The organism is Streptomyces sp. NPDC002787 (assembly GCF_053592095.1).
On sequence record NZ_JBSFVC010000001.1, the window covers coordinates 286,632 to 343,854 of the forward strand.

A 57,223-nucleotide genomic window follows, 5' to 3' on the forward strand; every position below is an offset into this window, starting at 1 on the left:
CAGATGATGAGCAGGGGGATCAGCCCCACGAACGGCACGGTCCGCAGCATCTGGACACTGGCGTCCACGAGGTCCTCACCGACCCGGAACAGCCCTGACACCAGGGCGAGTCCGGTGCCGACGACGGTCCCGAACACCACTCCGAGCGCGACCCGTTGCAACGACGTCCCCATCGCCGAGGGCAGCGAACCGTCGGCGATCAGATCACCCGCCACCTGCGCGATCCGGCCCGGAGAGGCGAGTACGTCAGCGGTCAACACGCCGGTGGTGCTGAGGAGTTGCCAGAGCGCGAGCAGCAGGAGGGGGCCGGAGGTGCGCCGCAGCCAGCGGGGGACACGGGTGCGGCGGGAGGAGCTGGGGACGAGGCGTTCGAGAGCGAGGGAACCAGATGTGTCGGTCGCATGACCGTGACCGGCTATATCCGGAATATCCGCCTCGTGTGTGTCGGGTGGGGCATGGCTGATGCTCATGAGAGCTCCGGGGGAGGAGAACGCCGGGGAAGGAGAGCGCCGGCGGGCGGGGGCGGCCGTGCGGTGCCGGCACGTCGGACACCGGTCGACGGATCGCTCAGTGGACCCGGCTCGTCAGACGTGCGGAAGAGGCGGCGCGCAGGCCGAGAGGAAAGGGAGGTGAAGAAGCGTCAGCAGCCGCGACGACAGGCGGCGGAGGCCACCCGCAGCAGGTCGATGTGACCGCGCGAAGTGAGCAGAGCTGAACGTGACATGCGGCGAAATTAGTCACCCGGGCCGTGCAGGGTCAATGGTGTCTCGCGGAGTGGACGCGGTGTATCACCGGCCGGGTCACCGCCGCGTCCGTCACGGCGCCCTGGTGCGCCGCGCCGGGGCGCCCCCCCCGTCGGGGCGGGCTCGGGGCGTCGGCGGCGGCGCGGACCGTCCCTCTCGCGCGTGCCGCCGTCGAGGTGCGCGAGGATGGAACCATGTCCGATGCGTTCACCACCCGAGTCCTGAACGTCGCCTCCGGCTCCCACGAGCGGGTCGTCGACCTCACCCACGACTGCGCGGCGTTCCTCCGCGAGGTGGCAGCCGGCCGGGACGGTCTCCTCAACGTCTTCGTCCCGCACGCCACGGCCGGCATCGCCATCATCGAGACAGGCGCCGGCAGCGACGACGACCTCCTCGCCGCCCTCCACACCCTCCTGCCCGCCGACGACCGCTGGCAGCACCGCCACGGTTCCCCGGGCCACGGCCGCGACCACGTCCTCCCCGCCATCGTCCCGCCCCACGCCACCCTGCCGGTCATCGACGGGAGGCTGGAACTGGGGACTTGGCAGTCTGTGTGCCTGGTGGACACCAATAAAGACAATGTCAACCGTCAGGTTCGACTGAGCTTCCTGGGCTGAGCAAGATCGTCCTGGGCGCGGCCGCCAAATCTCCGTATCTTGCGTGTTCGAAACGGAGACGTCTTGCGCGGTACGGACCTGAACATGATCGAACGCCCCTACGACGGATGCGGAAAGTGCCTGCTAGGAGTGCGGCGGCTGTCCCGGATGAAGCTAGCTACGTCGTCTCCGGAACGGCAGCGCGAGGACGTGCTTACCACCGCGGCCTCCGTCGGGGGCCACATCATCGGCTGGGCCGACGACTGGGAGGTGTCGGGCGCCACCGACCCGATGACCCGCCCGAAGTCGGGCCCTTGGCTTCGCGATGAGAGCGGTCCGTACGACGGGTTGGTGGCGGCCGCCGTGGACCGGCTCGGCCGCAACGTCGTGGACTGCCTCACCCATGCGCCTTGTGCTTCCCTGCAAGCGGTTGCGGAGTTACTCCGCTGGGCGGTCCACCCCAGAGGTGGCCGTTGATGCGTTTGGCGAGCACTTCTGATCGTGGCGCTGCCGTGATTCTCCTTATATGAGGTACTTGTTGGTGAATGCCTATCGAATTGGCCCGTCTCGGTGCACCTGACCGTGTTGTCGCAGGTCAGTGGGCGGGGGCGGAGGACTGCCCGGGGCTTGCCGCTGACCGACAGGTTTTCGTAGCGTTCAGGGGTGAGCAGCGCAACCGCACGAGGGGGAAACCTCCCGGCGGCCTTCACGACGTTCGTGGGCAGGCGGCGGGAGATGGCGGAGATCCGCCGCCGCCTCGGCACGGCACGGCTGCTGACGCTCACCGGCGTGGGCGGCGTGGGCAAGACGCGGCTGGCGCTGGAATCGGCGGCGGCCTCCCGCAAGGGCTTCGCCGACGGCGTCTGGCTGGTGGACCTGTCCGCCGTACAGGATCCGGCGGCCGTCGCGGCCGTCACCGCCACCGCCCTCGGCATACCCGACCTGTCCGCCAGACCCCTGCTCGAACAGCTCGCGGACCACCTGGCCGAGCGGCACTGCCTGATCGTGCTCGACAACTGCGAGCACCTGGTCGACGCCTGCGCCGAACTCGCGGACACCCTTCTCTCGGCCGCGCCCGGACTGCGCGTACTGGCGACCAGCCGGCACACGCTCGGCATGTCCGGCGAGCACGTCTTCACCGTCGCCCCGCTGTCCGTGCCGGACGAGGCCGTGGAGCTGCTGCGGGACCGGGCCGCGGCGAGCCGGCCGGAGTTCGATGTCACCGACGCCAACCGGGAGGCCGTCACCCGGCTGTGCGCCCACCTGGACGGGTTGCCCCTGGCGATCGAACTGGCCGCCTCCCGGCTGCGGACCCTGACCGTCGAGCAGGTGGCGGAGCGGCTGGAGGACCGTTTCACCCTGCTCACGGGCGGCAGCCGGACGGCCCGGCCCCGCCAGCGGACCCTGCGGGCACTGATCGACTGGAGCTACGAGCTGTGCGCCCCGGCCGAGCGGCTGCTGTGGAACCGGCTGTCGGTGTTCGCGGGCGGATTCGCCCTGGACGCCGCCGAGGCCGTCGGTGCCGGGGAGGGCATCCCACGCGGGGACGTGCTGGACCTCCTGGACCGCCTGGTCGCCCAGTCGGTGGTCCTCGTCGACGAGCGTGAGGGGCAACCCCGTTACCGGATGCTGGAGACCATCCGGCAGTACGGCACTCGGCGGCTCGCGGAATCCGGCGAGGAACGCCGGGTCGGGCTGATCCACCTGGACTTCTACCGCCGTCTCGCCGAGCGGATCGCCGACGGCTGGTACGGCCCCGGCCAGGAGGAGGGCCTGGCCCGGCTGCGCGCCGAGCACGCCAATCTCCGTACGGCGCTGGAGCACAGCGATCCGCGGACGGCGCAGGCGCTGGTCGCGGCCCTGCGCTTCCACTGGTGCGCCGACGGATTCCTCGGCGAGGGACGCCGGTGGCTCGACCGGGCCCTGGCCGCGGCTCCCGAGCCCACCCTGGCGCGGGCCAGGGCGCTGTGGGTGGCCGCCTGGGCCGCGCTGCTCCAGGGCGACCACGCGGCGGCGGACCGGTCGCTGGGGGAGGCCGGTCAGTTGGGCGACTGGCTGGGCGACCCGGTGGTGGGCGCGTACGTCGAGGGCTTCCGCGGCACCTCGGCGCTGTTCCGGGGGCATCTGGAGGAGGCCGTCTCCCGGTACGAGCGGGCGGTGGCCGCGCATGAGGCCGTCGGTGACGGCCCGGGCGCCCTGATCTCCCTCTTCCAGTTGGCGATCGCCCAGGCGCACACCGCCGACCCGCGGGCGGAGAGCACGGGCCGGCGCGCCGTGGCCACCGCCGAGGCCCACGGGGAGCGGTGGAGCCGTTCCTACGCGCTGTGGGCCCTCGGCCACGATGCCTGGGTGCGCGGCGACCCGGAGGCCGGTACGGACCTTGCGCGGGCCGGCCTGGACATCCAGCGCGGGTTCAACGACTACGTCGGCACCGCCCTGATGATGGAGCTGCTGGCCTGGATCACCGCGTCCCGGGGCGACCACCGGCGGGCGGCACGCCTGCTCGGGTCGATCCGCTCCCTGTGGCGGCACATCGGCACCACCATCGCGGCGTTCGGCCCGCATCTGGCCGAGCGGCACGAGCAGTGCGCAGCGTCGGTGGCACGCGCCCTGGGCGAGGAGGCGTACGAGGCGGCCCTCACCGAGGGCGGTGCGTACGACCGGCCGGCCGCGGCCATCGCCTACGCGTTGGACACCCGGCCGCCGGCGCCTCCCGCCGCCGAGCCCGCGTCCGGGGCCGGTCCGCTGACCCGCCGTGAGCGTGAGGTGGCCGCTCTGGTGGCCCAGGGGATGAGCAACCGGCGGATCGCCGCCGCGCTCGTCCTGTCGCCGCGCACCGTGGACGGCCACGTGGAGCGCATCCTGGCCAAGCTGGGCTTCAGTTCCCGTACGCAGGTCGCGGCCTGGGTGGCGCAGCATCACCTGCCCACCCCCTACGGACCCGGGAATCAGGTACCGACCCCGTAGTTCCACCCGTAGCCCCCGTGTGGGCCCGGCGCCGAGGGTGGTCGCATGGTGCACATCGACGTGGACGAGGGCCGCTGCGACGGCTTCGGATTCTGTGAACAGGCCGCGCCCGAGGTCTTCGGGCTCGACGACGACGGCGTCGTCACCGTTCTGCTGGACGACATTCCGCCCGCCCTGGCCGAGAAGGCGGAGGCGGCCACCCGCGCCTGTCCGGTGGCGGCGCTGCGGACCGTCCGATGAGGGCGGTCGTGGTCGGCGGCTCCCTCGCCGGAGTGACTGCCGTCGACGAGCTGCGGCGCCAGGGCTGGGACGGCGTGATCACGCTCGTGGGTGACGAGCCGCATGCCGCGTACGCCCGCCCGCCGCTGTCCAAGGGAGTGCTGAAAGGCACCGAGGGCGCCGATTCGGTCGCCCTGCCGCGACTCGGTGCCGACGTCGAGGTCCTCACCGGCATCCGGGCCACGGGCCTGGATGCGGACGCCCGGCTGGTGCGGGTCGAGGGCGACGTGGTGATCCCGTACGACAAGCTCGTGATCGCCACGGGGGCGCGGGCCCGCACGCTGGGGGAGCACGGGCTCGTCCTACGCACACTGGACGACGCCGTGCGCCTGCGGGGAGAACTCGCCAGGTCCCGCAGCGTGCTGGTGATCGGTGGCGGCTTCCTGGGCATGGAGATCGCCTCCGTCGCCGCCGAACTCGGCCTCGACGTCACGGTCGTCGACGTCCGGACGCCGTTCGTGACGACCCTCGGCCCCTTCCTCGCCCGGCTGTTCGAGCGGGCGGCGCGGGAACACGGCGTACGGACCGTGGTGTGCCCGGACGGTGTGAGCCCGACGCCGTACGGCGCCCGACTCGCCGACGGCAGCCGCCTGGAGGCCGACCTCGTCGTCACCGCCGTCGGCTGCCGGCCCAACACCGAGTGGCTGCAGGGCTCCGGGCTCACCCTGCTGGGCGGAGTCGTCGTCGACGAACGCTGCCGGGCCGGCGCACCGGACGTCGTCGCCGTCGGGGACGTCGCCGCCCTGCCCACCGGTGACGGCCGCTTCCGCCGCACCCCGCACTGGGACGCCGCGATCGGTCAGGCCCGGGCGGGCGTCGCCGCGTTGCTGCACGGCGACGCGGCCACGCCGTACACGCCACAGCCGTACTTCTGGACCGAGGCGTTCGGCCTGGCCGTGAAGCTCGCCGGGACGTTGCCCGCCGCCGGCGAACCGACCGTGCTCAAGGGCTCCCTCGCCGACCGCTCCGCCCTGCTGCGCTGGGACCACCCCGACCGTCCCGTGGCCGCCGCGCTCAACCACCGCATCCCGGTGGCCCGCCTGCGGGCGCTCGCCGCCTGACCCTTCCTCCGCCCGGACGATCGAAGGAGATCGCCATGACCACCACGACACCCCTCACCTCCGACCTCGACCTCTTCAGCGACGAAGCGCTCGCCGACCCCTACCCCCGGTACAAGGCGCTGCGCGACCTGGGCCCGGCCGTGTACCTCAGCCGGCACGATCTGTGGTTCATCTCCCGCTACGAGCAGGTGCGTTCGGCCCTCGGCGACTGGGAGACCTTCTCCTCCGGGCGGGGCATAGGCCTCAACGACGGCTTCAACGACGCCTGGGCCAGCGCCCTGATCAACATGGACCCGCCCGCGCAGACCGAGCAGCGCAAACTGTTCACCGACCGCCTGTCACCCCGCGCGCTGCGCCCGGTCGCCGAGAGCATCGACCAGCGGGCCGAGCGACTGGCCGACGAGCTGGTGGCGCGGGGCTCCTTCGACGCCGTCACGGACCTGGCCCAGGACCTCCCCGTCCACGTGATCATGGATCTGATCGGCTGGCCCGAGCAGGGCCGCGACCAACTCCTCGACATGGCCGCGGGCTGGTTCGACTCCGCCGGACCGGTCTGCCCGCGCACGGCCGCCTCGGTCCCCAAGGTCGAAGCCCTCATGGGCTACCTCGCCGGCGTCGTGGCCGAGGAGAACCTCGTGCCCGGCGGCTTCGGATGGACCATGCTGGAGGCCCACAAGGCCGGCCGGATTCCCGTCGAAGGCGCGATCGGCCTGCTCGCGGGTTACGTCGTGGCCGCCTTCGACACCACCATCAGCGCGATCTCCAGCGGCATGTGGCTTTTCGCCCGCCACCCCGAGCAGTGGGACCTGCTCCGCTCCGACCCGGCCCTTGCCCCCTCCGCCTTCAACGAGATCGTCCGCATCGAGAGCCCCATCCAGGTCTTCTCCCGCGTCACCACCCGCGAGGCCGACCTCGGCGAAGGCGTCGTCATCCCGTCCGGCGTCCGCGTCCTGCACGGCTACGGTGCAGCCAACCGCGACGAGCGCCACTTCCCCGCCCCCGACCGTTTCGACGTCCGCCGCAACCCCGTCGACCATCTCGCCTTCGGCTACGGCAACCACGCCTGCGCCGGTCAGGGCCTCGCCCGCCTCGAAGTCCACGCCGTACTCAAGGCGCTGGCCGCCCGCGTGGAACGCATCGAACTGGCTGGAGAGCCCGTCCGCGCCCTGAACAACATCACCCGCGGATTCCGCAGCCTGCCCGTACGCGTCAGCTGACTTTCTTCCCTATCAGAGGCTGGGCCGGGGGAGTTTCGGCGTGCCCGACGTGACGGCCTCGCTGCCGTCTCCCCGGCCCGGCGCGGCCGGGCATCCGAGGGACTGCCCTCCTTCGGCGAGTCCCCGCGCTTCATCCGGTTCGCGCTGCCGAACGGCGGATCGACCGCTGGCTATGTGCCTGCCGGCCAACTCTCTCGGCCTGCGCCCTCGCCTCTCTGCGGCGGCCTCGCGCTCGACTCGGGTGCAGCTGACCGCCCGCGGCTTCTCCTGCACCAGCGGCAGGGCGTAGTGCTCACGGACCTGTTTCTCGACCTCCGTTCGCGACACGGTGGCCGTGGCGCCGACGGTGCTGGTCGACTCGGTGCTCAGCAGCCGGGGTACGGCCACGGCCAAGCCGCCGAGGGCCACGGCGGTGGGGGCGGTCAGGGACACGGCGACGTACTTCATGATCTTCTCCTTGGGGGCGCTCGCTTGAGTGACGCTTCCTGAGGAGACTGGCTCGCAGTGCGGCCCTGACGCTTCGGCCTGCGGGCCGAAGACGGCTGCCCGTGGTCGGCCCGCAGGCCGAAGCGGACCGGTCAGGCAGACGGTGCCTGGCGGTCGCGTACGCGGCCGGTGTCCCAGGCCCACGCGGCGATCTCGACGCGATTGCGGACGCCCAGCTTGTCCTTGATGTTGGCCAGGTGGGTCTTGACGGTGCCCAGGGACAGGTACAGCTCGTCGCAGATCTCCTGGTTGGTGCGGCCCACCGCGAGCAGGCGTACGACGTCCGTTTCCCGCTCGGAGAGCGGATGCGGGGTGGCTGGTGCGGGCTGCTGTCCGGCGAGGTGCTTGAGGAGGCGGACGGTGACGGCGGGGGAGACCAGGGCGTCGCCGCGGGCGGCGGATCGTACGGCCTCGATCAGGAGGGTGGATCCGGCGTCCTTCAACAGGAAGCCACAGGCGCCGTTGCGCAGGGCGGTGTAGGCGTAGTCGTCCTGGTCGAAGGTGGTCACGACGACGACGCGCATCGGGTCGGTCACACCCGGTCCGGCCAGGGCGCGGGTGACCTCCAAGCCGTCCAGCTTGGGCATGCGGATGTCGACCAGGCACACATCCGGGCGCAGGCGGCGGGCGAGTTCGACGCACTCGGCGCCGTCGGCGGCCTCGCCGATGACCTCGAAGTCGGGCTGGGTGCCGAGGATCAGTCGGAAACCGGTGCGGACCATCTCCTGGTCGTCCGCGATCAGCACTCGTGTGCGGGTCGTGCCCGCCCCGTTCGAAGCTTCGGAGCCGTTCATGCGGGTGATCCTTCCACAGCCGGCAGGACCGGGAAGGCGGCGCTCACGCTCCAGCCGCCGTCCGCCGTCCGGCCGCTGGTGAGGGTGCCTTCCACGGCTTCGACGCGTTCGCGCAGGCCCACCAGGCCGAAGCCGCCCCGGCCGCCTGTCGGGGCGGTGACGCGGGCCGTCGGTGCCGTGTTGCGCACCTCCACCCGTAGCCGATCAGCACCGGATTGCCGGGCGAGGTCGAGGCGGACGGCCACGTCCGCGCCGGAGGCGTGGCGGCGCACGTTCGTCAGCGCCTCCTGCACCACGCGGTGGACGGAGGTCTCCACCTCCGGGGCCAGCCGGACCCCGCGCACCGCGTCCCCGACGTCCAGCCTCGCGTCGGTGCCGTGTCCGGCGAACGCGCCGACCAGGCGGTCCAGCTCGGTCAGCAGCTCGCCCGGGCGCGCGGCCTCGTGGTCCTCCTCGCGCAGGACCCGCACCAGGCGGCGCATGGAGTCCAGGGTCTCGCCGCCGGCCCGGGAGATGCCCTCCAGCAGGGGCTTGACCTGCTCCGGCGAGGTCTCCTGAATCATCAGCGCGGCGTTGGCGTGCACGATGATGCCGGTGACGTGGTGGGCGACGAAGTCGTGCAGGTCACGGGCGAGTTCGAGGCGTTCGTTGTGGCGTACGGCGTCCATGGCCCGGGCCCGGCGGGCGTCCAGCAGCCGCAGGTAGCAGGCCAGGCCGACGGCCCCACTGACCGCGAAGGTCAGGACGAAGGAGTATCCGAAGTAGTCACGTATGTCCCCGCGAAGTGGCAAGGCGATCACCGCGACAGCCAGCGCCGCCGACAGCGCCACAGCGGTGGCAGGCCGCCTTACCCGCCGCGCGGTCCGGGTGAGCAGCACGAGCAGGGCGACCGTTTCCAGCATCCCCCAGGTACCGTACGCGTTGAGCTGGGCAAACAGACGCATGCCCGCGGTCAGGGCCAAGGAGCCGAGCGCGGCGGCGCCGGCCCGCCATTCGGGACTCGGCCGGCGGGCGGGGAAGAGCAGCGTGGCGGCGGCGAGCGGGCCGGCGACAAGGTACAGCCAGCTCGACCACCGGTGCTGCGGGTCGTAGTGGGTCGCGATGTCGAGCAGCCACACCAGGGCCAGCCCCCCGCAGAGGGAGACCGTGATGGCGCGCCGGGCGGCCGGGGGGAGCGGAGTATCGGGTTCCACGCCGAAAGGGTACGGACGAACGGCCGACGTGCGGGTCGGCCTGCAGGCCGATGCCGGGTGCCCCGTACCGGCCCGGAGGCCGAGGACGCGCAGTGTGCCGCAGCGGGATCGTCGACGGCATGCAGATCCTCACCGTTCTCGACTACGCCCTGGCGGCGCTCGCCGGGCTGTGCTTCGTCCTGTGCGCCATCGTCACCGTGGACGTGGCCCGATGACCTCGCACCGTACGACGACCGCCTCCCCGGTCTTGGCCGGCATCGGTCTGACCAAGTCCTACGGCCTGATGCGCGCCCTGGCCGGTGTCGACGTGTCCGTCTCGGCGGGCGAGTCGCTGGCGGTCATGGGACCGTCCGGTTCGGGCAAGTCCACCTTGCTGCACTGCCTGGCCGGAATCGAACGGCCCGACGAGGGCCAGGTGCTGCTGGCCGGGGAGCGTGTGGACCAGCTGGGCGAGCCGGAGCGCAGTGAACTGCGCCGGACCCGTTTCGGTTTCGTCTTCCAGTCCGGCCAGCTGCTGCCGGAGCTGCCCGCCGACGAGAACGTGGCCCTGCCCCTGATGCTGGGCGGCATGCCGCGCCGCCACGCGGTCGCGAAGGCGCGGGAGTGGTTCGCGCCGCTGGGACTGTCGGGCAAGGAGGACCGGCGGCCGGGACAGCTGTCCGGCGGCCAGGCACAGCGGGTGGCCATCGCCCGTGCGCTGGTCGGCGGCCCGCAGGTGATCTTCGCCGACGAGCCGACCGGTGCGCTCGACCAGTCCACGGGCATGGAGGTCATCGGCCTGCTGGTCGCGATCACCCGCAGTCAGGGAGCCGCGCTCGTCGTGGTCACGCACGACGCGAACGTGGCGGGCTACTGCGACCGCACCGTCCGCGTCCGCGACGGACGCCTGAGCGAGGCCGGCCGGACGTATGCGGAGGCCGCGGTCGGCGACGTGACCGCCCACGCTGCGGAGGCGGCGGGCCTCGCCGTCTGGCGCACGGCCGGACACACGTCCGGTGACGCGGACGCGAGGTACGACCGATGAGGGCACTGAGCCCGATGAGAGCACGGGGCCCGATGAGGGCACTGGACCGCACCACCTGGACCCTGACCTGGCGCCTGACCCGCGCCGGCGGCCGCACCGGTCTGCTCGCCACCGGCTTGGCCGTCGCGGCGGCCGCCATCAGCACCGCACTCCTGCTCATCTGCGTGGCCGCGAACCTCGGCTTCCAGCAGCGCGCCGACCACATCGACTGGCGCAACCCCGTACGCTCCTCGGCCCCGGTCGCTGTCGAGGCGGTCGGCACCACCTTCAGCGGCGGCACCCCGGTCACCGTCGTCGATGTCGCGCAACTGCCGGGCAGGAAGGCCCCGGCCCCGCCCGGCATGCCCCGTCTCCCCAAGCCGGGCGAAACGTGGGTCTCACCCGCTCTCGCCGACCTGCTCCACCGGCTGCCTGCCGACCGGCACCCCGTGCCCGGCACCCCGGCCGGCACCCTCGGCCGGGCGGCACTGGCCCACCCCGGCGAACTGGTCGCCGTCGTCGGCCACAAGCCGACCGACACCGCCGTCACCGCCCCGCGCGAGGCCGACCCGCGCCGCCCTGACGACACCGTGACGCCCACCCGCGTCGCCGACTTCACCGGTCGCCCCCTGCTGTACGGAATCGGCGGAGGTTACGTTGCCCTCGCCAAGATCGCCACCATCCTCGTCGTCATCCCGCTGCTGGTCCTGGGCGCCTCCTCCGCCCGCCTGTCGGTCTCCCGCCGCGACCAACGCCTCGCCGCGCTGCGGCTGATCGGCGCCACCCCCGGCCGTATCGCCGGGATGACCGCCGCCGAGGCCGTCCTCACCGGCGCGGCGGGCGCGCTGCTGGGCGCCGTCGGATACGCGTTGCTGCTGCCGGCCGCCGCCCGGGTGCCCGTGGCGGGCGGCACCTGGTACGTCGCCGACCTGTGGGTCGGACTGCCGGTTCTGCTCGCCGTACTCGCCGGTGTCGTCGCGACGGTCGTCGTCAGCGCGCTGGCCGGACTGCGTCAGGTCGTGGTCGGGCCGCTGGGCGTGGCGCGTCGCTCGCAGGCGCCCCGGATGAGCGTGCTGCGGGCGCTGGTCTTCGTCGCGGTGATCGTCGGCTACGCGTGGTTCACCGACGAGAAGAAGGACGAGGTCAACGGCATCCTGGTGTTCTTCGCCGTCGTCTTCCTCGCGCTGTCCGTGATCGGCCCGTGGGTGGTCGGCATCCTGGGCCGCGTCGTCAGCGCCAGAGCCACGACCCCCGCGACCCTGCTCGCCGGGCGCCGCATGCTGGACGACCCCAAGAGCGCCTGGCGTACGGTCTCCGGGCTCGCCCTCGCCGGATTCGTGGCCGGGTTCTTCGCCCTCTTCGGCGTCGTCGGCGGGTCCCCCTGGGGAAGCCCGAACACCCTCGCCGTGGCTGTGCCCAAGAGCCAGGTGACCGCGGTCCAGCACGAGGCGCGGCAGCGCCTGAAGGACGCTCAGGTCACCGCCACCGTGGGCAGCGACACCGACTGGGTCGCCGTCGGCGGCGGCGAGAACAGCGTCCAGGTCACGGTCACGGTGCTCGGCGACACCGAGAACCTGGACCGCGCCCGCACCGCACTGACGTCCCTCGTGCCCGGCCAGTACCCGGTCACCGGCACCGACGTCGACTGGTCCGACAAGCTGTTCGCGCGGGACTTCTCCACCGCCACCCGCGTCGTCCTGGGCCTCACCTTCGTGACCGCGATCGCCTCCGCGGGCATCACCGCGGCCTCCTCCGTCCTGGACCGCCGCCGCACCTACGGCCTGCTCCGGCTCGCCGGCACCCCGCTGCGGATCCTGGACGAGGCCCGCCGCAAGGAGACCCTCATCCCCGTGGCCGTACTGGCGGGCGGTGCCGTCCTCACCGGCCTCTTCACCGCGGCCCCGCTCACCATCCTCGGCGGCGGCTCCTCCTCCCTCGACCTCGGGGGCATCGCCCTGCTCGCCGCTTGCTTCGGCCTCGGCGTCGCGGGACTGCTGGCGGCGAGCGCTCTCAGCCGCCCCCTGCTGAAGTCGGTCACGGTCCGGTCGGGCCCGCGCGACGAGTGACGGCCCACCCGCCGGGGCACCGGCACCACTGGTGCCCCGTCAACCAACCCACCGACCACCGAAGTTAGCCCAGCGCGACGATCCGAGAGTTCGCCGCGATCTTCCTTCACCACAGGAAGGCCAACCTCACGGTGTGCGCGCAGCTCGCACTCCTGGGCACTTGCACTTCTTAGCCAAGGCAGCGTGCGGGCCGGTGCCGTCAGCCGTGCAGCGTCACGTCAGCCGTGCAGCGTCATCAATACACTCAGCGAAGTGAGAAGGAACGTGACCACCCTGACATCAGACGTGGGGAACCTCCCCGCACCCCTCACCACGTTTGTGGGCAGGCGCCGGGACCTCGTCGAGATCCGCCGCCGTCTGAGGACGACGCGGCTGCTGACGCTCACCGGTCTGGGCGGGGTGGGCAAGACACGGCTGGCGCTGGAGGTGGCCGCCGCGTCGGCGACGGACTTCGCGGACGGGGTGTGGCTGGTGGATCTGGCGCCGGTGCGGGACCCGTCACTGGCGGCGAATGCCACGGCGACCGCGCTCGGGGTGCCGGACCTGGGCGCCAGACCGATCACCGACCAGCTCGCCGGCTATCTGAGCCACCGCGGTCCGCTGATCGTGCTGGACAACTGCGAGCACCTCGTCGACGCCTGCGCCGAGTTGGCGCAGGCGCTGCTGGCAGCCTCCCCCGGGCTGTGCATCCTGGCGACGAGCCGCCGGACGCTGGGCATCTTCGGCGAGCACGTCTTCACCGTCGCTCCGCTGGCGCCGGACGACGCGGTGGAACTGCTGCGGGACCGGACTTCCGCCGTGCGTCCGGGGTTCCAGGTCACCGACGACAACCGTGCCCAGGTCCTTCGGCTGTGCGAGGACCTGGACGGGCTGCCGCTGGCCATCGAGCTGGCCGCGTCCCGGCTGCGGACCCTCACCGTCGAACAGGCGGTGAACCGGCTGAAAGACCGCTTCAGGCTGCTCGCCACCGGCAGCCGGACCGCCCGGCCGCGCCAGCGGACCCTACGCGCGTTGATCGACTGGAGCCACGAGCTGTGCACTCCTGCCGAGCGGCTGCTGTGGAGCCGGCTGTCGGTCTTCGCCGACGACTTCTGCCTGGACGCCGCCGAGGCCGTATGCGCGGGGGACGGAATCGGCCGGGAGGATGTGCTGGATCTCCTCGACCAATTGGTCGTCCAGTCCGTCGTGCTGCCCACCCAGCGCGAGGGCCTGCCACGCTATCGGCTGCTGGAGACCGTCCGCCAGTACGGGCGGGAGCGGCTCGCCGAGTCCGGCCAGGAGCAGCGGATGCTGCGACGGCACCGGGACTTCTACCTGGCCCTCGCCGAGCACGTCGCCGACGGCTGGTACGGCCCCGGCCAGCGGGAAAGCCTGCTCCGGCTGCGTGCCGAGCACGCCAATCTGCGCATGGCACTGGAGTGTGGCGGCGACCCGCAGGCCACCCTGGCGCTGGCCGCCGCGCTGCGCTTCCACTGGGGCGAGGGCGGATTCCTCGGCGAGGGGCGCCGCTGGCTCGACCGGGCGCTCGCCGACGCGCCGGAGCCGACCCCGGCCCGGGCCAGGGCACTGTGGGTGGTCGCCTGGGTGGCGGTGCTGCAGCGCGATCACGCGGCGGCCGGCCGGTGGTTGGACGAGGCCGATGAGCTGGGCGAGCGGCTGGACGACCCGGTGGTGTGCGCGCACGTGAAGAGCCTGCGCGGCACGTCGGCGATGTTCTGCGGCCGGATGGAGGAGGCCATGTCCCTCTTCGAGGCGGCGGTGGCCGCCCACACGGAGACGGGCGAGGAGATCGGCCTGGTGTACGCGTTACTCCAGTTGGGCACCGCCCAGTCCCACATCGGGGACCCGCACGCGACGGAGAACTGCAGACGTGCGGTCGTCGCCGCCGAGGCACAGGGTGAGCGGCTGGTCCGCGCACATGCGCTGTGGACACTCGGCTATGACGCCTGGATCCATCGCGACCTGACGGAGGCCGCGGCCCTGATCCGGACCGCGCTGGAGAACGAGCACGGCTTCAACGACTACGTCAGAGTCGCGTTGATGCTGGAGCAGCTTGCCTGGATCACCGCCGCCCGCGGCGGTCACGAGGAGGCGGCACGGCTGCTGGGGGCCGCGCGTGTCCTGTGGCGGGACATCGACACCCCCATCTCGGTGTTCGGCCCGCACATGGTGGAGCAGCACGCCCGGTGCGAGGAGGACGTCGTACGAGCCCTGGGCCCGGCAGCGTACGAGAAGGCCCTCGCGGGCGGCGGCAGCCACCGTGGCCCCGACGAAGCCATCGCTACCGCCCTGCGCACCGAACTCGAGCCGGCCACCACCGACCCCGCCCCGAGCCCCTTGACCCCCCGGGAGCGGGAAGTGGCCGCGCTGGTCGCCAAGGGCATGAGCAACCGTCAGATCGCCTCCGCCCTCAAACGCTCCCCGCGCACCGTCGACGGCCACGTCGAGAACATCCTGGCCAAGCTGGGCTTCAGCTGCCGCGCCAGGATCGCGTCCTGGTGGACAGCGAACCAGCCGCCCACCCGTGGGACAACCCCGTAGAAATACCCGGGCCCGGGCGGGGCCCGGGCCCGTACAAGTACCCATGGCCCTGGGGCAGACCCCGCGCCGACCCTTGCGGGCATGAAGCACAACAAGGCGGCCAAGCCCGCACCGACCTCCGAAAACGAAGCCGCCGTGGGAAAGAGCGCGAAGCGCCACGGCGGTAGCCGTGCCCTGAGAACCGCCATGGCGATCGCCGTGGTGCCGGGAGTGGCGGGCACCTTCCTGTCCGCCTCGGCCGGCGATGCCGCGGCCTCCACCACCGTCGTGGTCTCCACCACCGCCCAGTTGGAGAGCGCCTTCAAGAGCGCCACGGCGGGGACCACCATCCAGGTGCGCGGCGGCACCTACACCCCCAGCGCCACCCTGGTGTCCACCTCGAACGGCACCGCCACCAACCGGATCACGCTCACCGCGTACGGCTCGGAGCAGGTGCGGGTCGACGGCTCGAAGCTGCCCGCCGGCTCCTGGCTGGTCGGGCTGTACGGCGACTACTGGACCGTCTCCAACATCCGGTTCCAGCACGCGCCCGCCCAGGGTTTCGTCGCGACCTCCTCCGTCGGCGGGATCTTCAAGAACCTCACCACCAACGGCAACGGCGACTCCGGCTTCACCCTGCGCGGCGACGGCACCACCGACAACCTGATCCAGAACCTGGACACGTACGACAACTACGACGCGGCCAACCACGGGCAGAACGCGGACGGCCTCGCCATCAAGTTCGGCTCCGGCACCGGCAACAAGGTCACCGGCGCCCGGCTGTTCAACAACGCCGACGACGGCATGGACATGTGGCAGTTCTCCTCGCCGGTGACCATCGAGCACACCTGGGCCTTCGGCAACGGCAGGAACCGCTGGAACGACCCCGCCTTCGAGGGCAACGGCAACGGCTTCAAGCTGGGCGGCGGTGGGGCCAGCGCGGCGCATGTGGTCAACAACAACGCCGCCTGGGACAACACGCTGCACGGCTTCACCGAGAACAGCAACCCGGGCGCGATCAACCTGAACCGCAACACCGCCTACGCCAACCAGCAGTCGGGCTTCTACTTCGAGCAGTCCGCGGCCCGCCTGTCGAGGAACCTGGCCGTGGGCAACAGCACGGGCAAGGCACAACTGGGCCCCCACACGGTCTCCGCCGGCAACAACTGGGACAGCGGGATCGCCACCCCGGCCTTCGTGAGCACCGACGCGACCACGGCGCACGGCCCCCGCAAGGCGGACGGCTCCCTGCCCGCGACGACCTTCCTGACGACCGGCAGCACCACCATCGGTTCGACGATGAACTGACGTCGCCGTCTCCGGGTGCCGCGCCGCACGCGGCACCCGGAAGTGGCAGCCGGTCAGGCACGCCGGCAGTGCGTGTGGCTGGGGCGGTACGTGCCCGAGGGCGGTGGATTACCGCCGGCGCACCGTCAAGGCCGGAATCTCCGCATATTGCGATCCCATCAATGGGCCACTGACAACAAAAGGAACTCATGTGACGAGCACGACACGGGATGGACTCCCCAGAAGATCATTTCTCGCCGCCTCGACGGCCGTGGGGGCCACCAGCCTTCTGGCTACCGGCTTGGGGGTTGCCATCGCCCCCCGCGCCGCCGCCGCGCCCGGCGCGAACGCCACCTGGCGCATCAGCAATGAGCCCGCTGAGGCCAAGACGGGCTACGTGAACGTGATCAGGAGAATTCAAAGTCTTGTGAGCGTCGGCCACAGGCTCGCGGCAGAGGGTGTCCGCCCCGTCTGGGTCACCGATGAGAACGGAGCGGGCCAATTCACCACTGTTGATCTGCACGCCGAGGGCAGGCCTGATTTCATCCGGATATTCATGCGCCGGTCGGACGCCTACATTCTGGGATGGCGCCAGGGGATCGAGGACGGTGCCGGTGGAGTGGTCCTCGGCAACTTCTTCACACTGGAGGCCGGCGTGAACCTGCCGGGTGCCATCCGCCAGGGCGCCGACAAGAACGTGGACCCCCGGCACGAGGGGCTGGCGACCTACACCGCGCTGGAGCGGCCGCAGGCCGCTGGTATTTCCCGCGAGGGCATGCAGATCACTCCCGCCAACCTCAACCACGCCGTACTGGTCCTTCTGGACGGCGCCGGGAGTTCTGTCAGGGACGTGGCGCAGTCGCTCCTGCGGATCATCGTTGTGCTCGCCGAAGGATCTCGGTTCCGGGATCAAGCGGCTGCGACCGCGACGGCCTTCGGTAACGGTCAGCCGTACACCGTCACCGCGCAGCACGCTGAACAGCACAACAGCTGGCTTGACCTCAGCAGGCAGTTTTTCGATTGGCTGGCTGTGAACGTGGGGAGCCGTAGCCATTACCCCACGGCGTTGCTGGGCCTGATGATGGCGCACCACTCGGGCCGCGGCTCCGTTCACCGCAGGGACGAGCTTCTCGAGAGATCAACGTTCTACGTCGCGCACGACGGCTTCGCCGACCACACGACAGTGCAGGACGCGATCGACATGGTGGGCCACAACAGGGTGGTGGGCTCCAACGACTCCGCCGAGAGCAGAATCATCATCGACAAGGGCGTCTACCACGAGATCATCAGCGTCGGGAAGGAGAAGAGGTGGCTGACGATTGAGAGCCTCACCGGCAACCGCGAGGATGTCGTCATCCACAACACCAGGTGCCACGGGATGATCAACCCAGACACCGGAATGAAGTACGGCACCCAGGGCAGCGCGGTGGCCACCTTCAGGGCACCCGACCTGACCGTCAAAAATCTCACGATCCAGAACACGTTCGACCGCAAGGCCCACCCTGAGATCGGCCCGTTCGATACCCAGGCCGTCGCGGTGGCCGCCATGGGTGACCGGCAGGTGTACGACAACGTCTCGATCATGAGCCATCAGGACACCCTGCTCGTCAAGGGAGAGACGCCCACGACCCAGGCCCGGCAGCTCTTCATCGGCTGCTTCATCCGGGGCGACGTGGACTTCATCTTCGGCAACGCCACCGCGGTGATCTCCCTGTCCAAGATCCAGATGCTCCCGTGGCCCGGCGGCACGGTGCTGGCGCCGAACACCGACGGCTCCAAGAAGTACGGAATCCTGATCGACAGCTGCACGATCACCACCGCCGGTGTGCAGACCGGCACGATGCATCTCGGCCGACCGTGGAGCAACACCGAGGAGGCATGGCCCCAGGCAGTGGTGCGGGGCTGCGAGATCGGGTCGGGCGTCGCGACCGCGCAGCCCTGGGTCGACATGCTTCCCGACCAGCCCTGGCGGCTGTTCGGCCGTTTCAGGGAGTACCGCAACTTCGGCCCCGGAGCCGGTACGGGCCCGAACGCACCAAAGTTGACCGACATCGAGGCGGCCGACTACACCGCCAAGAAGTACCTGGCCGGCACCGACGGCTGGAACCCGATCGGCACCTGACCTCAGCCGAGGTGAAAACCGGCACTGCCCCCGCCCTCGCGACGCGGTGATCACGGCGGGGCCGGTAACCCCATCCCGGACCAGGCGCTTCGGTCGATGAGGAACCGGCCCTGCCGGACGCGTTCGATCTCCTCCTGAAGCGGCGGCATGCCGGTCGGCGGGCTCACCCTCCGGCCGGCCCCCTGATCGCCGGCATCGGGGGGCGGCATGATCGCCCCGGTATGTCACCGCCGAGCGGTCCGGCACCCGCTACCTGTTCCACCTGCGCGCCACCGATGACGGACACCTGTTGCGCACCCTGCCGTCGGTGCCTGTCCCTGTCTTCCGCGACCCCGCCGCACCGGTCGCACCGGGGACACCGTGCCCCTGATGGCGTTCAGCCCCGACGGCAGGGCGTTCGCGTACGGCGTCTCCGCGCCCGGCCGGGACGCCGACGCCCAGCGGTTCAGGGTCTGGGAACCTGGACCGAGGCCGTACCGGGAGCACGCTGGACCTGGCAGGCCCAGCGGTCGTCTCCGTCACCCTCGGACCCGGCGGCGGCACCCTGTACGCCGCCCGTGTCCCGCCGGTCGGGAAGCCGAGCGACGAGGTGTGACACCGACCACCACCCAGGACGGCGGTGCTCCCCGGCATGGCCGGCAGCCATCTGGCAGTCCGCCCCGACGGACGGTTGACCCGTCCCGACGGCCGCGTCGCGCGCCTGCCGTCGGGACGGGTCGGCGGACACGACCTCGTCCCGGGTGATGAGGTCGGCGCCCTGGCCTTCGCCCCCGACGGCGCCACCCTCTACGCGGGCAGCCCGCGCGTCCCGCTGCAGCGGTACGTCGTCGATCCCGAGCGGGCGGTCACCGAGGTCTGCGCTCGTACGGGAGGCGCCGGCCTGACCCGGGCCCAGTGGCACACCTACGTGCCGGACGCTCCGTACCGCCGGTTCTGCGGCGACGCGGCGTCGCTCGGATGACCGCGACCGGCCGGGCAGGCCGGCCGGTCGCCCGGCGTCGGCAGAGGCGGCCACCGCCCGGCCAGTGGTGGCCGCCTCTGCTGGGTTCGCTCAGAGGCCGAGGTTAGGCATGAATGAGCTGATCTGGGACGGCTTGGCCCGGTCGAGCGTGGTCATGAAGCGGCCGTCCCGGTCCTGGAGAGGGAAGTTGGCGCTGCCCCAGGTGGCGTCCCACAGCGCGTTGAAGGCCGTGCCGTTGGTGTTCCTGAGCCGGTCCATGGCAACCAGCGTCGGCCGGTCCCAGTTCTTGACGACCTCAGGGGCCTCGCCCGACTTCGCGAAGCGGAAGGCGTGCGTACCCGGCTCGTCCCGGTGGTAGACGATCTTTGCGCGGTTGCCGGAGCGCTCGATCCGATTGAACGGCTTGGTGTCGTACTGGCCGTGCGCGGAGGCGGCCACGTAGGAGGGCTCCTCGTCACCGCGCGCCTGCCAGACCACGACGGCCTCCCAGTCGTGGCGGTGCCCGGAGAAGCGGCCCTGGTCCTTCTCGAAGTACAGGGCGAGACGTACGCGCACCAGTTGGGGTCGCACGCGGTCCGGACGTAGGTGTTGGCGCCGCCGACGTACCGGCAGTCCCCGCCGGGGTTCCCGGACGGGCTCAGGCCGCGGTTGAGCCGCCCGTCGGGGCCGACGGCCGACGAGGGGAAGCAGCCGTCGCTGTCGTAGTCGAAGAGCGGCTGGTACTTGTCCTGGAAGGCGGAAGCCTGGCCGGGCAGGGCCTCCGGGGCCGCGGCGAACGCGCTGCTCGACAGGCCGACGGCCAGCGCGGCGGCGCTGCCCGCGACGAGCGCGGCCTTGGCGAGGCGGGACGGTCTTCTGCTCTTGGCTGCGTGGGACATGGGGGGTGTGTTCTCCAGTTGCTCGGTTCGCACGCCGCGCCGGAATCCGGTGCGGCGGACCGAGACTGGCAAACGATGATGAGCAGCCGCCGTCCATTGCGAAAATCGTTCCGATGCGGATGCTCTGTTTCTTCGGCAGCCCGTCACCGTGCTGCCGTTGACGGCGCGGATCGGATCGGCATGGTTTTGCCGGGTCGGCTGCATGTCCGAAACCGCCGAACTCCGAAAGTTCAGAGCCGAGTTCGTGTAGGTGGAAGATTTCCGGACACGCAAAGGGTCCCGTTCCCTGGAGGGGCAGGGGAACGGGACCCTGCGGCAGTGCAGCTACTCCGCCTTGATCGCCTGCAGCATGTTGAGCCGCGCCGCTCGCCGGGCCGGCCACAGCGCCGCCAGAACACCGACCGTCGCGGCCAGCAGAAGGAAGACGGTCATCCGGCCCCAGGGCAGGACGAGTTCGTACGTCGCCATCTTCTCGCTCAGCAACTCCCCGGCCGCCCATCCGAAGAACACGCCGAGGCCGATGCCGAGCACCCCGCCGAGGAGGGAGATCACCAGCGACTCCAGGCGGACCATCCGCTTGGTGCCCTGGCGGTCCAGGCCGATCGCGCGGAGCATGCCGATCTCCTTGGAGCGTTCGAAGACCGACATGGCCAGGGTGTTGACGACACCGAGGACCGCCACGATCACCGCCATGGCCAGCAGGCCGTAGACCATGTTCAGGACCAGCGTGAACGTCCGCGCGCTCTCGTTGGAGATGTCCTGCTTGTCCTGGATCTTGATCGCCGGGTTGGTGCCGAGGGCCTTCACCAACCGGTCCTTCGTCGCGTCGGACGCGCCGTCGGCGGTCTTCACCATCACCTTCATGACGGCCGGGTCCGGCTCGTGCGGGGCGAGGGTCGCGGTGTCGATCATGATGCCGTGGACCATCATGTTGCCCTCGTAGACCCCGGCGACCGTCAGTTTCTGCTTCTTGCCGTCCTGGTAGGCGACCGTGAAGCTCGAACCGGCCTTCCAGCCACGGGACTTGGCGGTCCACTGGTCGACGACGACCTGCCTGCCGCCGACCTTGAGGGAGCCATCCTCGACCTTGAGGTCGGTCACGTCGCCGAGCGCGGCGCCGTTGACACCGGTCAGCGGCTCGTTGACGCCGCGGATCTGCGCGAAGGCGCTGACCATCGGGCTGGTGGCGGTGACCCCGTCGGCCCGCTCCAGCTTCTTCTCGACCTGTGGCGACAGCGGGTTGCCGTTCGCCATGGACACCGTGTAGTCGGCGCGGATCGCGGACGCCGCCATCTTGTCGATGCCCTGCTGGAGGCTGTTCGCCATCACCGTCATGCCGGTGATGAGGGCGAGCCCGATCATCAGCGCCGCGGCGGTGGCGGCCGTACGGCGCGGGTTGCGTGCCGCGTTCTCCCGGGCCAGCCTGCCCGCGACGCCGAAGCCGCGCAGGGCCGGTGCCGCGGCCGCGATCAGCGGGCGGGACAGCAGCGGGGTCAGGATGAAGACGCCGATGAGCAGCAGGACGGCGCCCAGTCCCATCGGGGCCTGCCCGCTGTCGTCGTCCATCGTCGTGGCGGCCAGGACGACCGCGACGCCGACGGCCGAGAGCAGTGCGCCCAGCGCGTTGCGCAGCACCAGCGACTTGGTGCTGGCCTGCGCGTGGACGCTGCTCATCGCCGCCACCGGCGGGATCTTCGCGGCCCGGCGGGCGGGCAGCCACGCCGCGAGCATGGTCACCAGGGTGCCGACCGCGAGGGCGGCGACGACCGTGCCGGGGGTGACGACGAGCGGCCCGTCGGGGATGGTCGCGTCGAACGTGCCCATCAGCGAGCGCAGTCCGGCGCCGATGCCGACGCCCGCGAGCAGACCGGTGACGGCGGCGACCGCGCCGATCACGAACGCCTCGATCAGCACCGACCGCGTGACCTGCCGGCGTGAGGCGCCGACCGCGCGCAGCAGCGCCAGCTCCTTGGTGCGCTGGGCGACCAGCATGGTGAAGGTGTTGGCGATGATGAACGTGCCGACGAACAGCGCGATCCCGGCGAAGCCCAGCAGGAGGTTTCTCAGGCCGTCCGTCGTCTGGCTGATCCGCGCCGCCTCCTGGTCGGCGAGCACCTGGCCGGTGGTGGTCTCGACGAGGTCCTTCGGCAGCGCCTTGTCCAGCTCCGCCTTGAGCGCGGCCTGGCTGACGCCCGGCTTCGCCGTGACGTCGATCTGGTCGTACGTGCCCGGCTCGGCGAGCAGCTTCTGCGCGGTCGCCGTGTCGAACAGGGTGAGGCTGCCGCCGGCCGCGACGTTGCCGTCGTCGGTGCTGAAGATGCCGCTGATCGTCGAGGTCAGCACCGGGCCGTCCACGGACAGCCGTACGGTGTCGCCGACCTTGTAGCCGGTGCGCTCGGCCGTCTTGGAGTCGATGAGCACCTCGCCCCGGCCCTTCGGGGCGTGCCCGCTGACCAGCGGGTACCGGGGGTCCTTGGCGCCCCAGTAGTTCGCGCCCCGCGACTCGAAGCCGCCGCCGGCCGGCTTGCCGTCCTTGCCGGCGAGGGCGGTGTAGCCGCTGACGACCCCGATGGCCTGCTCGGCGCCGGGCACTCGGGCGCTCTCGTGGAGCACCGCCCGGGTCAGCTCGGGCCGCTGAGCGGCCTCGTGGCTCTGGTACGACGGCTGTACGGCGACGTCGACCTGGTCGAAGCCCTTGGCGGAGCTCTTCCGGTAGGCGTCGGAGATGGTGCTGGTGAAGACCAGGGTTCCCGACACGAAGGCCACGCCGAGCATGACGGCGAGCACGGTCATCAGGAGCCGGGCTTTGTGCGCGAGTACGTTGCGCAGGGCGGTGCGGAACATCAGCTGGTGCGGCCCTTCGCGTCGAACTGCTTCATGAAGTCCAGGACCGTGTCGGCGGTCGGCCGGTACATCTCGTCGACGATCCGCCCGTCGGCGAGGAAGACGACGCGGTCGGCGTACGCGGCGGCCACCGGGTCGTGGGTCACCATGACCACCGTCTGCCCCAACTCCCGTACGGAGTTGCGGAGAAAGCCCAGAACCTCGGCGCCGGAGCGGGAGTCGAGGTTTCCGGTCGGCTCGTCGCCGAAGATGATGTCAGGGCGGGAGGCCAGGGCGCGGGCCACGGCGACGCGCTGCTGCTGACCGCCGGAGAGCTGGGAGGGCCGGTGGCTCAGCCGCCCGGAGAGGCCGACCATCCGGATGACGGTGTCCAGCCACTGCCGGTCCGGCTTGCGGCCCGCGATGTCCATCGGGAGGGTGATGTTCTCCAGAGCCGTCAACGTCGGCAGCAGGTTGAACGCCTGGAAGATGAAGCCGATCTTGTCCCGGCGCAACTTGGTGAGCTGTCCGTCCTTCAGGGAGCCCAGCTCGGTGTCGCCGATGCGGACCGAGCCGGAGGAGAAGGTGTCCAGGCCTGCGACGCAGTGCATCAGGGTGGACTTGCCGGAGCCGGAGGGGCCCATGATCGCGGTGAACTCGGCCTGCCGGAACTCGACGGTGACCCGGTCCAGGGCGACCACCTGGGTCTCGCCCTGTCCGTAGATCTTCGACAGATCCGTGGCACGCGCGGCCACGGCGGTGGCCCGGCCGGCGATGGATGCGGTGGTCACGGGTTGGTGCTCCTGCCAGGACGAGGGGGTGTTCGGAAGACGTGATCCATCGATGTCCGTGCGGTACGAACTCATCGGACCGCCTCCGTACGAGCTCATCGGGCCGCCTCCGTCGTGACGAAGGCGCACAGGACGAAGCACAGCCCCGCGAGCGCCGCCAGGGCGAGGTCGAGATCAGTGAGGATCTGCATGCCGTCGACGATCCCGCCGCAGCGCCCTGTCCGTCCTCGGCCACCAGGCCGGTACAGGGCGGCCGGCATCGGCCTGCAGGCCGACCCCCTCCTCGGCCGTACATCCCTGGCCTGCTCGGCGCCGTCCACCAGCTCCCGCAGCCTGGTGAGGCGCTGGCTCCGTACGCGATCACCGGTCGTTGTCATCCTTCTTCCCGCCACCTGGCTGTTGCTGACCGCCGGTCTGTTGGGCGCCGTCGCCTTGGCCACCCTTGTCGGCGGGGGAATGCCCAGCGTCACGGCCCTGTTCCTGCTCGGACTGGCGGTCGCCGCCTCGCGATCGCCCACAGCCCGGGCCGGCGCACCGGCCAACTGGCCGTCCTTTTTCACCCTCGCCGCGCCGATGCCTGCCGCCCAGGTGTGGTGCCAGCACCTGCAGTCCGTCGCCGAAGCCCTCCGCCCGGCATGAGCAGATCTCCCGGCAGAAGCACGCCGACCCCGTCGACGCCATGGGCCGCGTCCACACCAAGCAGACCTCCGCCGACCTGCGGACCTCCGCCGCCCTCGCCCCGCTCGTGAAGAAGGGCGACGTGGCCGTCGTCAGCGCCTACTTCTCGCTCGACACCGGCCGGGTGCCTTCGAGGGGGTGGGCCGGCCTCGTACGCGCATGTCGGCCGCCCGGTCGGCCCGCCGCCCTGCGGTCCTCGCCGCCGCGGGTTTCGCTCGGGCCTGCTCCGAAGCCTTGAGGGCGTGGCTGAAGTGGGTGGTCTTCGGCGGCCACCGCCTGTCCTCTACGGCGACCGACGCGCGATCAGCGCACGGTGGTTGACGCGCGGTGAAGGCCGGGACCCGCTCCGGACGGGCGTCGGTCAGGACCGGGGCATGACCACGGTCACGAAAGTCTTTCGCAAACGCGCCCGTGACACGGCGGCACCGCGTCCTAATACTGCCCGGAAGGCAATTGCCGAACGTCGCCACGTTCGAAGGAAACGCAATGAGAAAACCACTGGCCCGGAGAGCTCTCTCGGCAGCGACAGCAATAGGCGTCGGCGTGGCATTCGCCGTCGCCTCCGCGGGGAGTGCGGCGGCCTATCAGCCGACCCCGTCGAATGTGTACGTGGCGGACAATCCCGCCGCGTGCAACAAGAATCCCTGCGTTCTCTACCCGAAGTCGGCGCAGCTGCCGAGCGGCCGGATCGTGGCGACGTTCGAGAACAGCCAGACCGACCCGGTGGGGCAGACGCTCCCCGTCTACAAAAGCGACGACGACGGCACGACCTGGCAGAAGCTGGCCGATGTGAAGCCTCCGGCCGCCCTGTCCAGCGACTCGCAGTACGCCAAGTACACGAGCAACTGGACCAACGCGTACCCGTATGTGCTCCCGCAGGACGTCGGTGATCTGAAGGCCGGCACGCTGCTGCTCGCGAGCATCGTCTCGGGCGACGACTCCTACTACCGGGAGCAGAAGGCCGCCGATCCGACATGGAAGCCGACCGGTGACGGCGACCGCAAGGACGTGGCGCTCGCCCTGTACGCCAGTAACGACGACGGCGCGACCTGGAGCTTCGAGAACATCATCGCCGTCGGCGGCTGGCAGGGCGGCAGCGCCGGAAGCATCGGCCGGGTGTCCCAGGCCAACACCGCCGCACAGGTCGACCCGATATGGGAGCCGCACCTGCTCGCCCGCGGCGGCAAGCTCGTCGCCTACTACTCCGACGAGAACGACTACCTCGGCTACGACACCACGACCGGCGTGCCGACCCCGGACCCGGACAACGCCACGGCGCCGGACTCCGGCGGCCAGGTCCTCGTGCACCGGACCTGGGACGGCAGCAGCACGTCCTGGAGCCGGCCGGTCGTCGATGTGCCCGGCCTCACCGTGGACCGGGGCAACGGCAAGAAGGAGATCGGCGGCGGCCGCCCCGGCATGACAACGGTCGCACCGACCACCGACGGCAAGTGGCTCATGACGTACGAGTACTGGGGCGGCGGCACCGACGTCCGGTACAAGATCGCGGACGATCCGCTGAAGTTCTACGCGGCCGCCGACCACCCGATCACCGACCTGCCGGTACCGGCGGGAGGCCACACGTTCGCCACCGGCGGCAGCCCGGTGCTGCTGCCGATGCCGGACGGGCGGATCGTGTACAACGCCGCCGGCAGCGGCAACGTGTGGGTGAACGAGTCCGGCCGCAGCGACGGCACCTGGAAGGAGTACCGGACGACGCTGTCCCCCGGGTACAGCCGCAACCTGCAGTACGTCGAGGGCACCGGACGCGTCCTCATCCTCCAGGCCTCCTGGAGCGGCAACAGCGTCGGGCCCGTGCGCTACGGCGAGGTTGACCTCGGCCACTCCGACGGTGCCTACTACACCCTGGTCAACCGCCTGACCGGCCAGGCCCTCGCCCCCGACGCCGGCAAGACGCAGGACGCGGACCTCACCGGCGATGTCCCCGACCTCGTCCTCAGACCCCGGGACGCGGCCGACGACACACAGCGCTGGCACCGGATCGACAAGGGCTCCGATGTGACCCTGCTCAACAAGGCCGGCGGCCGCGCGGCCGGCATCTGGACCGGCAGCGCGACGGCCGGGCAGCGCCTCGCCCAGTGGGTCGACGACAACGCCACCGACAAGCGGTGGACCCTCGTGCCCTCGACCGACGGGTACTACAAGGTCCGGTCGGTGCGGAACACCAGCCTGTACATGACGGGCGCGACGCAGAACGGCGCCGTCACCGTGCAGGCGCCGATCAGCGACCCCGCGGCGGACGACGCGCAGGAATGGCAGCTCGTCCAGGAGCCTGCGGCCAAGAACCCCTTCACACTGAAGGGCGCCAACTCGGGCCGCTGCCTCGACGTGCCGAACGGACAAACGGGTGTGCAGGTGCAGATCTGGGACTGCGTCGGCAACCAGAACCAGACGATCACCGCGACCGACGCGGGCGAGTTGCGTGTCCTCGGCAACTGCCTCGCCGCGGCCGGTGACGGCACCACCGCGGGCACCCAGCTGATCCTGTGGCCCTGCAACGGCAAGTCCAGCCAGAAGTGGTGGTTCCGCCTCGACGGGTCCGTCGTCAACCGCTCCAACGGCCTCGCCGTCGACGTCGCCGGCTGGGCGACGGCCAACGGGTCGAAGGTGCAGCTGTGGACGAGTCTCGGCAACGCCACCCAGAGGTGGAGCCGGAACTGAGTCCGCCCCACCAAATGCGCCGGAGGGTTGTCCCTCCGGCGCTCGGTGCTGTTGGCTTGCGGCGGGATTTCGTGGCGAGGACGAGGGACGTGAACGTACAGGACAAGGGGCAGCTGGACGCGCAGTACGGGCTGCTGACGGACATCGCCCAGGAGGCGGGCGTGTCGCTCAGCACCGTCTCCAAGGTGGTGCACCGGCGCCGCGACGTCGGCGCGGTGACCCGCGCCCGGGTCGAGGAGCTGCTGGCACGCTACGGGTACGTCCGCTCCTGGGAGCGCGACAACAAGGAGCCGCGGCAGATCATCACCGTCTTCCGGGACCTGTCGGGCCCGTACACCCTGGAGGTCGTGCGCGGCATCGTGGACGCGGCGGGCGAGCTCGGCGTAGACGTGGTGACCGGCACCACCAGCCGGCGTTCCATCTCGCAGTGGCTCGAGGAATGCGTGGCGCTCGGCGCGGCCGGACTGATCATCGTGATCTCGATGCTGGCAGAGGAGGACCAGCGGCGCATCGTCGAGCAGCGGCTGCCGGTGGTGTTGGTGGACCCCCTCAGCGCGCCGTCGCCGGAGATCCCGAGCATCGGCGTGACCAACTGGAGCGGGGCCCGGGACGCCGTGCAGCACCTGCTCGGCCTGGGGCACACCCGGATCGGCATGGTCGCGGGCCGTTCCCACTCGCTGGCGGGGGCGGCCCGCCTGCACGGGTACCGGGCCGCACTCGAGGAGGCCGGGATCGGCTACGACCCGGCGATCGTGCGCTCCACCGACTTCGACTACGACGAGGCGCTCGCCGCCACCCTGCAGATACTGCAGACCGAGCAGCCTCCGACGGCCGTCTTCGCGGCCAGCGACGCGCAGGCGCTCGGCGTGCTGGAGGCCGCCCGGCAGCGGGGGCTGCGCGTCCCCGAGGAGCTGTCGGTGATGTCGTTCGACGACACGCTGGTGGCGGCCATGGCCTGCCCGCCGCTGAGCGCCGTGCGCCAGCCGTTCGAGGAACTGGGGCGCGAGGCGACCCGGGTGCTGCTGCAGACGGCCGAGGGCCGCCCGCCCGCGTCCCCGCGCATCGAACTGGCGACGGAGCTGGTGCTGCGGACCTCGACGTCCGTGGCCCGCAGCACCTGAAGGGCGGTCAGTCCCGCTCGACGCTCACCGGCACACCGTGCTGCCGTACGGCCGTCAGGTCCCGTGGCTCACCGACGAGTTCCATCTTGGCCTCGGCCGGGGTGTCCCCGCTGGACGAACCGGCGTACAGCAGGATCTCGCCCGGCTCGACGATCCGGTGGCCCTCCAGACCGGTGAAGGCCAGGCGGTCGGTGTGGACGTCGAAGCGGACCGTCGCCTGCTCGCCGGGCTCCAACTCGACCTTGGCGAACGCCAGCAGCGCCCGCACCGGGCGGGTGACCTGGGCGACGGGGTCGGTGAAGTACAGCTGGACCGTCTCCGCGCCGGGCACCTCGCCGGTGTTCCGCACCCGGACACTCACGCCGAACCGCCCGTCGGTCGGCACCTGTTCGCGGTCGACGGTCAGGTGGCCGATCTCGAACGTCGTGTACGACAGCCCATGCCCGAAGGAGAAGGCGGGCGTCGGGTCGAGGTTGGACAGCCAGCTCTGCCGGTCGCCGAGCGGCGGGTGGAGGTACGTGTACGGCTGCCCGGCGGGCGAGGTGGGGATCTGCACGGGCAGCTTGCCGCTGAAGTTCGCCGTGCCGGAGAGGATTTCGGCGACCGCCCGGCCGCCCTCCTCTCCCGGCAGGAAGACCTGCACCATGGCCGCCGCGGCCTGCGCGAACCGCCCCACGGCGTACGGCCGGCCGCTGTTGACGACGAGGACGATGGGCCTGCCGGTGGCGAGCACCGCCTCGACCAGTTCCTCCTGCACGCCCGGCAGGCGCAGGTCCTCCACGTCGCAGCCCTCGCCGGAGGTGCCGATGCCGAACATGCCCGGCTTGTCGCCGACGACCAGGACGGTCAGGTCGGCGGCGGCGCTCGCCCGGGCGGCGGCCGGGATGCCGGAGCGGTCCTCCTCGCGGATCGGACAGCCCGCCATGAACTCCCATTCCACATCGGGGAGTTCGGCGGCGAGCGCGGTCCGCAGCGACACCGCCTCGACGCCGTTGCCCAGGTCGTCGCGGTCGGAGAGGACGTGGTTGGGGAAGCTGTAGCAGCCGAACATGGTGCGGACGTCGTCGGCGCACGGGCCGATCAGGGCGATCCGGCCGCGGGACGGCAGCGGCAGGACGCCGTTGTTGGACAGCAGGACGGCGCTCGACCGCGCCACCGTGCGGGCGAGTTCGCGGTTCTCCGGTTTGTCCAGATCGAGGGTACCCGCGCGCAGGGCGGGCGGCTCGGGGTCCCAGTCGGGATCCAGCAGCCCGAGCGCCACCTTCTGCCTCAGCACCCGGCGCACCGCCCGGTCGACGTCGGCCTCGTCGGCCTCCCCCCTGCGCACGGCGTCGACCAGCGCCGCGCCGAAGCCGCGCTGGTCCGGCAGTTCGACGTCCAGGCCGGCCTTCAGCGCGAGCGCCCCGGCGCTGGGCAGGTCGGCCGCGATCCGGTGGGCGCTCACCAGGAACGGCAGCGACCAGTAGTCGGAGACGACGGTGCCCTCGAAACCCCACTGCTCGCGCAGCACCTCTGTCAGCAGCCACCGGCTCGCGGCCGGGGCCTCGCCGTCGATCTCGGCGTAACTGTTCATGACGGACCCCACCCCGGCGGCCACCAGCCGCTCGAACGGAGGCAGGATCACGTCGTACAGCTCCCGGCGGCCGATGCGGGCGGGCGCGTGGTTGCGGCCGCCCATGGACACGGAGTAGCCCGCGAAGTGCTTCAGGGTGGCGTACACCCCGGCGCTCTGCACGCCGAGGACGTACGCCTCGCCCATCTCGCCGACCAGGTACGGGTCCTCGCCGAAGGTCTCCTCGCAGCGGCCCCAGCGGTAGTCGCGGATGACGTCGACTACGGGGGCGAGACCGAGGTGGACCCCGGCCATGGCCATGTCGGCGCCGATGGCCGCGCCGACCCGGCGGATCAGGGCCGGGTCGAAGGTGGCCGCCATACCCAGCGAGGTCGGGTAGATGGTGGCGCCGTAGGCGGTGAAGCCGGTCAGGCACTCGTCGTGCGCCATGGCGGGGATGCGGAACCTGCTCTGCGCCATGATCTGTCGCTGCCGCTCGGCCAGCAGCCGCGCGTGCTCCAGGGCGGGCCGGGGCACGGTGCCGTAGGGGCGGGTGAGCTGGCCGAGGCCATGGCGAGCGGTGACGTCGAGGTCCCCGACGCGGTCGAAGAGGCTGGTGCCGGGCGCCACGTCCGGGCCCGCCGGTTCGACGTCCTCCCAGGCGCTGCTGAGCTGCGCGACCTTCTCCTGAAGGGTGAGGCGGGCCAGCAGCGCCTCGACGCGTTCGTCCGCCGGAAGGCCGGGGTCGGCCCAGGGGTCTGCCGGGGTGAGGCCGGCGGGGTCCGGGGTGGTGGTCGTCATGCACGACTCCTCGTGGGATCGCTCGGGTGTGGGAGTGCTTGGAGGGCATGCCGAGGAAGGCCGGCGCGCCCAGGGCACCGGCCGACTCCTCAGATGTAATGCGCTACTTGGAGAAACCGGCGGTCAGTCCGGCGACGAGTTGCCGCCTGGCGAGGACGAACACCACCAGCATGGGAAGGGTGGACAGGACGACCGCGGCCATGGTCGCGGGGACGTCGATGCCGAACTGGCCCCGGAACAGCGTCAGGGCGAGCGGCAGCACCGCCTTGTCCTGGCTCTGGGTGAGGATCAGCGGGAAGAGGAAGCCGTTCCACACCTGCAGGCCGTCGTACACCGCGACGGTGACCAGTGCGGGGCGGGCCATCGGCGCCGCCAGCGAGACCAGCATCCGCCAGTCGCCGGCGCCGTCCACGACCATCGCCTCGAACAGCGACCGGGGCACGTCCCGCAGGAAGCTGACCAGGATCATCACCGTGACCGGCAGCGCGAAGGCCGCCGAGGGCAGCACGATCGCGGCCAGGCTGTCGTACATGTGCATGCGGATGATCAGCAGGTACACCGGGATGATCACCGCCTGCAGCGGGATCGCCAGGCCCAGCAGGTACAGCCGGAACGACAGCCGGGACCAGGGATTGGCGTACCGGACGATCGAGAACGCTGCCATCAGCGCGGCGACGACCGTGACCGCGACGGTCGCCACGGTGACGACGACGCTGTTGAGCAGGTAGGTCGTGAAGTCGCTGGAGAGGACGGTCGTGTAGTTGGCCAGGGTCGGGTGGCCGGGCGGGGCGAGCGGGCTTTCGGCGGTGAAGTCCGTACGGCCGCGCAGGCTGGTCACCACCAGCCAGTACACGGGGACGACGACCAGAGCGGTCCACAGGAGCGCGGCGCCGCCGGTGATGGTGCGGCGCAGGGTCGCGACGGCGGTACTCACATGCCCTCCTGCTGGCTGTCCATCCGGGTGAAGCCGGACAGGCGGGTGGTCAGCAGCGACAGACCGAGGCCGAACACCACGAGCAGTGTGGCGATCGCGCTGGCCCGGCCCATGTCGTGGGCCTGGAACCCCGTGATGTACATGGCCAGCGGCAGCACTCGCGTCGCCGTACCCGGGCCGCCCGTGCCGCCCGACAGGACGAAGATCAGGTCGAAGTAGGTCAGCGAGCCCACCAGCATCAGCGTGCTCGACGTGACGAACGTGTACTTCAGCTGTGGCAGGGTGATCCGCAGGAAACGGGTCACGGGCCCGGCGCCGTCGATCGCGGCGGCCTCGTACAGCGAGACCGGGATCTGCCGGAGCCCGGCCTGGTAGAGCAGGGCGTGGAACGGTACGAACTGCCAGGCGATCACGAAGATCACCGTGTAGAGCGCCAGGTCGGGCGAGCCGAGCAGCGGCCGCGCCAGCCAGTGCAGCCCGGGAGTGACGCCGATGCCGAAGGACGGGTCGAGCAGGGCCTGCCAGGTCAGGCCGATCGCCACGGCGGACAGCAGCAGCGGCAGGAACCACAGCACGGCGAAGAACGCGCGGAGCCGTCCCCGGGGCGCCTGGAAGACACCGAGCGCGAGGGCGAGCGGGGTCTGGAGCAGCCAGCTGACCAGCATCACCTTGAGGGTCAGCCACAGCGCCTGCCAGGTGGCGCCGTCGCTCAGCACATCCGTCCAGTTCGTGAGCCCGGCCCAGCCGAGAGAGCCGAGCCCGTCCCAGCGGGCGAGGCTCAGCGCCAGCACGCCGACCAGCGGGACCAGGCCGAACAGGCCGAACAGGAGCAGGGCGGGCGCGGCCATCAGCAGGCCGCTGTAGCGGCGGCGACCGGGACGGGCCGTGCCCGGCCGCGCCTTGACGGACGCGACCGGACGCGACGTACGGACTACTGCGGCCATTACTTCGCCGCCTCGCTCATGTTCGTACCGAACTCCGCCGGCCTGATCTGCCGCAGGAACGATTTGTCAACGTTGGTGAGCAGCGGATCGGCCTGGTCGGAGGGCAGAGCCTGGTCCCAGGAGAGCTGGAAGCTCGGCGCGTTCTGCACCAGGCCGTAGACGAAGGTCAGCCAGCCCTTGTCGGACGACTTGACCGCCGAGAGCTTCGGCTCCAGGCCGTTGACCGGGGGCACGCTGCCCGCCGCGAGGTAGGCGTCGACCTGGGAGCTGTTCATGACGTAGTTCTTCAGGTACGTGAGCGCGGCCTGCTTGTTCTTTCCGGCCGTGTTCAGCGACAGGAAGTTCGAGGGGTTGCCGACGATGTTCTTCGGGTCGCCCTTGCCGCCGGGCAGCGCCGGGAAGGCGACATAGCCGAGGTCCTTCTTCACGAAGTCCGGCGCGGCCTTGACCAGGTTGGCGTACTCCCAGGTGCCCATCAGCTCCATGCCGGCCTTGCCGGTGTAGAGCAGTGCAGTGGAGGCGCCCTGGTCGTAGTTCACGGAGGACGCGTTGTCGCCGAAGGCACCCGCCTTCGCGAGCTCCTGCAGGCGGGCGTTGGCCTGGGTGACCGCCGGGTCCTTCCACGCCGAGCCGTCACCGGAGGCGATCTTCTCGAAGACCTGGGAGCCGCCCACGCGGTCAAGCAGGTACTCCAGGTGCATCAGCGTCGGCCACTTCGAGTTCGCCGCGAGGGAGATGGGAGTGACGCCGTCGGCCTTCAGCTTCTTCACGGCCGTCAGCAGGTCCTGGTACGTCTTCGGCGGCTCGACGCCCGCGTCCTTCAGGACCTTCTTGTTGTAGAAGAGGACGACCGGGGCCAGACCGTTGGCGGGCACACCGTAGACCTTGCCGCCGAAGGTGGCGCTCTTCATCACGCTGGGCGTGAACCGCTCGGTGTCCACCTGGGCGTCGGTGAGGGCGTCGACCTTGCCCGCCTTGACGTAGTCGTTCAGGGCGCCGCCGCCCCAGTTGAAGAACAGATCGGGGGCCTGGTTCGCGCCGAAGGCCACGCGCAGCTTCTGCTTGTAGTCGTCGTTGGCGAACAGCCTCAGGGTGATCTTCTGGTCCGGGTGGTCCTTGTTGTAGGCGTCCACGGACTGCTGCAGGATCGTCTGGTCCGTCAGCGCCCACATCGTCAGGCCCTTCGACGACGAGCCCTCGGCCGAACCGGCCGGCCCGGACGTCCCGCACGCGGCGAGGCCCAGGGCCACCGCCAGGGTGACCGCGCCAGCAGCCGCGCGTCGCGTACCCGTACCTCCGAAGGTACGGGAACCGCCTGAATTTCCGAGAACCCGGAATCTGTGCATCTCTGCCTCTCTTCTCTCGGCATGCCGTATTTCATGCGCCAGGCAGATAGGCGACTCGCACGAAACGCTTTCGGATGCCTTCACCGCGGACGGCCTGCCTGCTGGAGCGGGACACTGACACGCCATTCACAGCCGGGACAAGGAGGTGAAATCGCTCGGTTACGAAACATTTTCGGAAAGAGCCTGGCCGACGGGTCTCCAGGAGGCTGAGTGTCGCTCGCTGCCAGCGCGCCATGGCAATGAGGGGTGGCCCGCCGGACGCCGGCGGGCCCACCCCGGTGTGGTGGCGGAATCAGCTTGCGCGTCTGAACTGCTGGTTGGTGCCGGTCCCGCAGGTCCATTGGATGAGCTTGGCGCCGTCGGCGGTGGAGGCGCCCTCGATGTCCAGGCACTTGCCGCTCAGCCGGGAGACGAGGCGGACGTGGCCGTCGCCGGCGTCCTGGAGCTGCCACTGCTGGTTGGTGCCGGTGGAGCAGGGCCACTGGATGATCGGGTTGCCGTTGGCGGTGGAGTTGTTGGCCACGTCCACGCACTTGCCGCTGTGCCGAGCCATGAGCTGGACGTATCCGCTGCCCATGTCCTTGAACCAGAACGCCTGGTTCATGCCGCCGTTACAGGTGTACTGGGTGAACTGGACGCCGTCGTCCAGTGACTTGCTGGGCATGTCGATGCACTTACCGCTGTGGCGGGCCGTGATGGTCTCCCACGGGCCGCCGGCACCGTCCACCTTGCCGGTGGCCGTGTCGATGGTGATCTGCGGGTACCAGTCCATGGACATGGTGGTACTGGTGGGGAACTCCAGTGGCAGCCAGACGTACTTGGAGGCGTTGACGTTCTGGCCGAAGGAGTTGCCCCAGCGGTCACCCATGTAGAGGTACTCGGTGCCCGCGGTGCCCTGGACCGGCAGGACGAACGTGGTCTGGGAGCCGTACGCGGTGGAGTCACCGACGTTCTGCAGGGCGCTCCATGTGCCGGTGATGCTGGTGGCGGTGGCGTACTTCTGCTGGTTCGGGTTCCAGCCGGTGGCGCCAGAGGTGAGCAGGAAGTAGACGCCGTTGCGCTTGAACATCGCGGGGGCCTCCCGCAGCTGACCCTGCCACAGCAGCTGTACGCGGCTGTCGACGTTGAGATAGTCCGGGGTCAAGCGGTAGATGTGCAGGTCCCGGTTCTCGTTGGCGGCGGAGATCATGTAGCCGGTGCCATCGTCGTCGACGTAGGCGGTGATGTCGCGGGACATGTAGCCCAGGGGGCGGAAGCTGCCCTGGTAGTCGTAGTCGCCGTCGACGGTGTCGGAGACGGCGACGGCGGCACGGGCCTGGGTGTAGTCGGTGGCCAGTTCCTTGTGCATCCACATCACGAACTTGCCGGTGGCCGCGTTGTATATGACCTTGGGCCGCTCGATGTTGGCGGACGCCAGCTCCGGGTCGGATGCCTGGGTCAGAACGTGGCGTCTGAACTCCCAGGTCTTGAGGTCGGTCGAGCGGTACGCCGACACATACCTGAAGGAGTTGTCGTCGTTGCGGTTCTCACCGAACCAGTAGTAATAGGAACCGACCTTGATCACGCCGCCGCCGTGGGCGTGCACGATGGCACCGGTGGTGTCGGTGAACTGGGTTCCGTTCGGGATGCTGACGGTCGCCGCGTGGGCGGTGCTCGTCAGGAGGGCCTGCGGCAGGAGAGCCGCCAGCACGGCGAGAACAAGGAGCCAGGCGCGGCGCATGGGGTGTTACCTCCACTTCGGCTGCCCGGCGCATGAGGAAAGCAACAATCTCCATCAGGACCGAGCATAAATTGGCCAAAATCCAACACTGTGCCACATGAGACCCCTTATGGGAGCTGCCTGTCAATGGGTGCACATGGCCGATTTCATGCGCTGCTCGCACTGGTGCGCGCTCCTCCGCCACCGGCCGGCCGAGCCCTTCGGCCACGGGGCCTCCGTCTCGGCGCTGCCGCTCCGCGGCCAGGGCGAAGGACCGCCCGGCCGCGCGGCCAGAACACCTGCGCACCGCCCGCGTGCTCCCGGGGTTCCGCCAGGTAGGCGTAGTCCACTGGCGATTTCCACAGCTCCCACATGCGCCCCGAGTCGTGGATCGGCGGGTGGTCGTCCGTTCCGCCGGCCTCGATGAGCAGCACGCTGCGGCCGGCGTCCACGAGTCTGCGGACGATGACGCAGCCGGCGGATCCGGTGCCCACCACGATGTGGTCGTACGTGTTGTGTGTGCCCATGGCATGTGTGTCCATGGCGGAAGGATGCTCGTGGCGGAAGTGCTCGGCTTTGCGTGTGCGTGCACAGGCGTTGTCGATGCGGGCACGGTCACCCGCCCGGCCAGGCCGGCCACCCGCCTGCTGTGCGGCCCTCTCCGCGCGGGCTTCGCTCGGGCTGACGCCGGAGGCGGCCTTGAAGGCGTGGCTGAAGTGGGCGGGGTCGGAATAGCCCCAACGCGGCCGATGGCACCGACGGGCAGGTGCGCCAGCGCGGGATCGGTGAGGTCGCGCCGGCAGCGGGCCAGCCGTTGCTCCCGGATCCACCCCGCGACGGTGTACCCCTGTTCGGCCAGCAGCTTGTACAGGTATCGGCGGGAGATGCGGTGGGCGGCCGCGATCTCATCGGGGCCGAGTCCCGGGTCGGTCAGCCGCTGTTCCATGTGGGCGAGGATGCGCCGCGTGAGCAGTTCCCGGTCGGCGTCCCGCGTCCGCGTCCGGTCCGCGCCCGTGCGCTCGGTCAGCAGGGTGCCCAGCAGGTCGGCCACCACATCACCCAGTCGGGGCGTGTCCAGGGACTCCAACTCGCCGACGTGTCGCGCCAGTCCGTACAGCAAGGGTCGGGCCACCGCCCCGACCCCGCTGCGGCACGGCATCGGCCTCGCTGTCACCCGCGCCAGATCGCGTTCCGGGACCCGCAGCATCTCGCGGGGGAACATGAGCGCCAGGCTGCGGCCCGGCCGGTCCGTGTCGAGGGTGTACGGCTGGCGCGTGTCGTAGACGGCCAGCTCACCGGGCGCCAACTCGGCTCGATGGTCGCCCTGGGAGAGCACGCAATGCCCGGCCAGTTGCAGGCTCACCTTGACCAGGTAGGGCGTGTCCGAGCCGATCAGCCGCCGGGTACGGGCCGCACGGTGCGGGGTGACCTCCACCACCGACACTTGCGCCGGACCCATCCGGGTGGTACGCGGCCGTGCGCGGAAGTCGCCCTTCGTGCCCTGCAGGCAGACCTCCAACGGCACGAAGCTGCGGCGGACGGTGTCCCGCCAGGGCTCGAGTTTCGCTCCTTATCGCGCACGACGGCCGGCCAGCGGCGAGCATAGGCGACGCGGAGACCCTCCGCTCCTGCTGGGACGGCGCATTCTTCTGGCTCGGGCCAGATCAGGTTCGGGGATCCCTCAGGCCAGGCCGACCTGCCGCTGCATCGTCAGCTGGTCGAAGAAGAGAAACTCCTCCTCCATGACGCCGCGCTTGTTCAGGACGCCGACGGTGCACATGTGAAGGGCGAACCGCCTGCCCGTGGGCTGGATGAAACCGCCCTTGCCGTCCGGCATCGGGCCAGTGAAGGTGCCTTCCCACACGCCGGTCACGGCGACGAAATTGGCCTTTGCGATGCGGACGGGGTGTACCTCGATCTTGATGTCCGGCGCCCAGAGGAACTGGGCCTTCATGTCCTCGATGTGGATGTCCAGTCCGTCGGTGTAGTGGCCGTCGGGCCAGTGGACGCGGACGTCCTGGTCGTGGCTCTCGTCGAATCGGTCCCAGTCCTGGTGGGAGTAGACGTCGAAGTCCGCGACGTCGAACATCTCCAGGTTGCGGCGCTCCTCACGGGTGAGGTGCCGGGGCCACGGGTATTCCTCACGGGTCTTGACCGGGTCTCCCATCTTGTACTCGCCCAGGGCACGGAAGCGGTCCGCGGCCTCGGCCGGGGTCCCGCCCTCGAGCGCTGCCGTGAGAGCCAGCGCACCGAACGCTGCCCCTGCTCCACCCCTGAGGACGGCACGACGATCCATATGTCATCACTCCCGCAATGATCGAAAAGTAAAGTTGCCTGCGCACACAACTTTTCACACACTTGGTTGCGCACGCAAGTAGGGCTCGTAGGATGGGAGGCGTGACTGACGACAGCCCCGGGATCACACCGCTCACCGCTGACGAGTACGCCCTGGTCAAGGCGCTACGGCCGGCGATGGCGGCCCTGACCCACGCCTTCGACGCGAATCTGCACCCCATGGGCCTGACGCACGCCGAGTACATCGCCCTGATGTTCCTGTCCGAGGCCCCCGGCCGCGCACTGCGCCTGGGCGACCTGGCCGAGCTGTGCCACCAGTCCCCCTCCCACATCGGGCGCACCGTGCAGCAACTGCAGGCCAAAGGGCTGGTCGTGCGGGAGCAGTGCAGTCAGGACGCCCGTTCCTTCCGCGCCGTGCTCACCGACGCCGGCCTCGCCCGCCTCGAACAAGCCTGGCCTCTCCACATCGCGGGTGTCCGCCGCCGTCTGTTCGACCAGCTCGACGGCATCGACGTGGGCAAGCTCGCGGCCGCTTTCCAGCGCATCGCCGAGGCCGGCGACTGACTGCTTGCTGCGGAACGCTCGCCGGGCCGTTTCCCGATGGAGGGGATGACGGACACGGGCCCACTCCTGGGCGCGTATGTCGGCGCGGTCCGGGGAACGTCGGCGTGGGAGCTGGTCGGTCAACTCGCAGTGGAACAGGGTCGCTTGCAGGTTGAACAAGGCGGTCGATAGGGCCTTGACGCCGCGGTTCGGGATGCGCCGAGCGGCCGCCAGCAGCAGGCGGCGTCCTTCGTCCCAGTCGCTTTGCCGCAGTTCGTGCGGCTGCTTGCCGAACAGCGCGATGAAGTGGGCCAGCAGGTTGAACTGGGTCATGGCCACCGTGTCGCGAAAGCCGAGCGTGCGGGCGGTCTCCATGAACCTCACGTGCAGTTCCGGCGCCGTGCGGGCGAGCACGATGCCCAGTCGCGGGCGGCGGGCGACCAGGTAGTCCGCCCCGGGTTGCAGACGTCCGGTGACCGGGAGCCAGCTGATGAACCGGTGGGTTTCGTGGTTGAAGGCGAGCTGGCCTGCCAGCGGCAGGCGACAGAAGTCGGTCAGGTCGGGCACTGCGGCGAGCAGAGCGCGGGCTCCCCAGCGGACCTTGTGGTCGGTGTTCATGCCGTGCGCGGCCCGGTGGGCGAGGTAGAACTCGACGAGGTCCGGGCGCACGATCGGCAGAGCTGCGGCGCGGGCCCGGCGCATCAGGACTCAGCCCGGTCGGCGTCGATGGCGGCACTGGCCTGCAGGTGCTGCTCGACGAGCCATGCGTTGGCCAAGTGGAGGTAGATCCGGGTCGACTCGATGGAGCGACTTCCGACCTGGGCCTGTACCGCTTCCAGTGCCATTCCCGCCTCCCGCAGCCGGGTCAGGCAGGTGTGTCGTAGCTGATGACACGTCGACTTCGGTAGTTCGTTCCGTTTCCGGATGCCGTCGAGGATCTCGTCCAGGCCGTCGGCGGACAGCGGCCGACCGTGGGTCGGCCCGCGCGACGCCACGAACAGCCGGTCATGATCGACCGGCGGACGCTCACGGTCCAGGTAGTCGCCGACCGCGTCGAAGAACTACCCGGAGAGGGGTATGAGGCGTTGATGCCTGCCCGCTACCAGCGGATCAAGTGGTCGTCGCGTGCTGTCGGGCGAACGCGTGGATCGAGGCGACCACATGGTCGAGTTCCTCTTCCGTCGTGCCGTGGCTCATGCCCAACGACATTCCCCGGGCGAAGACCTCGTCGGCGACCGGGAGCCCGTCCTCGGGTTGCCGGAAGTCGACGTTGCGCATCATGGGGTGCCGCGTGACATTGCCGCTCCACACGGTGCGCGTGTCGATACCCGCGGCCTCCAGGGATTCCTGCAGGTCGCTGCGTTGGAACGGTGCTTCGGGCCGGACGAGAACGGGATAGCACAGCCACGCCGTGTGGAAGTCCTTGAGCTGGCGCGGCAGTGAGAAGAGGTCGGGGTAGCTGCCGAAGGCTCCGCTGTACGCGTCGAAGAGCTCTGCGCGGCGGGCGAAGTTGCGGTCCAGTTTGGCGAGTTGTTGCAGGCCGAAGGCCGCGCCCAGCTCGGAGGGCTCGAAGTTCCAGGGCAGTTCGTCGAAGATGAAGTCGTTGTCGTACGCGACCCCGTCGAGGTCCTCACGGAACACCCGGCCGGTGCCGCGCGACCCGAACAGGTGCGGCTCCGAGCGCCGGCCCCAGCGGCGCAGCATGAGTCCGCGGTCGCGCAGGGCGGGGTCGTCGAGGGTCACCATGCCGCCGTTGCCCGCGCACGTGATGATGTGCGCCATGGCGAAGCTAGTGACGGTGATGTCGCTGCGTGTGCCCGTCGGAGTGCCCCGCAACATGGTGCCCAGGGCGTCGCACGAGTCCTCGATGACCTTCAGCCCGTGCCGGTCGGCGATGTCACGGATCGCGTCCCAGTCGGGGGCGTTTCCCGCGAGGTTGGGGACGAGCAGAGCGCGGGTCCGCTCCGTGACCATCTCTTCGATCTTGGTGACATCGACGTTGTACGTGTCGGGCTCGACGTCGACGAAGACGGGAACAAGGCCGGCCCGGACGATCGGGGCGACATCGGTGGAGAAGGTCAAGGGGGAGGTGATGACCTCGGACCCCTTGGGCAGGTCGAGCAGCTCGATGGCGAGGTACAGTGCCGAGGAGCCCGAGTTGCACATCAGGCCCAGCTGCTTGCCGTAGAGGGCGGCGATCCGGCGTTCCATCTCGGCGACGTTCTTGCCGATCCTGAGGGCGAGCGGGCCGCCGCGCAGGACCTCCACAACGGCGTTGACCTCCGCTTCGTCGTGCACACTGCGCGCGTATGTGACCCTGACCAACGCGTCCTCCTGCGATCCTGTGGAGCATGGGCGTTCCGCACGGAGGCCAGGGTGGAACAGCTGTCGGAAGGCAGGGCCGCCGATCCCGTTCAGCGGGACAGGTCGCGCGAGTGCGTCGGCAGCCGCGACTTGAGGACTTTCCCGCCTGCGTTCCTCGGGAACTCCGCGGTCACGATGACCTTTCGTGGCGCCTTGTAGTTGGCCAGCCGCTCGCGGCAGTACGCGAGGACTTCATCCGGGTCCGGGCGGGCACCATGGCGCGGCACGACGTAGGCCCATGCCACAGAACCGAGCCGGGCATCGGGCGCTCCCACCACGGCGGCTTCGGCCAGCTCCGGATGGGACACCAGAACCTTCTCCACCTCCGCCGGATACACGTTGAAGCCGCCGACCGTGAACATGTCCTTGAGCCGGTCGGTGATCTGCAGACACCCATGCTCGTCGAGTCGGCCGACGTCTCCGGTGTGCAACCAACCGTGCGTGTCGACGGCGCGGCGGGTGGCTTCCTCGTCCTCGAAGTAGCCGAGCATGACATGTGCTCCGCGCAGCAGGACTTCACCGTCCTGACCCGCCGCCAGCCGCCTTCCGTCGGCGTCGACGACGCGAATCTCGATACCGGGAACGGCGGGTCCGACGGTCTGTGCGACATGCTCGGGGTCCTCGCCCGGTCGGGACTGGGTGGCCACCACGCACTCGGTGAGGCCGTACGCCTGAGCCACCGTGTCGAAGCCCAGAACGTCGCGCATCTGCCGGAAGAGGGACGCGGGGACCACTGCCGCACCGGCAATGGCGAACCGCAGCGAGGAGATGTCGTACTCCCGCAGCCGAGGATGGTTGAGCAGGGTGGTGAAGACGGTGGGTGCGCCGGGCAGTACGGAGATCCGGGCTGCCTGGATCAGCTCGAGGACCGCATCACCGTCGAAGACCTGCACGGGGTGGATGGTGCTACCGGCGGTGAGAGCGGCGATGACACCTGCCTTGTAGCCGAAGCCGTGGAAGAACGGGCTCACGATCGCATAGCGGTCAGTCGGGCGCAGACCGGCCCCATGGGCCCACACCTCGGCCACGCCGGTGGTCTGCCGATGGGCGCTCATCACGCCCTTGGGCAGCCCGGTCGTGCCGGAAGTGAACATGATGTCGCACAGGTCGTCGGGCCTCACTGCTTCGGCGAGCCGTGTGCCCTCGTCGAGGGGAACGGATTCGGCACCGGCGAGGAAATCCCGCCATGCCAGGAGGGCGGGGGTGGAGCGCTGCGCGGAGATGTCCACGAGGGTGTGCAGGTCCGGCAGCCCCGCCACAGCGCTCGTTCCGTCACCAGGCGTCTCTGCGGCGGCTTGTCGCAGCATCGCCGTGTAGTCCGTCCCCAGAAAGCCGTTCGCCACCACGAGCGCGGTGGCTCGTGAACGGAGCAGGAGCTCGGCTGCCTCGTGCCCCCGGTAGCGGGTGTTGAGCGGAACCAGGCACGCGCCCGCACACTGCGCGCCGAGCATCGCGAGGATGAAATGCAACCCATTGGGTGCCCAGACGGCCACGCGGTCCCCGGGACGGACACCGACGGCGATGTAGGCACGGGCGGTTCGGAAGACGAGATCGGCAAGTTCCCGGTAGCCGACTGTGAGGTCGCCGTCGACCACGGCCGGATGGTCGCCGTGGTGGGCCGCGGCGTCCACGAGCAGCTTGGGGATGGTGGTTCGCTGTTCCTCGCCGATCACGCGATGGTCCTTCCGTGAAGGTGTCCGTCTGGAATCCGAGCGAAGTTCATGCGCCCGGCCGGGCCGTCACGGACGACTCCTTCGGCAGGCCGAGGACCCGCTCGGCGATGATGTTCCGTTGGATCTCGTTGGAACCGGCGTAGATCGTGTCGGAGCGGGAGAACAGGAACAGCCGCTGGAAGTCCGTGAGTTCGTACGGATATCCGGTCGTCAGCATCCCTTCCGCGCCGCACACGTCCATGGCGAGCTCGCCGAGTTCCCGGTGCCAGGTAGCCCAGAAGATCTTGCCGATGGACGCTTCGGAGCCGGGCGCACCGGCCGCGATCCCTTCGAGCATGCGCAGGGCATTGAACCGGATGATCTCCAGGCCGCTCCAGGCCCGGGCGATGCGATCGCGGATCAGGGGATCACTCGCGGCTCCGTTCTGCTTGGCACGCTGGATGATCGCTTCCAGTTCCCGCCGGAATCCCACTTGCAGGCCCAGGGTGGACACACCGCGCTCGAACCCGAGCGTGGCCATGGCGACCTTCCAACCGTCCCCAGGTGCCCCGACGACATGGGACGCAGCGGTCCGTGCCCCGTCGAAGAACACCTCGTTGAACTCCGATGTCCCGGTCAGCTGGGTGATCGGCCGGATCTCCACACCCGGTTGACCAAGGGGCACGAGCAGATACGACAGCCCCTGATGGCGAAGAGAACCCGGCTCCGTACGGGCGATCACGAAACACCAGTGGGACTCGTGCGCGAGGGAGGTCCAGATCTTCTGTCCGATCACCACCCACTCGTCGCCGTCACGTTCGGCCCGTGTACGGACACCCGCGAGATCCGAGCCGGCATCCGGCTCGCTGTAACCCTGGCACCACAGTTCCTCCGCTGCCACGATCCGCGGCAGGAAACGCTCGCGCTGCGCCGGCGTGCCGAAGGCGATGAGTGTGGGGCCGAGCAGCTGCTCGCCGATGTGGTTGACGCGCGTGGGCCCGTCCGCGAGGGCGTACTCCTCATGGAAAGCGATCTGCTGCTCCAGGGTTGCTCCCCGACCCCCGTACTTCTTCGGCCACCCGACACAGGTCCAGCCCGCAGCGGCCATGTGCCGTTCCCAGGCGAGCCGTTCGGCGAACGCCTCGTGCTCGCGGCCGGGCCCGCCGCGACCGCGCAGATCGGCGAAATCGCCGGTGAGATGTGTGTGCAGCCACTCGCGGATCTCGACACGGAAGTCCTCGATGCTGCTCATGGGGGCTCCCGACGGCTCTCGACGGCATGGAGCCTGGACGCTAACCTACCAAACACTTGTTAGGGAAGGAGGGGTGGATGTCCTCCGCACGGACAGCACCCGAAGAGCCGGTACGGTACGAACGCCGAGGCTCTGTCGCCGTATTGACCATGAACCGGCCGGCCTTTCGCAACGCCCAGAACTCGGCCATGACCTACGCGTTGGACCGTGCCTTCTATCGCGCGGCCGACGATGACGAAGTCAAGGTCGTCGTACTCGCGGGCGCGGGGAAGCACTTCTCGGCCGGCCATGACATCGGCACTCCTGAGCGCGATGCCCACCAACCGTTCGAGCGCAGAGCGGGATTGTGGTGGGACCACTCCGACAAGCAGGGTGTCGAAAGCCGCTACGCCCGCGAGTCGGAGGTCTACCTGGGCATGTGCCGCCGCTGGCGCGAACTGCCCAAACCGTCGATCGCCGCGGTCCAGGGCGCGTGTGTCGCGGGCGGGCTGATGCTCGCCTGGGTGTGTGACCTGATCGTCGCCTCCGAGGACGCCTTCTTCGCGGACCCCGTGGTCCGCATGGGCATCCCGGGCGTCGAGTACTTCGCGCACCCGTGGGTGATGCCACCACGCATCGCCAAGGAGTTCCTCTTCACCGGTGACCGCATGAGCGCCCGGCGGGCCTACGAGGTCGGCATGATCAACCGAGTCGTCCCGCATGCCGACCTCGCCGATCACGCCCTTGAGTTGGCTGAGCGCGTCGCCGAGATGCCCCGTATGGGCCTGGCCCTGACCAAGCGTGCGGTCAACCAGGCCGAGGACCTTCAGGGAATGCACGCCGGAATGGACTCCGTCTTCGGCCTGCACCACTTGGCCCATGCGCACAACGCCGAGACCGGCGCCGACTCCCTGGCAGGGATGGACGTCAACGCCATGAAGAAGGCGGGATCGTCACGGAGCATCGACGGATGAGGCCGACCGAAGAGCAGGAAGAACTGCGCGCCGCGGTACGGGCGTTGCTCAACCGTCACACCGGTGCAGCGGCCTGGCAGCCACTGGCCGAGCAGATCGGCGTCGCGGGCCTGGCGATACCCGAGCAGTACGGCGGAGCCGGCTGCGGCCCGCTCGAACTGCATGTCGTGATGGAGGAGTTGGGGCGAAGCCTGAGCCCCGTACCTGTGCTCGGCTCCGCGGTACTGGCGAGCGGGGCGGTGCTGGCGTCCGGGGACGAGGCTGCCTGCGTGCGGCTGCTGCCGGGGCTTGCCGAGGGCAGGGACGTGGGAACGCTGGCATGGGCGGAGGAGGGGAGCTGGAACCCGGCGGCGATCAAGACACAGGCCGTCGCGGGAGCCGGGTCCGAGTGGCACATCACAGGCACCAAGGAGTACGTACTCAACGGTGACCGGGCCACACTGCTGCTGGTCGCCGCCCGCTCCACGGCCGGAGTCTCGCTCTTCGAAGTGGTCGTGGACGGGTCGGGCGTTCATCACGAAGCGGTGGGTGCCATGGACCAGTCGCGGTCCCTGTCACGCGTCACCTTCGATGGCGCCGAAGCCCGTCTCATCGGTGATGACGGCGCCGCTGACCGTACCCTCGACGACGTTCTGGCCCACGCGTGCACGGCTCTCGCCGCCGAGCAGGTCGGTGCGGCCGAACGCTGCCTGGAACTCACGGTCGCCTATGCCAAGGACCGCGTCCAGTTCGGTCGGCCCATCGGCTCCTTCCAGGCGGTGAAGCACCGGCTCGCGGATGCGTACGTCCTCGTGGAGGTGGCTCGGTCTGCGGCGCTCGGTGCCGCGACGGCTGCCGCCACGGGAGCGCCGGAGCTGCGACGCCTTGCCGCAGTGGCCAAGTCGGTCTGCTCGGAGGCCTTTTCCGCGGTGGCGGGCGACATGATCCAACTGCACGGCGGTATCGCGATCACCTGGGAGCACGACGCCCACCGCTATTTCAAACGAGCTCATGGCACGGCACAGCTCTTCGGAACACCAGGTTGGCACCGCGCACGCCTGGCGACCGAGCTGGGCCTGGTACCTGCCTGACCCGGGCGAACCCGAACGGCCGGATCGCGGGGTGACCCCCTCCCGACGCGACCGTGCGGCTCGCCGTCGCCGCAGCGGCCGCGTGCCACCCAGTGGGAGCGCCGACACGGCCGGCACGCAAGCTGCCTAGCCTCCGCTGCGAGGAGGTCCGGATGAAGACATTCGCCGATGTGGTGCGTTCCCGCACCGGGGACACACACGAAGGGCTCCGGTTCGAGGGGCGGTCGTGGACCTGGGACGAGGTGGTGCGTGAGGCGTCGGTACGTGCCGCCCTGCTGAAGACGTTCCCGGTCGACGCGGAACGTGGTCAGCGACATGTGGGCGTACTGCTGGAGAACGTGCCCGACTTCGTGTTCTGGCTGCTGGGAGCCGCGCTCAGCGGTGATGTGGTGGTCGGGATCAACCCCACGCGGCGCGGGCAGGAGCTGTGTCACGACATCCGCCACTCCGACTGCGACCTGCTCGTCAGCGAACCGCTCTACCTGGATGCCGACGACCGACCCGTCCTTCCGCTCCCCACCGAGCGGATCCTCGACGTGGAGTCAGCCGTGTACGAGGAGCTGCTGGCCCGGCACCAGGGCGCGCCGGTCCCTGGCACGGGCCCGGACCCGGCGGCCACCTACCTGTTGCTGTTCAGCTCCGGATCGACCGGGGCGCCCAAAGCCGTGATCTGCACGACGGGCCGACTGGGCCGGCTCACCGACCGGATGGCCGAGCGCATCTCGCTGCACCGCGACTCGGTCGCCTACTTGTGCCTGCCGCTGTTCCACGGCCACGCGATCATGATGAATCTCGCCGCCGCGGCCTACGTCGGGGCCACCGTGGTGATGGTGCGGAAGTTCTCCGCCAGCCGTTTCGCCGAGGACATCCGCCGCCATCGCGTGACGTACTTCAACTACGTCGGACGAGTGCTCAGTTACATCCTCGCGCGGCCCGTCGTTCCCGATGAGTCCGTCAACTCCCTGGAGGTAGCGTTCGGTTCGGAGGCTTCACCTGCCGAAGCGCACGCGTTCCGCGATCGCTTCGGCTGTGAGGTTCGCGAAGGGTACGGCGCCAGCGAAGGTGTGATCCGCATCGTCCCTGTGCCGGGTTCGCCGCCCAACTCGCTCGGCCTGCCCGTGCCAGGCCTCGCTGCCGTCATCTGCAAGGAGGACGGCAGCGAGTGCCCACGGGCGCGCTTCGACGGCCAGGGGCGGCTGCTCAACGCGGAAGAGGCGACGGGCGAGATCGTGGTCTTGGGGCAGGGGCCCAGCTTCGAGGGCTACTACAAGAACCCGGAGGCGATGGCACAGCGGCTCCGCTTCGGCGGTAAGGACTTCTGGACAGGAGACCTCGCCTATCGCGACGAGGACGGCTACTTCTACTTCGCCGGGCGAACGTCGGACTGGCTGCGCGTGGACGGCGAGAACTTCGCCACCGCCCCCTTGGAACGGATCCTGGCGCGCTACCCGGCCTTCTCCGACGCTCACGCCTACGCGGTGCCAGACCCGCGCACCGGGGATCAGGTGATGTGTGCGGTCACGCTGCGGCACGGCGAGACCTTCGACGCGGACGGCTTCGCCGCGTTCCTCGACGCGCAGCCCGATCTGGGGACCAAGTGGCGGCCCTCGTTCATACGGGTGTTGGCGGCCGTTCCGACGACAGCGAACCGGAAGATCGACAAGGCGCCGCTGCGCGGCATGGCCTGGGAGGCCGAAGACGTGTGGTGGGCGCCCACGCGCGACAGCACATACCGGCCGCTCACCCAGGAGCAACGAGCGGCGATCCGTGAGGAGTTCCGAGCCGCGGGCCGCGAGAACGCGCTGCCGGCCGCATCGCGGTCACTGCGGCAGACCGACCGCCTCGTGAGCCCCCCGTCCAGGTCCCGTTGAATGAGATACCCGCGTACCGGGGCTGGGGCAGCGGCCACAGTGCAGGGGCATGACGGCATTCACCCGAGCAGAACTCGAGTCGGCATTCAGCACCTGGCACAGGACCGTCCGTGAGTGCGCACGTACCCATGACTGGGCGCCGTTCGTGGCGCTGTTCACCGAGAAGGCGGAGTACCACGAGGCGAACGCCGGCGTGCTGGTCGGCCCGGAGCAGATCGCCGGTTGGATCGACTTCGCGATGGGTCAGTTCCCCGGCACCGAGTACGAGGAGTTCCCGGTTCACTGGCATGTCATCGACGAGCAGGCCGGGGTCATCGTCGCCAAGGTGGGTAACCGGATGCGCGATCCGGGCGACGGGTGGCGGCTGGAGACGACGAATCTCCTCGTGCTCGAGTACGCGGGAGGCGGCAGGTTCTCCCGCGAGGAGGATGTGTACGACCCCGCCGTGTTCATCGGCCAGGTTCAGGAGTGGAGGAAGCGCGCCGTCGCCAGCGGCACCCTCACGGATGAACAGCGCGCTTGGTTCGCACAGTCCGGCTGAATGCCCTCCTGGCGCGGGTCCCGTTCAATGGGATGTCCGCTCGCCGCGGCCGTGCCAGGAGCGACAGTGCCCTAAGCCGCTGACGTCGGGCCGGTGCCCGGCGCATCCACCTCAGCCGAGCAAGGGGAAGAACGATGCCGCGAACAAAGGCTGCGATCATCGGGTCGGGGAACATCGGCACAGATCTGATGGTCAAGGTGATGCGCACCTCGCAGAAGCTCGAGATGGGCGCGATGGTGGGCATCGATCCGGACTCGGACGGGCTGGCGCGGGCGAACCGCCTGGGCTTCGCGACCACCCATCGGGGTGTGGAAGGCCTGCTGGAACTGCCCGAGTTCGAGGAAATCGAGATCGTCTTCGACGCCACCTCCGCCAAGGCCCACCAAAACAATGCGGCGAAGCTGCGCCCGTACGGGAAGCGGATCATCGACCTGACCCCGGCCGCCATCGGACCGTACGTCATTCCCGCGGTCAACCTGCGGGAGCACCTCCGTGAGCCCAACCTCAACATGGTCACCTGCGGGGGCCAGGCGACGATCCCGATCGTTGCCGCGATCAGCCGGGTCGTGCCGGTGCCCTACGCGGAGATCGTCGCGTCGATCGCCTCCAAGTCCGCCGGCCCGGGCACTCGCGCGAACATCGACGAGTTCACCGAGACGACTTCCGCGGCCATCACGCAGGTGGGCGGAGCGCGCAAGGGCAAGGCCTTGATCATTCTCAACCCCGCGGAGCCGCCGCTGATCATGCGCGACACCGTCTTCGCCTTGGTCGAAGCCGCCGACCCCGCCGTCCATGACGACATCCGGCACAGCGTCACGAAGATGGTCGCGGACGTGGCGGCGTACGTGCCCGGCTACCGGCTCAAGCAACAGGTCCAGATCACCGATATTCCCGCCGAGCAGCCCGTGCAGACCCTCCTCGACCCCGACGCCGGGCGCCCCACCCACCAGGTGTCGGTGTTCCTCGAAGTCGAGGGTGCCGCGCACTATCTCCCGGCCTACGCCGGGAACCTCGACATCATGACCGCGGCCGGCCTCCAGGTCGCCGAGCGGATCGCGGCGGCGAAGGCAGGCGATCGATGAGGCGCTCGGCGTAGGCGGTCAAGTCGGGGTGGTGCATCGCCAGACAGATGGTGTCGGGCCCGAAGACGAAGTGCCCGGCGGCCGGGGCGTTGGTCCGCTGGGAGGCGCGGCAACGCTGAGGTGCGGGGCGTCCGGCCCCGACGCCCGAACCGCCGCCCTAGCGTGGATGACGCCTCGTAGCGGGCCTGGCCCGGCCGGTTCAGGGGATGAGCCGGCCGGGCCTCCTGTTGACGAAACCGTCGCGCTGCAGCCGCGGGACGTGGTCGATGAGGAGCGTGGCGGTACGGCGTACGCCAGGGGCGAGTGCGCGCAGCCGGCCTGCGAGGTCCGCGGCGTCGGGACGGGGCCGGTTCGGGCGGACGTCGACGCGTTCCACCGCGACGACATGGTCACGCTCGGCAGCCCAGTCGTAGGCGACCTGGCGCAGCAGGAGCGTGTGCGCCCGGGGGTCCAGCTGCCACCAATCACCCGTGTGGTCCGGCGGTCGGGACGGGCTGAGCAGAACATCGAATCTTCCCTGCTCGTCGCACTTGAGCGAGTTGAGGTCGTAGAACTCCGATGCCTGAATCGTGCCGTCCGGCAGGGGCGGTGCCATCGCGCCGATCTTGGCGATACGCAGCGAACCCGCGTGCCCGCGAAGCCGGTAGGTCCCGCCGGGGGTGATGTGCGCTGTCCTGTAGATCGTGTCGGCATTCGGCTGGAAGACGTTGAGCACGGCGTTCAGCGAGGGCAGGAAGATCGGGTGGTCGCCGCCGCCGCCGAGGGCGTCGATGCACCGGGCGGCGAGTGCGCCGAGCATCAGCCGTCCGATCTCCTGCTGAACCTGCGGGTCGACACGAACGTGCTCGGGCAGCGTTTCCAGCGTCGCGGGCGCCAGATCGCGCAGGTCGTCCAGGAAGGCGTTCCACAAGGGCAGCAGCGGTTCGGCCTGAGGTGGGTCAACTGACCGTGGCATGTATCAACCCTTCCGAAGACGATCCGCTGACCCGAGCGCGAGTCGCGCACGGCGACCTACCAGGAGCGGTGCCGTACATACGTGGACGGCGGACGGCGCGATGTCAACAAGCCGACGCTAGGAGCCGGGTGCCTGGGCAGCCCTGTCGATCCCGCTGGTCGGGAGCAGCGGCAACCCTTCGTTGGGAGGCGGATCCCGAACTCACGCGGAGCAGGTCCCGTTGAATGGGACGCTCGCACGTCGCAGTCGCCTCGAGCCCCAGAGTGCTGGGAGCCATGCCCGCCGGCCGTGTGCCGGACGGCAGCCGACCGAGGGGAAGAACGATGCCGCGAACGAAGGTTGCGACCACCGGGTCGGGCAGTACCGGCACCGGCGGGCAACCGATGAGCACGCAGATCTACGTCCAGGACGTCACACTGCGCGACGGTATGCACGCCATCCGGCACCGCATCACGCCCTCGGACGTCGCCCGCATCGTCACGGCACTCGACGAAGCGGGCGTGGACGCCATCGAGGTCGCCCACGGCGACGGGCTCGCCGGCGGCTCCGTCAATTACGGCCCGGGTTCGCATACCGACTGGGAGTGGATCGAGGCCGCCGCCTCCGTACTGAAACGGGCGCGCCTGACAACCCTGTTGCTTCCCGGCGTGGGCACGATCCGTGAACTCAAGCGTGCCTGGGATCTCGGCGTCCGGTCGGTCCGTATCGCCACGCATTGCACCGAGGCCGACGTCGCCGCCCAGCACATCGCCACCGCCCGTGAGATCGGGATGGACGTTGCCGGATTCCTGATGCTCAGCCATATGGCCCCACCCGAGGAGCTGGCGCGACAGGCCAGGCTGATGGAGTCCTACGGAGCCCACTGCGTGTACATCACCGACTCCGGCGGTCGGCTGACGATGAACGACGTCGCCGCCCGGGTGCGTGCCTACCGCGACGTGCTCGATCCGCAGACGGAGATCGGCATCCACGCGCACGAGAACCTGTCCCTGTCCGTCGCGAACTCGGTCGTCGCCGTCGAGAACGGCGTCCGCCGCGTGGACGCCTCACTCGCAGGCCACGGTGCGGGAGCCGGAAACTGCCCCATCGAAGCGTTCGTCGCGGTGGCCGACATCTCCGAATTCCAGCACGGCTGCGATCTGTTCAAGCTGCAGGACGCCGCCGACGACCTGGTCCGCCCACTGCAGGACCGCCCCGTGCGGGTGGACCGCGAGACGCTCACCCTCGGCTACGGCGGGGTCTATTCGTCGTTCCTGCGGCACGCCGAACTCGCCTCGCAGCGCTACGGCGTCGACGTACGCGACCTGCTCATGGAGTGCGGCCGGCGGCGCTTGGTGGGCGGCCAGGAAGACATGATCATCGATATCGCGCTCACGCTCAGCGCCGGAACCGACGCCTCACCGGCGTGATGGCCGGGACCGGTCCCACTGGCCGGGACGCACCGGTCGCGGGTGGCCGGGTTCCCCCACTCTGTCCCGCACAGCAGGCCGGAAACCACCGGTTGCGTCGATGAGAGAGAGCTAGCCGTGATGAGACTCAACAGGCTCGCCCGCACGGGCGCTGTCGTTCTCAGCCTCGCTCTGGTGGGCGTGGGATGCAGCTCGAACCGCTCCGGTGAGGGGCCGGCCACCGAGGGCGGGAAGTCCACTGAGAAGGCCGCCACCTTCGGCGACATGGAGTCGCCGTGCGGGCCGGGGGACGCCAAGGGCGCCACCGACCAAGGAGTGACGGACACATCGATTGCGATCGGGTACGGCGACGATCGCGGTTACACCGCGGCACCCGGTCTCAGCCAGGAGGTCGGCGACGCCGTCAAGGCAATGATCAAGTGGTGCAACGACCAGGGTGGCATCAACGGCCGGAAGCTGGCCGGCACCCGCTACGACGCGGCTGTCACCAACACCGTCCCGGTGATGAAGAAGGCCTGCAAGCAGGAGTTCATGCTCGTCGGCGACGGCCTGGCCAACGACTTCGCCGGCGATCCGGTGCGCGTCGCCTGCAAGCTTCCGCACGTGCCGGCGTTCACCGTCGGCCCGAACGCGACGATGGGCCGACTGAAGTTCGAGCCCATGCCGTACCCCGTCGACCTCTACAACGCGGCCGGTCTGAAGGCCGAGCTGGAGCTCATCCCGGAGCTCAAGGAGTCGATCTCGATCATGAGGTCCGACGCGCCCGCCACCCAGGTTTCGGAGTACCGGGTGCAGGCCGCCCTGGCCCAGCTCGGCGTGCAGGCCAAGGACTGCGGTGTCGTGCTGCACATGGCAGGTGACGCGAGCTACGCGCCGTTGGCGCAGAAGCTCAAGGGCTGCGGGGCGAAGTCGTTCTTCACCGCGTACTCGCCGTCGCCGCAGGTCTTCGGGTTCCTCCAGGCCGTCCAGGAGGCGGGGGTCAAACTGCCCGCGATCGTCGAGTCGCAGTGGTACGGGCAGGCGTCCGCGGAGTGGAACGCGCAGTCGCACGCAGCCGAGGGGTTCGTCACCTCGCTGTCGTTCCAGCCGCTGGAGAACGCCGACATCGTGCCGGCGGTCAAGCAGTACAAGGAGATCGTCGCCGCCGACGGCGGCAAGGTGTCGTTGACCGGACTGTCCGCGGCCTCGGCCTTCCTCCTGTGGGCCACCGTCGCGAAGAAGTGCGGCTCGGATCTGACGCGTCAGTGCATGGTCGACGGTCTGGGCAAGGTGCACGACTGGACCGCCGGCGGACTGCAGGCCCCGTCCGACCCGGGGGCGAACAAGCCGAGCGAGTGCGCGCTGCTGATGAAGCTCGAAGGCGGTGCCTGGAAGCAGATCCACCCCGCCAAGCGCGGCGAGTTCGACTGTGACCCGTCCAACGTTCTGCCCATGGACCCGAAGATCTCGGGCATCAACATCGACGGGAAGCGGCAGTTCGTCTCGTTCCTGAAGAAGCCGTAGCAACTCTGCTCTGGCGCCACGGCCGTTCCAGCTCCTGTCCCGAAGCAGCGGTAGCTGCACCCGCCCGACCCGGCCCCGAGGCACTGCGGCCCCGGGGCCGGGTCCGGTGGCCGACACATGGGAACCTCATGTGACCACCTTCCTCACGTTCACCGCGTACGGTCTCGTGGTCGGGGCCATCTACGCCATCGCGGCATCCGGTCTGGTGCTGACGTACAACACCTCGGGCATCTTCAACTTCGCCCACGGCGCGCAGGCGATGATCGGTGCATTCACCTACTACCAGCTCAACGTGGTCTGGGCATTGCCCACATGGCTCGCCCTGGCGCTCGTCCTCGGCGTCCTCGGTCCCGGGACGGGGCTGCTGCTCCACGCCCTGATCATGCGGCGGCTGCACGGCACGGAGCCCGTCACCCGTATCGTCGTCACCGTCGCTGTCCTGCTGGGCTTGGTCGCCCTGTCCCAGTGGGTGTGGGACCCCGACGAGTCCCGTATTCCGCCGATGCTGTTCGGCGCCGACCGGACCGTCACCGTCCTCGATGTGACCCTGCGCTACCACCAGTTGCTGTGCCTCGCTGTCGCGCTCGTCCTCGCCGTCGTGCTGCGCGTGCTGTTCACCCGCACCCGGGCCGGCGTTCTCATGCGCGCCACGGTGGACGCTCCCGACCTGCTGCGGCTCGCCGGACACGACCCGGACCGGGTCTCCGCACTCGCCTGGGCGCTCGGTTCCTCGCTGGCCGTACTCGCCGGCGTGCTCATCACGCCCGTGATCGGCGGGACGCTTGAGGCCAACGCGCTCACGCTCCTCGTCGTCGACGCCTTCGCCGCGGCGCTCTTCGGGCGGCTGCGGAGCATTCCGCTCACCTTCGCGGGTGCCCTCGTCCTGGGGCTCGCCGGCACCTATCTGGTCGGCTACGCACCCGCCGGATGGACCTGGGCGGGCAATCTCCAGCAGTCCTTGCCGATGGTCGTCCTCTTCGTTGTTCTGCTCTTTCTGCCGTACGACCGGCTCCGCGGTGCGGCCACGCGATCGCGTGAGCGCTATGAGGTCCCCACCGTCCGCCGGGCCGCCATCTGGTCGGTGATCCTCGTCGTAGGGATGTATCTGTACGCCCGGCTGCTCGACGACCCGGGCGTCGGCCTGCTGCTCGCAGGGCTCGCGTTCGCCGTGCTCGCGCTCTCGATCACCCTGCTCACGGGGTACGCCGGCGAACTCAACCTCGCACCCCTCGCGTTCTCCGCCGTGGCGACCCTGGTCGCATATCACGTCGGAGCCCGCGGCGACGGAGGCGACGCGCGGATGAGCCTGTGGGGTGTCGTCGCCGGGGTTGCGGCGGCCGCGCTGTCCGGGGCGGTGGTCGCGTTGCCCGCGGTGCGGCTGCGCGGCCTGTATCTGGCGCTGGCGACCCTGGCGTTCGGCGTCTTCGTCTCCACGATGCTGCTGCGCGACACCACTCCGCACACCTGGTTCGGCCACACCTTCACGATCTTCCCGAGCGGCAACCTGCTGATCCCCCCGCTGAAGGCGGGGCCGGTCGACCTCGCCGACCAGGACACCTTCCTCCTCGTGGTCTCAGGCATCTTCGCCCTGCTCGGCGTCGGCCTGGTCGCCCTGCGCAACAGCGGCTACGGCCGACGGCTTGCCGCGATGAAGGACAGCCCGGCCGCGGCCGCGATGCTCGGACAGCGGCTGATTCCGCTCAAGCTCGGCGTGTTCGCCCTCTCGACGGCAATCGCCGGACTCGGCGGCATCCTGATGTCGATGGCGCTGACCTCGGTCGCCATCGAGAGCTTCGGCTTCACCATGAGCCTGTCCGTGGTGATGCTCACCGTGGTCGCGGGCATCGGCTACGTCAGCGGCGCCCTGGTCGGGGGCCTGATCGTGGGCGGCGGAATGAGCGCGCTCACCCTGCTGCTCAGCGACCTCGGCGTGAGCCATCCGCACTACGCCGACACCTTCGGCATCGTCACGCATCTGATGCTGGTCGGAACCGCACTGGCCGGCATCGGAGTGGCCCACAATCCGAGCGGCCTCCTGCACGACCTGTTCGCCGGCCACCGCCGGCTCGCGCGCACGCCACGCATTCGCTACGCCGCGGTCGCCCTCCAGGTCCTGCTGTACGCACTGGCGTGGACCGAGATGATCGGGGCCGCGGCGTTCCTCTTCGCCAGCCTGGCCCTCTGGTTCGCCCTACCGGGTATCGGCGCCGCGGTGCGCCGTGGAGCCGGGAAGGGCACCACACCACCCGAGCTCCTGGGCATCGACGACGACTGGCCGGTAGGCCTCACCGATCGGCTCGACCGGGAGTTGGGGATGACGCTGCCGCCCGCACCGCGCACACCCGAGCCCGTGGTCGTACGTCCCTCATCGCCGCGCGCCAAGGAGGCCGACGATGTCCCTGCTTGAGACCGACGGGGTGTCCGTCCGCTACGGCGGCGACGTCGCGCTCGACGCGGTCAGCGTGTCGATGGCGCCCGGCGAGGTGACTGGGCTGATCGGGCCGAACGGCGCCGGCAAGACGACCTTGTTCAACTGCGTCACCGGTATGCAGCCGGTCCGCTCCGGACGTGTCCTGTTCGACGGGAAGGACGTGACCCGGCTCGGCGCCGGGCGGCGTGCCCGGCTGGGCATGGCACGCACGTTCCAGCGGCTCGAACTGTTCCTGTCCATGAGCGTCCGCGACAACGTACGCGTCGCCGGGGACATCGTGCGGGCCAACACCCGCACGCGGCTGGACGTGCGGGCCGAGACCGAGCGGCTTCTGGCGATCACAGGCCTCTCCGACATCGCCGACCGCGAAGTCGCGGCCATCCCGACGGGACGGGCCCGCGTGGTCGAGGTCGCCCGCGCGCTCATGACCCGGCCGAGGCTGCTGCTCCTCGACGAGCCCGCGGCAGGGCAGACGGAGGAGGAGAGCGAGCGGTTCGCCACTCTGCTCGAGAACGTCGCGTCCGACGGAGTCGCTGTCTGTCTCGTGGAACACGACCTGCCGCTGGTGATGGGCCTGTGTTCCACCATCCACGTCCTCGACCACGGTGTGCTCATCGCCAGCGGGACGCCCGCCGAGGTCCGCGAGTCGCCGGCCGTCATCGAGGCCTACATCGGGACGGAGACGCCGGCATGACCCTTTCCGCACCGACGCCCGGGGCCGTGGCGCCCGTCATCGAACTGTCCGGCATCCGGGCGTCGTACGGCGAGATCGAGGTGCTGCACGGCATCGACCTCACCGTGCCGTCCGGCGCCGTGGTGGCCCTGCTCGGGCCGAACGGCGCGGGCAAGACCACGGTGATGAAGGTGGTCAGCGGCCTGCTGTCCCCGGCGTCGGGAACAATCCGGCTGGCAGGACGTGATGTCACGGGCATCACAGCGACCGAGACCGCCCGGCTGGGGGTGTGCTCGATCCCGGAGGGCCGCGGTGTGTTCGCCAACCTCACCGTCCGCGAGAACCTCTGGGTAGCCGCAGGCCACCGCGTCGGACTCGAGGAGCTGGAGGAGGTCGCCTACACCCGCTTTCCTCGCCTCGGCGAACGACGCGATCAGCTCGCCGGTTCGATGTCGGGTGGGGAGCAGCAGATGCTTGCACTCGCATGCGCCCTCGGCACCGACCCTGCCGTCCTCCTGCTCGACGAGCTGTCGATGGGGCTCGCACCCGTGGTGGTCCGCCAGGTGTACGACGTCATCGCCGGGCTCGCCGCCGAGGGCATCGCCATCCTGCTGGCCGAGCAGTTCGCCCAGATCGCCCTGCCGCTCGCCGACCACGCCGTGCTGCTGGCCCGCGGCCGGGTGGTGCACGCCGGAGCACCGGCCGATGTCGAACGAGAACTCTCCACCACCTATCTGGGAGTCTGACATGCTCACCGAGCAGCGCCGCACCGAGTTCCACGAAGCCGTCGCGAACCACAAGTTGCGCACGGGTGCCGCCAAGTCCGATCGACCGCTGCTGATCACCGGCGCCGTCCTGATGGTCGTCGGAGTGCTCGGGGCCTTCGTCCAGTACAACGTGTCGCTCTCGCAGAGCGACCTGCGGGATATCGCGTCCACGCAGGTCCTCACGTTCGCGATGCTGGCGCTGGCGGTGGCAGGGGCCGGGCTCTATGTCGCCGCGGCGATCGCCCGGCTTCTGCGACTGTGGCTGCTGCGGCAGGTCCTGGAGAACCGCTCGCACATCGACCGGATCACAGCCGCGCT

Annotated in this window: 49 protein-coding genes and 2 pseudogenes (2 of these 51 only partly in view); 29 read left to right on the forward strand and 22 right to left on the reverse strand. The window is 70.1% G+C overall.

All coding sequences use genetic code 11. The features are described 5' to 3' along the window. Both ACWD26_RS01150 and ACWD26_RS01155 read right to left on the reverse strand, forming a co-directional pair. Positions 1-470 carry the 5' portion of an ABC transporter permease gene (locus ACWD26_RS01150; protein ID WP_451264877.1) on the reverse strand. Its footprint begins 424 nt before the window's first position, so the window shows 470 of its 894 coding nt (coding positions 1-470); its start codon is at positions 468-470; its stop codon lies beyond the left edge, outside the window. A gap of 170 nt (positions 471-640) precedes the next feature. Continuing rightward, complete coding sequence (locus ACWD26_RS01155; protein WP_319053403.1) at positions 641-724, reverse strand: putative leader peptide; 84 nt, start codon at positions 722-724, stop codon at positions 641-643. A gap of 213 nt (positions 725-937) precedes the next feature. On the opposite strand from ACWD26_RS01155, the gene ACWD26_RS01160 reads away from it, so the two are divergent. The 6 genes from ACWD26_RS01160 (at position 938) to ACWD26_RS01185 (ending at position 6,863) form a co-directional block, all read left to right on the forward strand. Continuing rightward, entirely contained in the window at positions 938-1,360 is a 423-nt protein-coding gene (locus tag ACWD26_RS01160; protein ID WP_451264879.1) for a secondary thiamine-phosphate synthase enzyme YjbQ, read from the forward strand. 147 nt (positions 1,361-1,507) lie between these two features. Further along, complete coding sequence (locus tag ACWD26_RS01165; protein ID WP_451265259.1) at positions 1,508-1,816, forward strand: recombinase family protein; 309 nt, start codon at positions 1,508-1,510, stop codon at positions 1,814-1,816. 186 nt (positions 1,817-2,002) lie between these two features. Continuing rightward, a complete protein-coding gene (locus ACWD26_RS01170; protein WP_451264881.1) occupies positions 2,003-4,306 on the forward strand; it encodes an ATP-binding protein in 2,304 nt (767 codons plus the stop codon). A gap of 45 nt (positions 4,307-4,351) precedes the next feature. Then, positions 4,352-4,546: a ferredoxin gene (locus tag ACWD26_RS01175; protein WP_451264883.1), complete on the forward strand. Its 195-nt coding sequence runs from the start codon at positions 4,352-4,354 to the stop codon at positions 4,544-4,546. Beyond that, positions 4,543-5,646 (forward strand): NAD(P)/FAD-dependent oxidoreductase, encoded by a 1,104-nt coding sequence (locus tag ACWD26_RS01180; RefSeq protein WP_451264885.1) that lies wholly within the window; start codon positions 4,543-4,545, stop codon positions 5,644-5,646. Before ACWD26_RS01175 ends, ACWD26_RS01180 begins: the two co-directional genes overlap by 4 nt. Before the next feature lie 35 nt (positions 5,647-5,681). Continuing rightward, complete coding sequence (locus ACWD26_RS01185; protein WP_451264887.1) at positions 5,682-6,863, forward strand: cytochrome P450; 1,182 nt, start codon at positions 5,682-5,684, stop codon at positions 6,861-6,863. 12 nt (positions 6,864-6,875) lie between these two features. On the opposite strand, the gene ACWD26_RS01190 is transcribed toward ACWD26_RS01185, so the two are convergent. The 3 genes from ACWD26_RS01190 to ACWD26_RS01200 form a co-directional block, all read right to left on the reverse strand. Further along, positions 6,876-7,310 carry a hypothetical protein gene (locus tag ACWD26_RS01190; protein WP_451264889.1) on the reverse strand — a complete coding sequence of 145 codons (435 nt, stop codon included), beginning with the start codon at positions 7,308-7,310 and terminating at the stop codon, positions 6,876-6,878. A gap of 131 nt (positions 7,311-7,441) precedes the next feature. Then, complete coding sequence (locus ACWD26_RS01195; RefSeq protein ID WP_451264891.1) at positions 7,442-8,143, reverse strand: response regulator; 702 nt, start codon at positions 8,141-8,143, stop codon at positions 7,442-7,444. Beyond that, positions 8,140-9,336 carry a sensor histidine kinase gene (locus tag ACWD26_RS01200; protein ID WP_451264893.1) on the reverse strand — a complete coding sequence of 399 codons (1,197 nt, stop codon included), beginning with the start codon at positions 9,334-9,336 and terminating at the stop codon, positions 8,140-8,142. Before ACWD26_RS01200 ends, ACWD26_RS01195 begins: the two co-directional genes overlap by 4 nt. 92 nt (positions 9,337-9,428) lie before the next feature. Here ACWD26_RS01200 and ACWD26_RS01205 point away from each other — a divergent pair, with 92 nt between their 5' ends. From ACWD26_RS01205 to ACWD26_RS01235, 7 genes are all read left to right on the forward strand, one after another. Next, a complete protein-coding gene (locus ACWD26_RS01205; protein ID WP_451264895.1) occupies positions 9,429-9,551 on the forward strand; it encodes a hypothetical protein in 123 nt (40 codons plus the stop codon). Then, positions 9,548-10,360 carry an ABC transporter ATP-binding protein gene (locus tag ACWD26_RS01210; protein ID WP_451264897.1) on the forward strand — a complete coding sequence of 271 codons (813 nt, stop codon included), beginning with the start codon at positions 9,548-9,550 and terminating at the stop codon, positions 10,358-10,360. Before ACWD26_RS01205 ends, ACWD26_RS01210 begins: the two co-directional genes overlap by 4 nt. A gap of 32 nt (positions 10,361-10,392) precedes the next feature. Continuing rightward, complete coding sequence (locus ACWD26_RS01215) at positions 10,393-12,405, forward strand: FtsX-like permease family protein (protein ID WP_451264899.1); 2,013 nt, start codon at positions 10,393-10,395, stop codon at positions 12,403-12,405. Positions 12,406-12,657: 252 nt separating this feature from the next. Further along, the gene (locus ACWD26_RS01220; protein ID WP_451264901.1) at positions 12,658-14,946 is read left to right on the forward strand and encodes an ATP-binding protein; all 2,289 of its coding nucleotides are present in this window, start codon (positions 12,658-12,660) and stop codon (positions 14,944-14,946) included. A gap of 186 nt (positions 14,947-15,132) precedes the next feature. After that, positions 15,133-16,233: a right-handed parallel beta-helix repeat-containing protein gene (locus tag ACWD26_RS01225; protein ID WP_451265261.1), complete on the forward strand. Its 1,101-nt coding sequence runs from the start codon at positions 15,133-15,135 to the stop codon at positions 16,231-16,233. 190 nt (positions 16,234-16,423) lie between these two features. Then, positions 16,424-18,334, forward strand: coding sequence for a pectinesterase family protein (locus tag ACWD26_RS01230; RefSeq protein WP_451264903.1), 1,911 nt, complete (start codon positions 16,424-16,426; stop codon positions 18,332-18,334). A gap of 631 nt (positions 18,335-18,965) precedes the next feature. After that, entirely contained in the window at positions 18,966-19,295 is a 330-nt protein-coding gene (locus ACWD26_RS01235; protein WP_451264905.1) for a hypothetical protein, read from the forward strand. Positions 19,296-19,385: 90 nt separating this feature from the next. Here the strand turns inward: ACWD26_RS01235 and ACWD26_RS01240 are convergent, their stop codons facing one another. The 4 genes and pseudogenes from ACWD26_RS01240 to ACWD26_RS01255 all read right to left on the reverse strand — a co-directional run bounded on the left by ACWD26_RS01240 (position 19,386) and on the right by ACWD26_RS01255 (position 23,787). Then, a complete protein-coding gene (locus ACWD26_RS01240) occupies positions 19,386-19,865 on the reverse strand; it encodes an NPP1 family protein (protein WP_451264907.1) in 480 nt (159 codons plus the stop codon). A 35-nt stretch (positions 19,866-19,900) separates the two neighbouring features. Continuing rightward, positions 19,901-20,377 (reverse strand): annotated as a pseudogene (locus ACWD26_RS01245) (NPP1 family protein); the annotation flags it as partial. A 120-nt stretch (positions 20,378-20,497) separates the two neighbouring features. Further along, entirely contained in the window at positions 20,498-23,017 is a 2,520-nt protein-coding gene (locus tag ACWD26_RS01250) for an ABC transporter permease (RefSeq protein WP_451264909.1), read from the reverse strand. Further along, positions 23,017-23,787: an ABC transporter ATP-binding protein gene (locus ACWD26_RS01255; RefSeq protein WP_451264911.1), complete on the reverse strand. Its 771-nt coding sequence runs from the start codon at positions 23,785-23,787 to the stop codon at positions 23,017-23,019. The genes ACWD26_RS01250 and ACWD26_RS01255 overlap by 1 nt, the downstream gene beginning before the upstream one ends. Before the next feature lie 189 nt (positions 23,788-23,976). On the opposite strand from ACWD26_RS01255, the gene ACWD26_RS01260 reads away from it, so the two are divergent. From ACWD26_RS01260 to ACWD26_RS01275, 4 genes are all read left to right on the forward strand, one after another. After that, the gene (locus ACWD26_RS01260; protein WP_451264913.1) at positions 23,977-24,426 is read left to right on the forward strand and encodes a hypothetical protein; all 450 of its coding nucleotides are present in this window, start codon (positions 23,977-23,979) and stop codon (positions 24,424-24,426) included. Between the two features lie 40 nt (positions 24,427-24,466). Continuing rightward, the gene (locus ACWD26_RS01265; protein WP_451264915.1) at positions 24,467-24,703 is read left to right on the forward strand and encodes a hypothetical protein; all 237 of its coding nucleotides are present in this window, start codon (positions 24,467-24,469) and stop codon (positions 24,701-24,703) included. 248 nt (positions 24,704-24,951) lie between these two features. After that, positions 24,952-27,147 carry an RICIN domain-containing protein gene (locus ACWD26_RS01270; RefSeq protein WP_451264917.1) on the forward strand — a complete coding sequence of 732 codons (2,196 nt, stop codon included), beginning with the start codon at positions 24,952-24,954 and terminating at the stop codon, positions 27,145-27,147. A gap of 89 nt (positions 27,148-27,236) precedes the next feature. Next, the gene (locus tag ACWD26_RS01275) at positions 27,237-28,268 is read left to right on the forward strand and encodes a LacI family DNA-binding transcriptional regulator (protein ID WP_451264919.1); all 1,032 of its coding nucleotides are present in this window, start codon (positions 27,237-27,239) and stop codon (positions 28,266-28,268) included. Between the two features lie 7 nt (positions 28,269-28,275). On the opposite strand, the gene ACWD26_RS01280 is transcribed toward ACWD26_RS01275, so the two are convergent. The 8 genes and pseudogenes from ACWD26_RS01280 to ACWD26_RS01315 form a co-directional block, all read right to left on the reverse strand. Then, a complete protein-coding gene (locus ACWD26_RS01280) occupies positions 28,276-30,621 on the reverse strand; it encodes a glycoside hydrolase family 3 N-terminal domain-containing protein (RefSeq protein WP_451264921.1) in 2,346 nt (781 codons plus the stop codon). 103 nt (positions 30,622-30,724) lie between these two features. Next, complete coding sequence (locus ACWD26_RS01285; protein ID WP_451264923.1) at positions 30,725-31,555, reverse strand: carbohydrate ABC transporter permease; 831 nt, start codon at positions 31,553-31,555, stop codon at positions 30,725-30,727. Continuing rightward, entirely contained in the window at positions 31,552-32,403 is an 852-nt protein-coding gene (locus ACWD26_RS01290) for a carbohydrate ABC transporter permease (RefSeq protein ID WP_451265263.1), read from the reverse strand. Before ACWD26_RS01290 ends, ACWD26_RS01285 begins: the two co-directional genes overlap by 4 nt. Before the next feature lie 95 nt (positions 32,404-32,498). Then, on the reverse strand, positions 32,499-33,749 hold the full coding sequence (locus ACWD26_RS01295) for an extracellular solute-binding protein (protein ID WP_451264925.1): 1,251 nt from the start codon (positions 33,747-33,749) through the stop codon (positions 32,499-32,501). A 388-nt stretch (positions 33,750-34,137) separates the two neighbouring features. After that, complete coding sequence (locus tag ACWD26_RS01300) at positions 34,138-35,565, reverse strand: RICIN domain-containing protein (protein ID WP_451264927.1); 1,428 nt, start codon at positions 35,563-35,565, stop codon at positions 34,138-34,140. Positions 35,566-35,711: 146 nt separating this feature from the next. Further along, complete coding sequence (locus ACWD26_RS01305; RefSeq protein WP_451264929.1) at positions 35,712-36,086, reverse strand: hypothetical protein; 375 nt, start codon at positions 36,084-36,086, stop codon at positions 35,712-35,714. A gap of 491 nt (positions 36,087-36,577) precedes the next feature. Further along, positions 36,578-37,084: pseudogene (locus ACWD26_RS01310) on the reverse strand (cupin domain-containing protein); the annotation flags it as partial. Between the two features lie 141 nt (positions 37,085-37,225). Further along, entirely contained in the window at positions 37,226-37,840 is a 615-nt protein-coding gene (locus ACWD26_RS01315; protein ID WP_451264931.1) for an ester cyclase, read from the reverse strand. 251 nt (positions 37,841-38,091) lie between these two features. On the opposite strand from ACWD26_RS01315, the gene ACWD26_RS01320 reads away from it, so the two are divergent. Continuing rightward, on the forward strand, positions 38,092-38,403 hold the full coding sequence (locus ACWD26_RS01320) for a MarR family winged helix-turn-helix transcriptional regulator (RefSeq protein WP_451265265.1): 312 nt from the start codon (positions 38,092-38,094) through the stop codon (positions 38,401-38,403). 680 nt (positions 38,404-39,083) lie between these two features. Here the strand turns inward: ACWD26_RS01320 and ACWD26_RS01325 are convergent. The 4 genes from ACWD26_RS01325 to ACWD26_RS01340 all read right to left on the reverse strand — a co-directional run bounded on the left by ACWD26_RS01325 (position 39,084) and on the right by ACWD26_RS01340 (position 43,650). Next, positions 39,084-39,419, reverse strand: a complete 336-nt coding sequence (locus ACWD26_RS01325; protein WP_451265267.1) for a tyrosine-type recombinase/integrase — start codon at positions 39,417-39,419, stop codon at positions 39,084-39,086. Positions 39,420-39,492: 73 nt separating this feature from the next. After that, the gene (locus ACWD26_RS01330; RefSeq protein WP_451264933.1) at positions 39,493-40,680 is read right to left on the reverse strand and encodes a DegT/DnrJ/EryC1/StrS family aminotransferase; all 1,188 of its coding nucleotides are present in this window, start codon (positions 40,678-40,680) and stop codon (positions 39,493-39,495) included. 116 nt (positions 40,681-40,796) lie between these two features. Then, on the reverse strand, positions 40,797-42,419 hold the full coding sequence (locus ACWD26_RS01335; protein WP_451264935.1) for an AMP-binding protein: 1,623 nt from the start codon (positions 42,417-42,419) through the stop codon (positions 40,797-40,799). 46 nt (positions 42,420-42,465) lie between these two features. Further along, positions 42,466-43,650: an acyl-CoA dehydrogenase family protein gene (locus ACWD26_RS01340; RefSeq protein ID WP_451264937.1), complete on the reverse strand. Its 1,185-nt coding sequence runs from the start codon at positions 43,648-43,650 to the stop codon at positions 42,466-42,468. Positions 43,651-43,727: 77 nt separating this feature from the next. Between ACWD26_RS01340 and ACWD26_RS01345 the strand changes: the two genes are divergently transcribed. The 5 genes from ACWD26_RS01345 (at position 43,728) to ACWD26_RS01365 (ending at position 49,167) form a co-directional block, all read left to right on the forward strand. Continuing rightward, a complete protein-coding gene (locus ACWD26_RS01345; protein ID WP_451264939.1) occupies positions 43,728-44,603 on the forward strand; it encodes an enoyl-CoA hydratase in 876 nt (291 codons plus the stop codon). Beyond that, a complete protein-coding gene (locus tag ACWD26_RS01350) occupies positions 44,600-45,673 on the forward strand; it encodes an acyl-CoA dehydrogenase family protein (RefSeq protein ID WP_451264941.1) in 1,074 nt (357 codons plus the stop codon). The genes ACWD26_RS01345 and ACWD26_RS01350 overlap by 4 nt, the downstream gene beginning before the upstream one ends. A 152-nt stretch (positions 45,674-45,825) precedes the next feature. Continuing rightward, complete coding sequence (locus ACWD26_RS01355) at positions 45,826-47,544, forward strand: AMP-binding protein (RefSeq protein ID WP_451264943.1); 1,719 nt, start codon at positions 45,826-45,828, stop codon at positions 47,542-47,544. 49 nt (positions 47,545-47,593) lie between these two features. Beyond that, positions 47,594-48,085 carry a nuclear transport factor 2 family protein gene (locus ACWD26_RS01360; protein WP_451264945.1) on the forward strand — a complete coding sequence of 164 codons (492 nt, stop codon included), beginning with the start codon at positions 47,594-47,596 and terminating at the stop codon, positions 48,083-48,085. A 134-nt stretch (positions 48,086-48,219) separates the two neighbouring features. Further along, positions 48,220-49,167, forward strand: coding sequence for an acetaldehyde dehydrogenase (acetylating) (locus ACWD26_RS01365; RefSeq protein WP_451264947.1), 948 nt, complete (start codon positions 48,220-48,222; stop codon positions 49,165-49,167). Positions 49,168-49,366: 199 nt separating this feature from the next. On the opposite strand, the gene ACWD26_RS01370 is transcribed toward ACWD26_RS01365, so the two are convergent. Beyond that, entirely contained in the window at positions 49,367-50,122 is a 756-nt protein-coding gene (locus tag ACWD26_RS01370; protein ID WP_451264949.1) for a hypothetical protein, read from the reverse strand. A gap of 383 nt (positions 50,123-50,505) precedes the next feature. On the opposite strand from ACWD26_RS01370, the gene dmpG reads away from it, so the two are divergent. From dmpG to ACWD26_RS01400, 6 genes are all read left to right on the forward strand, one after another. After that, positions 50,506-51,531, forward strand: coding sequence for a 4-hydroxy-2-oxovalerate aldolase (gene dmpG, locus ACWD26_RS01375; protein ID WP_451264951.1), 1,026 nt, complete (start codon positions 50,506-50,508; stop codon positions 51,529-51,531). A 120-nt stretch (positions 51,532-51,651) separates the two neighbouring features. After that, positions 51,652-53,034: an ABC transporter substrate-binding protein gene (locus tag ACWD26_RS01380; RefSeq protein WP_451264952.1), complete on the forward strand. Its 1,383-nt coding sequence runs from the start codon at positions 51,652-51,654 to the stop codon at positions 53,032-53,034. Between the two features lie 130 nt (positions 53,035-53,164). Next, positions 53,165-55,441 carry a branched-chain amino acid ABC transporter permease gene (locus tag ACWD26_RS01385; RefSeq protein ID WP_451264954.1) on the forward strand — a complete coding sequence of 759 codons (2,277 nt, stop codon included), beginning with the start codon at positions 53,165-53,167 and terminating at the stop codon, positions 55,439-55,441. Further along, entirely contained in the window at positions 55,428-56,159 is a 732-nt protein-coding gene (locus ACWD26_RS01390; protein WP_451264956.1) for an ABC transporter ATP-binding protein, read from the forward strand. Before ACWD26_RS01385 ends, ACWD26_RS01390 begins: the two co-directional genes overlap by 14 nt. Then, complete coding sequence (locus ACWD26_RS01395; RefSeq protein WP_451264958.1) at positions 56,156-56,884, forward strand: ABC transporter ATP-binding protein; 729 nt, start codon at positions 56,156-56,158, stop codon at positions 56,882-56,884. The genes ACWD26_RS01390 and ACWD26_RS01395 overlap by 4 nt, the downstream gene beginning before the upstream one ends. Position 56,885: 1 nt before the next feature. Next, positions 56,886-57,223, forward strand: the 5' portion of a protein-coding gene (locus ACWD26_RS01400) for a hypothetical protein (protein WP_319336395.1). The gene runs 28 nt beyond the window's last position; only the first 338 of its 366 coding nucleotides appear in the window; it begins with the start codon at positions 56,886-56,888; its stop codon lies beyond the right edge, outside the window.

What these genes read in the sequence shown, in the direction of transcription:
- ACWD26_RS01315 (WP_451264931.1), bottom strand. Translation starts at nt 37,840, where the DNA reads ATGGATCGTCGTGCCGTCCTCAGGGGTGGAGCAGGGGCAGCGTTCGGT.
- ACWD26_RS01190 (WP_451264889.1), bottom strand. Translation starts at nt 7,310, where the DNA reads ATGAAGTACGTCGCCGTGTCCCTGACCGCCCCCACCGCCGTGGCCCTC.
- ACWD26_RS01265 (WP_451264915.1), top strand. Translation starts at nt 24,467, where the DNA reads ATGGGCCGCGTCCACACCAAGCAGACCTCCGCCGACCTGCGGACCTCC.
- ACWD26_RS01300 (WP_451264927.1), bottom strand. Translation starts at nt 35,565, where the DNA reads ATGCGCCGCGCCTGGCTCCTTGTTCTCGCCGTGCTGGCGGCTCTCCTG.
- ACWD26_RS01215 (WP_451264899.1), top strand. Translation starts at nt 10,393, where the DNA reads ATGAGGGCACTGGACCGCACCACCTGGACCCTGACCTGGCGCCTGACC.
- ACWD26_RS01185 (WP_451264887.1), top strand. Translation starts at nt 5,682, where the DNA reads ATGACCACCACGACACCCCTCACCTCCGACCTCGACCTCTTCAGCGAC.
- ACWD26_RS01165 (WP_451265259.1), top strand. Translation starts at nt 1,508, where the DNA reads ATGAAGCTAGCTACGTCGTCTCCGGAACGGCAGCGCGAGGACGTGCTT.
- ACWD26_RS01360 (WP_451264945.1), top strand. Translation starts at nt 47,594, where the DNA reads ATGACGGCATTCACCCGAGCAGAACTCGAGTCGGCATTCAGCACCTGG.
- ACWD26_RS01345 (WP_451264939.1), top strand. Translation starts at nt 43,728, where the DNA reads ATGTCCTCCGCACGGACAGCACCCGAAGAGCCGGTACGGTACGAACGC.
- ACWD26_RS01320 (WP_451265265.1), top strand. Translation starts at nt 38,092, where the DNA reads ATGTTCCTGTCCGAGGCCCCCGGCCGCGCACTGCGCCTGGGCGACCTG.
- ACWD26_RS01225 (WP_451265261.1), top strand. Translation starts at nt 15,133, where the DNA reads ATGGCGATCGCCGTGGTGCCGGGAGTGGCGGGCACCTTCCTGTCCGCC.
- ACWD26_RS01365 (WP_451264947.1), top strand. Translation starts at nt 48,220, where the DNA reads ATGCCGCGAACAAAGGCTGCGATCATCGGGTCGGGGAACATCGGCACA.
- ACWD26_RS01155 (WP_319053403.1), bottom strand. Translation starts at nt 724, where the DNA reads ATGTCACGTTCAGCTCTGCTCACTTCGCGCGGTCACATCGACCTGCTG.
- ACWD26_RS01390 (WP_451264956.1), top strand. Translation starts at nt 55,428, where the DNA reads ATGTCCCTGCTTGAGACCGACGGGGTGTCCGTCCGCTACGGCGGCGAC.
- ACWD26_RS01355 (WP_451264943.1), top strand. Translation starts at nt 45,826, where the DNA reads ATGAAGACATTCGCCGATGTGGTGCGTTCCCGCACCGGGGACACACAC.
- ACWD26_RS01175 (WP_451264883.1), top strand. Translation starts at nt 4,352, where the DNA reads ATGGTGCACATCGACGTGGACGAGGGCCGCTGCGACGGCTTCGGATTC.
- ACWD26_RS01235 (WP_451264905.1), top strand. Translation starts at nt 18,966, where the DNA reads ATGGCCGGCAGCCATCTGGCAGTCCGCCCCGACGGACGGTTGACCCGT.
- ACWD26_RS01305 (WP_451264929.1), bottom strand. Translation starts at nt 36,086, where the DNA reads ATGGACACACATGCCATGGGCACACACAACACGTACGACCACATCGTG.
- ACWD26_RS01250 (WP_451264909.1), bottom strand. Translation starts at nt 23,017, where the DNA reads ATGTTCCGCACCGCCCTGCGCAACGTACTCGCGCACAAAGCCCGGCTC.
- ACWD26_RS01260 (WP_451264913.1), top strand. Translation starts at nt 23,977, where the DNA reads ATGCCGTCGACGATCCCGCCGCAGCGCCCTGTCCGTCCTCGGCCACCA.
- ACWD26_RS01270 (WP_451264917.1), top strand. Translation starts at nt 24,952, where the DNA reads ATGAGAAAACCACTGGCCCGGAGAGCTCTCTCGGCAGCGACAGCAATA.
- ACWD26_RS01380 (WP_451264952.1), top strand. Translation starts at nt 51,652, where the DNA reads ATGAGACTCAACAGGCTCGCCCGCACGGGCGCTGTCGTTCTCAGCCTC.
- ACWD26_RS01290 (WP_451265263.1), bottom strand. Translation starts at nt 32,403, where the DNA reads ATGGCCGCGCCCGCCCTGCTCCTGTTCGGCCTGTTCGGCCTGGTCCCG.
- dmpG (WP_451264951.1), top strand. Translation starts at nt 50,506, where the DNA reads ATGAGCACGCAGATCTACGTCCAGGACGTCACACTGCGCGACGGTATG.
- ACWD26_RS01350 (WP_451264941.1), top strand. Translation starts at nt 44,600, where the DNA reads ATGAGGCCGACCGAAGAGCAGGAAGAACTGCGCGCCGCGGTACGGGCG.
- ACWD26_RS01195 (WP_451264891.1), bottom strand. Translation starts at nt 8,143, where the DNA reads ATGAACGGCTCCGAAGCTTCGAACGGGGCGGGCACGACCCGCACACGA.
- ACWD26_RS01395 (WP_451264958.1), top strand. Translation starts at nt 56,156, where the DNA reads ATGACCCTTTCCGCACCGACGCCCGGGGCCGTGGCGCCCGTCATCGAA.
- ACWD26_RS01280 (WP_451264921.1), bottom strand. Translation starts at nt 30,621, where the DNA reads ATGACGACCACCACCCCGGACCCCGCCGGCCTCACCCCGGCAGACCCC.
- ACWD26_RS01340 (WP_451264937.1), bottom strand. Translation starts at nt 43,650, where the DNA reads ATGAGCAGCATCGAGGACTTCCGTGTCGAGATCCGCGAGTGGCTGCAC.
- ACWD26_RS01370 (WP_451264949.1), bottom strand. Translation starts at nt 50,122, where the DNA reads ATGCCACGGTCAGTTGACCCACCTCAGGCCGAACCGCTGCTGCCCTTG.
- ACWD26_RS01180 (WP_451264885.1), top strand. Translation starts at nt 4,543, where the DNA reads ATGAGGGCGGTCGTGGTCGGCGGCTCCCTCGCCGGAGTGACTGCCGTC.
- ACWD26_RS01160 (WP_451264879.1), top strand. Translation starts at nt 938, where the DNA reads ATGTCCGATGCGTTCACCACCCGAGTCCTGAACGTCGCCTCCGGCTCC.
- ACWD26_RS01210 (WP_451264897.1), top strand. Translation starts at nt 9,548, where the DNA reads ATGACCTCGCACCGTACGACGACCGCCTCCCCGGTCTTGGCCGGCATC.